Source organism: Bacteroidota bacterium (assembly GCA_030706745.1).
Lineage (GTDB): Bacteria > Bacteroidota > Ignavibacteria > Palsa-1295 > Palsa-1295 > PALSA-1295.
The window spans coordinates 57,672-115,342 of the sequence record JAUZNX010000004.1; the positions used below are offsets into that span (position 1 = coordinate 57,672).

Genomic DNA, 57,671 nt, shown 5'->3' on the forward strand with positions numbered 1-57,671 from the left:
CGGAGGGTATTCGTTGCCACCCGGCTCACGCGCCAACTAAAGCGTCAGTTTACGCGGCCCTTAATGTTGATGGAAATTCAATCCGACATGATTTAAACCTTCGGGAAGTCCATTCATCTATACGCGGTACAAACTCTTTGAGGAGACTTCCATGAGACTGAAGACCTTAGCATTCACATTTGCATTCCTGACAGCACTCGCGACATCAGGCTTCGCACAGGTCCCGACGACGCCCGATAACGGTACCACAAACGGAGCGATGCTTACGCCCGAGCAACGTCTCGAAAAACGGCTGGCCCATGCACAAAAGAAATTAGATCTCTCGGACGATCAAGTCGCAAAGCTCAAAACCATTCTTGGAGAGAATATGACCAAGCTTCGGACCGATCGGCAAGCGCTCCGCTCAGCGGCGGAAGGCAGCGCCGAGCGCAAAGCCGCGCGGCAGCAGATGATGTCCGATATGAAGTCCATGCGCGAACAGCTCAAAAGTGTTCTGAGTCCGGAGCAGCTCAAGAAGTTCAAGCAGATGCGCCTCGACCAGATCGAACGCCAGGAGAAACGGCTGGAGCGGCAAAAGAAAATGTTAAACAAATAGTCGCCTCATTCCTGTCCGGAACGCCCTTTTCCCTCGTGGAGAAGGGCGTTCTTTTTTGGGCGGCACCAATGTTATCCCGGCCAGTCCGAGGGATAGGTCCAGGTTTGGCCATGCTCGGAAAGTGCAATGGCGTGCGGCTCATCGACCACTGCATGGAGCCACTGCAATGGCTCAAAACGCGGCTCGGAGGACTGCGTGAAGGTATTCCAATGGACCGGCACGATGGCGCGTGCATTCATTTCGCGCGTCATGCGCCAGGCTTGCTCGGGGTTGCAGTGGGTCTCAACCCACGGATTGTAGGTGCCGATCGGCATGATCGCACACTCGATCTCGCGGCCCGCTGCGCGCATGCGGTCGCCGAGCCGTAGGAAACTGGTTGTATATCCCGTGTCGCCACCAAAGACGATGGCATGCCACTGGCCGCTCGCGTCATGTTTCTCGATGAAATAAGCGTTGTAACTGAAGCCGTTCTTCTCTTTCCGTGACCGGCACGGGTCCCATGGCATGCGCCATCCGGCATGGCGGGGTTCGATCGCTTCGATGGTTATCGGCGACTCAGGAGATTCATGGATCTCATGCGACTCATTGGCCGCATAGGTCTTACGCTCGCCCCAATCCAAGACCTGCAAATCCGGCAAATTGAGGCCCTGATAGACTTTCTGCGTATTCGCAGCAATAATTGCGTGTTTCGCAGGACGCAACGCCCGCAGCGATGGAATGTCCGAATGGTCCATGTGGGCATGTGATATCAGAAGCAAGTCGATCGGAGGTAGTTCGTCTGGTTTGAGTGGCGCCTGAACCAGCCGGCGCGGCCCGACCGTGATCGGACCCACGTGAATCCCGGCGCGCTCGCTAAACACGGGATCGGTCAGGATCCACGTACCATAAAAATTGATCAGGACGGTCGATTGTCCTAACCAGGCGAGCGTCAAGCGGTCATTTTTCCAGAGGCGCCATTCGGGTTTGAACTTGGCGTCCTCGGGTTTCTGATGTCCAAGAAAATACCGGCTGAACGGAAAGTCAATGAGTTTTTTTTCAACTCGGACGATCGTGCGTGGTACCTTTTTCTCGATTTCGACCACCTTCTGCTCGATTTCACGGATGCGGTCGAGCGCGTGAGGATGTTCGTGAATTGTCGTATTGGCCATAAAAAGGCAATTTATGGTAAAGGCGCACATTTAGCGCACCCAGCTATGATACCTCTTCTATTATCGTGCCGCCTATCGTGCCGCCGCAGTTTTGTCGTATTTTTACAGGAAATAGTTGGCAGTGAATACCGAGAATAAAGAATCATACTACTATTCTGTCGAGCGTGGCATCGCACGCGTAAAATTCGCGCGGCCCGATACGCTGAACTCGCTGACCTTCAAGGTCTATCGCGATCTGACCGATCTTTTCTATCGGCTCCGGTTCGATGACACGGTGAAGGTCATCCTGCTCGAAGGCAATGGCCGAGGTTTTTGCTCGGGCGGCGATGTGCATGAGATCATCGGCGAGTTGCTCACGCGCGACGTGAAAGGATTGCTCGAGTTCACCCGCATGACCGGCGAACTCATCACGAACATGCGCACGCTCGAAAAGCCGATCGTCGCGGCCATCAATGGAATCGCTGCCGGAGCCGGAGCGGTCATCGCGCTGGCATCCGACTTCCGAATTTTCGCGCGCGAGGCATCGATCGCATTTCTCTTTCAAAAAGTCGGTCTCACCGCCGCCGATATGGGCGCGGTGTTCCTGCTGCCGAAAGTCGTGGGCGTTGCCCGCGCGACCGAGATGCTGATGCTCGGCGATAAGATCAGCGCGGATGATGCCTACCGGGTTGGTTTGGCGAACAAAGTTGTTGAGCTTGCGGAGTTAGAGAAGGAGTCGCTCGCGCTTGCCGAGCGTCTTGCCACGAGCGCAACGATGGCGCTTGGGCTCACGAAGCGGCTCATCAACAACGAGTGGAACATGGACATCATATCGGCCATCGAGCAGGAGGCAACCGCGCAGGCGCTCATGCTCCAATCGCGCGACCACCGTGAATTTCACGCGTCGTTTGCCGAGAAGCGCAAGCCGAAGTTTGAGGGACACTAACCATACAATACTATGGAATACACAATGACACCCCCGCCGGAACCGCAGGCCGCGACGACACCCGCAGCCGCGCCATTTGTGGCCTATGCCGGATTTTGGCGACGCGTTGCCGCATCGATCCTGGACGGGATCGTCGGCGCCGGCGTGGCCGGAATTCTATTCCTTCTCATTCTGATCTCGAGCGGCGGACTATCCGCTTCGCGGCAAGGTAATGCGCCCGCGGCGTTCGCGAGCATTATGCTTCTTTACGTTGTCTTCGTATTCGGTGGATGGCTCTACTGCACACTCATGGAGAGTTCAAAGTATCAGGGGACAATCGGCAAGCTGGCACTCAGCCAGCGCGTGACCGATCTGGAAGGCAAGCGGATCACCTTCGGCCGCGCGAACGCCCGGTTCTTCGCGAGATTTCTATCCTCGATGACCTGTGGCATCGGTTACATCATGGCGGCCTTTACACAGAAGAAGCAGACCTTGCATGATATGGTCGCTGGCACGCTGGTGCTCTCGCAGCAATCATCGGTACCACCCAGCGTGGCACAAAACGCATTTCAATCGTGAAACGCATCATCAATCCACCATCCCTGGTCATACCTTCAGGTTATTCGCATGGAATCGAGAGCCAGGGCGGCCGCACGGTCTACTTGGCCGGACAGGTCGCATTCGATTCGAACGGAAAGCTTGTCCATGAAGGCAATCTTGTTGGGCAGTTCGAGCGGGCGCTTGCGAATCTTCGCGAGACGCTGCATGCCGCGCAGGCGGAAATGACGGACATTGTCAAGTTACTCATCTTTGTGAAGGATAAGCAAGATTACCAGAAACATCTCAAAGAGATTGGAGGCGTCTATCGCACGTATTTTGGCCGGTACTTTCCGGCGATGTCGCTCGTCGAAGTATCGAATTTGTTCGAGGATGGTGCACTCATCGAGATCGAGGGAATTGCGGTGGTAAGTGAGTAGTGGATTGATCGACATTATCTCGGAACCTGGGATGCGGTGCAAATAAAATAATGGATTTCAACCTTAACGATCATCAGATCCACTGGCAGTCTGTCGCGCGCGAGTTCGCGCAGCAGCGCGTCGCGCCCATCGCGCGCGAAATGGATGAGTCTGGCGAAATGCCGCTCACGCTCGTTGGCGAGATGGCATCGCTCGGACTATTGGGATCAACACTTCCCAAATCGCTCGGCGGCAGTGAGATGGATAACGTCTCGCTCGCGCTCGTCTATGAGGAGCTTGGTCGTGCTTGCTCCAGCGTACGCGGGTTTATGACGGTGCATTCGTCGCTCGTCATGCAATGCATCCATCAATGGGGCACCGACGAGCAAAAGCAACGATACTTGCCCGCGATGGCAAAGGGCGAGGCGATTGGATGCTATGCGCTGACAGAACCCGAGGCTGGCAGCGATGCTGCGAGCATCCAAACAATCGCGAAAAAGAACGCCCTGGGCTACGCCCTGAACGGCGAGAAGATTTGGATCACGAACGGCAACATCGCGCGAATTGCAGTTGTGTTTGCTCGGCTCGATACGCTTCATAGCAAGAAGCCACACGAACAGGTAACGGCGTTTCTTGTCCGCCTCAACACTCCGGAAGTCGAACGATTGCGAATGCCTGGCGAGGAGTTGGGCCACCGAGCGAGCGACCACGCCACACTTGTGTTCCACGATACATCAGTGACCACTGAACTTCTGCTCGGCGGTGAAGGGATGGGCTTCAAAGTGGCGATGTCGGCGCTGGACCACGGTCGGCTCGGTGTGGCGGCCGGTGCTCTGGGCGTGCATCAGGCGTGCCTCGATGCGTCGCTGGCGTTTGTCCGGTCGCGCAAGCAGTTCGGTCAGCGCATTGGCGATTTCGAGATGGTGCAGTCCACGATCGCAGAGATGAAGGCGTCGCTCGATGCGTCACGGTTGCTCGTCTATCGCGCCGCGTGGTTGAAAGATCAGGGTCAGCCCACAAAGCTCGAAACATCCATCGCGAAGTACTTCGCAACGGAAGCTGCGGCTAAAGCTGCATCGGACGCAGTGCTACTCCACGGTGCACGCGGCTATTCGAACGAGTATCCGGTCGAGCGATATTACCGTGACATCAAAGGACTTCAGATTTACGAGGGGACGTCGTACATTCAGAAGATTGTAATAGCTCGAGAGGTGATCGGCAAGCCAAACGGGTAAGGGCGATCTCCAGGTCGTCCTAGTTGGTCTTCGTGTGTCTTCGTGTCCCGAGCAAGAAGACACATAGGGCTACGAAGGCCCCAAGACTGATCCAGCGTCCTAAAGTCTCCGATGAAGACTCCGTAAGCTGTGTTGTGACTGTGTGATGACCAGCAGGAGCTTTGAGTGTCAAGCGTCCGAGTGAGTCGGGGCTTGTTAGCATACTGCTGCCTTCAATATTCGCTTGCCACAGTGGCCAATACGCCCGATGCAGTGTCAATGTCACGTCATTGGGCGAATCATAGACAATGGTATCATGATAGGCAACATGTGTCGCGTTCAAAATTGTCGCGCCTTTTACAGTCCAGCCAGTATCCTGAGCCATTCGAGCTTTGGCAAGCGAGTCATATGGCGGCGACCAGCGTGTGGCATACTCAGGCGGATCGTCGGGCAAGCGAATTTCGCGCGCTCGAAGATGGATGCCCGAAAGCTGAACGATGATCAGTGGGACCATGCACAGCGACCACAACAAAACGACGTATGACGTTGTGCGCCAATGTTCTCGGCGGCTGAGATGATCGGCCCAAACCACCGCCATGAGAACCAACAGCACGCTATTTAACCGTGCCGGAAGCTGGATGATGGTAAACGGAAAGACGTGAAGAAAGGGGTAAATCGAAAACGGCGGTATCTGCAGCACAACGACGCCAGCCAGCAACCAAAACCATGACGAGAAGCGGTCGTCGCTCCTGAATGCGTTGCTTCGTGACCGCACGGTAACGAGCAGTCCCAATCCGCCGAGTAGCATCAGAAGTCCGTAGGCATTGATCATTACTGCCTGCGAAGTGAAGATGCCAAGAATCGGCGTGCTCTGCATAAACGGAAATGGCATCCAGAGCCGGGCAAGCTGCGCACTGTGATAATACGTTGCGACCGGCCACAGATAGAAAGCCGCGAGAAGTAAACCGACCGTTGCCGCACTCGTTAACAAACCCGTCTTGAACAATTGACCTTCCCGATCTACTACTAAGTACGTTCCAAGCATGAGCAGCACGCAAGCGGCAGTCGGAAGATTAGTGATGAACAAGAGAGCAATTGATACGCTCAGCAGCAGGAAGCCAATCGGACTAAATCGCCGCGTTGCTTTTCGCTCCCGGAGGATCATATCCAATCCCCAAAACGCAAGTGGCACAAACATGAACGCGACATGCTCGGAGAATGCGGCTCGCACCGTCATATTGAAGAAACGATATGGTGCGAATGCAAATATGACTGATGCGAGGAAGAGCATCGACTGCGGTGCGTTCGCATTCCGCCATCGCAGATAGAGATACATCGCGAGACCTGAAAGCGCGAGTGTAAGCAGTGTCACAATCTTGATGAGTGTCATCGCGCCCACGGCAGGCAGGAGCAACCCCACCGCGCTCGAGATCATGTACGCAAGCGGCGGATAGAGATAGAAGGATGGCGCGCCGAAACCATGGTATGAGTTTGGAAGCCACCTTGGATAGAGCATACCCGCCTGCCACAGGTGCCGCCACTCGCTCACCCAAAACAGATGCGATGGGCTGTCGTAGCCATCGAACGGCATGGCAATGAACGCGCCGATTTGTGCCACGGCCACGAGGATGAGTGCGGCGATGGCGATCCGATCAAGTTTACTTAGGGAGGCGGGCGGAAGCGCGCGATTCAACCGAGTGTTCCCTTTCTTCGAAATCCTACCCAAAAGATGGCACAAAGCGCCGCGCCGCTGGTCAGCCAGCCGGCCTGTTCAGCAGAGGACGTTGTGAGTTGGAGCGTTACGCGGTGGCGGCCTGGACCGATGGTAATCGTGAGCCGTCCTATGGTATCATACGATGTTCTGATGGATTCACCGTCTGAACTCACTTGCCATTGGGGCCAATAATTGCGATGAAAGCTCACCTCATGCTGCTGCTGGAAGTTCAATACAAGGGAATCCGCATAGGCTGCCGTTCCCAACAACTGAACGGATTCATGCGAGTTGAGACCGACGACAGAGACTTCGGGTAGCGTCCGAAAAGGTGCTAGCTCTTTATCCGTTGTTGTGTCTTGCGGTAATGCCCACTTTGGGACCATATATTCCCAAGTGCTGTCAGATGCAGCTGGATTATGGTGGTTGATTGAGAGTCCTGCAGCACGAGTCCCCATAACCAGAAAGAGCATGCACACCCAGGCGAGCGTAATCAGAGAAGCCGATCGAGAGGCATGGTATTGAAGATCCCTGGCCAGCAAAATGCTCACGACAGGCAGCAACAACATATCGAATCGCCATGGGAATTGCACGAGTACCGCCGGAGGAAAATACTCGAACATGAGACCACTGAGATAGGGACTTTGCACGAACAGTACAGCATAGATTGTCCACCGCCACGCGCGATTCGTCGCTTGGTCTGCAGCAGACCCACTCGAACGCGCAACAAGCAGCGCAGGCAACATCAGCAATGCCCCGACGATCGTAACCACTCCGAACAGATTGATAGTAATGTTCTTTAGAGAGAAAATGTCAAGCAGTGGAGTATTCGACTGCCCGAAGCGGTACGAGACCTGTTGAAACAACTCGTGTCGAATCGCACCCCCGAACAGAAGGGCCGGAAGCAGTGAGAATGCAGCAAGGCAAATGCCTAATCCCGCCGCCCCAAAGACAATCCAGATTAGCGAGCGACGCTCTCGCCGGTATTGAGCGACGGCATAGACTGCAAGCCCAACCAGACCGACGGTGCTCGCAGGAATGTTGGTAATCAGAAGTCCGAAACACCCCAGCGCAATAGTAAGGATGCTCCAGCGGTCTTTCTTGGCATCGATAAGAAGTCGATCAACTCCGAACAAAATAAGCGGAAGAAAAATAAAGGCGGTGTGTTCCGCTATGGCCCCGCGAACCTGTGTGTCGAGATACCGATAGGGTGCAAATCCATATAGCAGAGCCGCGATCCAGCTTCTCCATCCACTGATCTTCCGTGATCGCAGATAGAACAAGAATGAGCCCATTGAGCATAGCGTCGCGAGGACCGTTACGACGCGAAAAACTGCATCCGCAGAAAATGAAGGAAGCACCGCGTATACAAGACTTGCGATGACATAAACGAGTGGTGGATAAAAGTAGAATGCCGGCGACCCAAAACCATGGAGAGCCGAAGACAGCCAACGAGGATAGAGGATTCCTTGTTGCCACATCCGGTGCCACTCCTGAATACGGAATATGTGGTTCGAAGCATCACCAGCCGGAGCGGCAAACAACATCACAACAGTCTGCATGATCGCCATCACCAGAAGTGACGAGGTGGCGAGCTTTTCGATGAGACTGAGTCCATCCCAGAAGGAGCGAATCGGACTGAATGGCGGAGGATCGTTGGGAGTCATGGGACGCTGATGGTATGCTCAGAACGCCAGCAGTCGTTCGAGTGCAGCGCGAATATGCGAGGCTTGTGGAACAGAAGCTTCCATCAGCGTCGTGTTGTATGGCACCGGATGGTCCGGCGTGGCAAGCCGTTCGATCGGCGCGTCGAGATGCCGGAAGGCCTCTTGCGAAATAAAGCTTGCAATCTCGGCGCCAAAGCCACAGGTCCAGTTATCTTCATGGAGCACCAGTACGCGATTCGTTTTACGGACCGATGCGAGTACAGCATCTTTATCCCACGGGACGATTGTGCGAAGATCGAGTATTTCGACATCGAGTCCTTCGGCCGCGTGCGCGGCACGATCGACCATCGCGCCCCATGTCACGATCGTAGCGGCGTGGCCCTCGTTGTGAATGCGCGCCTTGCCAAAAGGAAGGACGAAATCATCGCCGGGGTAGTTCGTCCGTGCGTGGGAGGTATCCAGCAGCGCACGGTGCTCGAAGAAGAACGTTGGGTCATCGCCTCGCAATGCCGAGCGAAGTAGTCCAACCGCGTCTTCTGTGTTCGAGGGATATGCAATGCGCCAGCCGATGGTGTGCGCGAAGAATGCCTCACCGGAGACCGAATGCCACGGATCGCCGGTCTTCTTGCCAAACCCAACGGGGATGCGCACGACCATCGGTGCGGAAAATTTCGAGAGCGTCCGCCAGCGCATGGTGCCGCAATCGTTGATCTGTTCGGTGGCAGGATCGGCATACTTGCGAAATTGAATTTCCGGCACTGGCTTGAGACCCGCAATGGCCATTCCGACCGAGCGGCCAATAATGCCTTCTTCGTTAAGCGATGTATCGAAGACGCGGTCCGTGCCATAGCGGATCTGCAAATCGACCGTTGCACCATGCACGCCGCCCTTCGCGCCGACATCTTCGCCAAAAATCAGCAGCTTCGGATTCTTCTCAAGCTCCACCTCCAGGACCTTGCGAACGGCGTCCTGCAAATTCATTCTTGGACCAGCAACTTTGGTCTCATCAGTGTTTTGCGGCTCGTGCGAAAACACATGACGTCCCACAATCGCCGCATCCGGCGCGGGTGCGGCCAACGCGCGATCGGCGGCAGCGCGGACTTCATGCTCGACTTCCTGCACGAGTTTATCCCATGCGCTCTTGGAGTGCAACTTCGAATAGAACGATTCGAGCTTCGGTAATGGGTCGTGCGATTCTTCGATGGCGCGAAGCTCCTGCGATTTATAGCTCTGCGTATCAACGAATGAATGCCCCGAAAGCCGCGGTACTTCAACGCGAATCAGCGCAGGTCCCTGCCAGGCGCGAACATAGTCGACGGCCTCGCGAATGTGCTTCTCAGCTTCTTCGGGCTCATATCCACGGCACTCGAAAAGCTGCAAGTTTGAAAACGCGGCAAGATTGCGCGCGATGTTGCGCCCGGGCGTCTGGTAATCGCTCGTGACTGAAATGCCATAGCCGTTATCCTCGATGAAGAAGAGCATCGGCAATCCGAGTGTGGTCGCAATGTTCAGTGCCGCCCAAAAGCCGTTCGTTGCGGTCGAGCCATCGCCGCCGAGCGAGACGGTCATTGCGCGGTCGTAGCTCACGTCTCTTAACGTCTTCGCATAGTAGAAAATCGATTGCGCCCATCCCGCGCCGGGCGAGTATTGCGCGCCGACATCGCCGGAGGCCGGCAGCACCGTGCAGCGCTCGCGCGCGCGGAGCAGATGCACGACGCCAATGTCGCGGCCATCGGTCATCCCACCCGAACGTGCGAGCGAGCCGCGAAACGCTTCTTCAGCTGTGAGCCCTTGTCCCAGCACGAACGGCCGCGAACGATAATAGACGGTTGCGCCGTCATGCGGGTGCGTAATGTGCTCGGAGAGAATCGCCTGCGCCAGATCATGACCGCGAGCCGAAAACTGGTAGGTGACGAGCCCCTTCGGGGTCATCTCCTGCTCTTCGATGCGGTCGATCGCGCGTGACCGAAGTACCGTCCGGGCCACGCGGGTCCAGAATTCCATATTCGGAGTTTTCTCAGCGCTTACTGAGTGCGTACGATTCGGATCAACCCTGCTCTGCAAGCTTGCGAGAGGTTGGATGACATTGCGGACGACAGGATGCTTAGGCATGGAAAGTCAGGCGAAAACGATTAGTCCAGCGCTCTCGCGCTGGTGGCACAAACAGCGCATACGGATGGGATAATTTCCTGGGCAAAATTTTCTGACAATGACCATTCCAAATGTTGTACTTTTGCAGCGGTGAGCGTGCTGCGGTGAGCGCTTGTTGCAGGTGAGCACTTCCAGCGGCGAGCCCGAGGAAAGCCTTCGCGCTTTGGCACCCTCAAGAAACATATTAATCCTATGAGACCGCTTCTTTTATTCATTCTACTCCTCTTCCTTACTCCAACTGTTCAGGCGCAAGTCTGGCAGCAGGTGTTCGGCCCGCGTGGTGGGTCGGTCCGGGCGCTTGCGGCGGATGCAGGGCACATTTATGCCGGCACGGACAGCGGCGTGTTTGTTTCGGGCAACGGTGGCACGACGTGGGATCACGACACCATCGGTCTCTCGACGCTCGCGGTGTATTCGCTCGCAGTGACGCAATCGGGCGCCGTGCTGGCTGGCACGAATGGGGGCGGAGTGTTTCGGTCGAGCGATCACGGCGCGCACTGGGCTAGCTCGAGCACGGGACTTTTCAGCGCAAAGAAAATTCTCTCGCTTGCCGTCGATCGCCACGGCAATGTGTTCGCTGGCGATTCGGTGCAAGGTGTTTTTCTTTCCACAGACGATGGCCAGAGCTGGAATTCACGTAGCGCTCAGATGCCAGACTCGACCACATGGTCGCTCATGGTGACTCCAAGTGGAATGCTCTATGCCGGAACGACGGGCTACATTTTGTTCTCGACCGATCTTGGCGACACTTGGACCCCATTCTCAACGCCGTACGGTAAGATCTATGGCTTGATGTCGGATTCGAGCAACGGCGTGTATGCCGGATCGGATCAAAACATCATCTATGAGACATACGCCGGTAGTTCGTCGTGGCGGTTCGCTCAGCCCACCGGCATCGGACTTATCTATCGTGGCATGGCGACGGATGGTCAAGCCCTCTATGCCGCCTCCACCGGCTATGGGCAAGGACTCGGTGTTTTCAAATCGTCTAATGGCATACAATGGGACCAGATTGGACCAGGCACCGATCCCTCGATTTACTCGCTGGTTGCTACGCCATACGGCGATATCCTTGCGGGATCGATGCACGGCTATATCTTTATGCTTTCCGGGCCGCCGCGATCTGTTTCGAAGTCTGGTTCGAATGGTCTCAGTGTGTCAGCCTATCCAAATCCATTTGCCTCGAACATACGGGTTCATCTCACGATGTCTGCAAGTCGTGTTCTGAGTCTCGCACTATATAATCAGATGGGTGAACGCGTCGCGTCATTGTATGATGGCTGGTGTCCGTCCGGCGAGCGGACAGTAGAGTGGACCCGCTCGATACCGCCGGGCAGCTATTTTCTCGTGATGCAGAGTGATTCAACGCGGACTGTTATACCAATGGAATGTGCCAAATAAGGCAGAGATCGTGAAGTAATATTGCGGTGCTCAAGTGATAACTGTATGATAACTGCGTTTGAGAAACCGCAGAGCCCCTCTTGCACCTATCACACCCGCGAACTATAAGGTGCGTTCGCTGATCTGTTAATTCACGGCTCCGCCGAAGTTCGCTTTTTTAGGCAGCTTCCCCAAATCACGATAACCATACCCCTATGATCTCAAAGATTTTGTCGCGTGCCGCTTTGCTCGCGATTGGAATAATCATTCTAAGCAGTCAAACGGTTGCGCTTCGGGCACAGGCGCTCAACGGTGCTGGCTCGTCCTTCATCTATCCCGCAATGACCAAGTGGGTCGATGAATACAAGAAGACGACTGGAACGAGTGTGAACTACCAATCGGTCGGTTCCGGCGCTGGTATCAACAACCTGATTGACGGCACGATCGACTTTGCCGGCAGCGATGCTCCGATGAATGCGGACGAGAAGGGCCGCGCAAAAGGGCCGGTCATTCATTTGCCGGCTGTGATCGGCGCCGTCTGCGTTTCGTACAATGTCGAAGGCGTGCAGAGCGGACTGGCTCTCACCGGCGATGATATTGCCGATATCTTCATAGGTAAGATTAAATACTGGGACGATCCGCGACTCACGAAGAACAATCATGGGCTGAGACTCCCGCATGAGGCGATCTTCGCAGTCCACCGTTCGGATGGATCGGGTACGAACGCCATCTTCACGAGCTACCTTTCGAAGGTCAGCCCGGAATGGAAATCCAAGATTGGCGAAGGCAAGACCGTAACCTGGCCGGAAGCGAGCCTCGGCGGCAAGGGTAACGCCGGCGTGGCTGCGATCCTGAAGCAACATGCGAATTCGATCGGATACGTCGAACTCGCGTATGCAGTCGAGAACAAGATTCCGTATGCGCGGATCATGGGCCGCAACGGCCAGTGGATCTATCCGACGGTTGGCACAGCTAACCAGGCTGCAGCAGCCTCTAAGATTCCGGAGGATCTGTGCACGATGATCACGGATGCAAGCGCAGGCTACCCGATCACCGGTATTAGCTGGCTCATCGTCTATAAGACTTCGCACCAGCCGGCGGAACTCAAGAAGTTTCTGAAGTGGACCTTGACCAAGGGCCAGGCGTACACCAATAGTCTCTACTATGCGGCCATTCCGGAAAGCATGGTCAAGAAGGAAATCAAGTTAATTGATTCGATCCAATAAGCCTTAGTGGATGCATGAGATCGGAGCGGAGGTCGGGTCGTTTGTCTGACCTCCGCTTCAGATCCGATCCGGCAATTGTTCGATGGTTGGCTCGCCGCCGGCGATCATGAAATTGTCGCCAAGGATCTGCAAATGCCGGCCGCAACGTATTTCTTGTGTATTTCAAGCCACTCTGGAACGCAAATGATCCCCATATCACGATTGCACTGAAAAGGCCTTCCGAAATGATAATGATTTGATAACGGAGTTTTCGAAACGGGCGCTGGTACCGGGTAGTTGTGGCCATCCGATCGATGGCAATGCAAGAGAGCAGTCTAAGTGTCGTGAAACCTCCGAGCGCAATTCGCCTGGGACTTGGTGCCGCCATTGGCCGGAATTCGCAGATTGGTGACCGCGTCTATCGAGGCGTGCTCACCGTGGCCGCGATCAGCGTGCTGCTCATAATCATCGGGCTGCTGCTCGAGTTAGTCCTCGGTTCGCGCCAATCGATTGGCGCCTTCGGTCTTCACTTTTTAACGGACAGCAAGTGGGACCCAAACGGTCAGCACTTTGGTGCGTTGCCGTTTATCCTCGGTACGCTGTATTCTTCGTTCTGGGCGTTGGTGATCGCGCTTCCGATCAGCATTTTTACGGCAATCTTCCTCTCCGAGATCGCGCCAGCATCGCGCAGGATGCGCTGGGTTGAGCGGCCGGTCTCGTTTATGGTCGAGTTACTCGCCGCAATTCCCAGCGTGGTCTATGGACTCTGGGGCGTGCTGATTCTCCAACCCTGGCTCGTAAAGTACATCGAGTCCCCGATCGCGAAGAGCCCCCTTTCAGCATTGCCGATTTTTGGCGATACCGCGAATGGATACGATATGTTGGCCGCATCGTTAATACTCGCGATCATGATTCTGCCATACATCACAGCAGTTTCGCGCGATCTCTTACGGGCCATTCCGCGCAGCGTTCGCGAAGGCTCGTATGCACTTGGCGCAACCCGGTGGGAGACGATCAAAGGCGTGGTGCTGCCATACGCGCGCGCCGGGATCATCGGCGCCGTGATGCTCGGATTTGGCCGTGCGCTTGGTGAGACGATGGCGGTCACGATGGTCATTGGTAACGCGCCGGTCTTCAAGACATCGCTCTTCAGTTCGGGCTATACGCTCTCAAGTGTGATCGCGAATGAGCTGGCGGAGGCGTCGGGTCTGTATCGTTCGGCATTGATTGAGATCGGGTTGTGCCTTTTCCTCATTACGCTCGTTGTCAATGCCGGTGCGAAACTCCTGATCTATTACACGGCGAAAGACCTGAACGCGACCGGAGGGAAAGTATGACCGAGACTGCTTCACTGTTTCGTCCGACCGGGCGCTCGCGGTTTCGCCGAAGCCTGAGCGCGGCCATGGCGGGCATTTCGATAGCCGCCGCGATCATCGCCTGTGTGGCACTGCTCAGTGTGCTGGTCTATATTGTGATCAATGGTGTCGGCTCAATGAGCCTGAGTGTCTTTACCGAGGGTCCAGTCCCGATGGGCCAGCCCGGTGGCGGATTGCGCAATGCAATTGTTGGGACGCTGATCCTCATGAGCATCGGTTCTGTCATTGGACTTCCCATCGGTATCTTAGGTGGTGTGTATCAACTCGAAACGAACACGCGTTTCTCGCGAATACTCAGATTCTTTACGGACGTGTTGAACTCGATTCCGAGTATCGTCATGGGACTCTTCGCCTATCTTATCGTGGTGCTTCCAGTCGCTCAGATCTCGCCGGGACATGCGTTCTCCGCGTTTGCAGGTGGTGTCGCGCTTGGGTTTCTCATGATCCCGACGGTCATGCGAACAACGGAGGAAATTCTGCGCCTGGTCCCGACGACGTTGCGCGATGCCTCCCTGGCGCTGGGTGCGAGCCGCTGGCGGACGACCTGGAGTGTGATTCTCCCCGCGGCACGAGGTGGCATTGTTACGGGCGTGTTGCTGGCGCTGGCGCGTATTGCCGGGGAGACGGCCCCGCTGCTCTTCACCGCATTCGGCAATCTCGATTTCAACATGCGGTTGGACCGGCCCATCGACGCGCTGCCACTCAATATTTTCAATTATGCAACGTCACCATACGAGAATCTTCACCATCTCGCACTGGCCGGAGCAATTATACTGCTGGCGATCATTCTCATCTTATCGTTGGCCGCACGATGGGCGTTGCGCGGGCACACGATGGAATAATGAGGCCATGAATCCAGCTTCACCGGGATTATCTGTTTCATAAGCCTTCGTTAACAATCACATAATGCCAAACAGGTATTTTTGTGGACGTGATGAAAATACGATTCAGTAACGCAATCATTATCTCACGCAAACAGCTTCAGAATCTGCTGCTCCGACGAGAGTTCGCCTTCCCGGACGGGACAATGGATTGCCCCCCAAGAAATCACTTAACCATTCAAATGAAGAAACTTACTACTTCCTTTGCTTTCGCAATTCTCGCTGTGTGTCTGGCGCATTCCGCCTTCGCGCAGAATGCTGATTCGACGTTCAAGCCACATGGCCAGCTCGTCGGACAACTCTTCGCCGATTACTATTACATGATGTCGGCAGACACGGTCGGCTTTGGTGGTAAGGGTTATTATGAACCCGCCAAGAATTCCGGCTCCGCTTCCGTGAATGCGAACACGAAGTTTTTCCAGGCATTCGATGTTCGCCGTGTACAACTCGGTTATAATTATATGTTCACTAAGACAGTCACGGGCAAATTCTTGCTCGAGCACGAAAGCGGCGCGACCGGCGGTGACGTTCTTGGAGATAACAAGCGTGGCATGTATGTGAAGGAAGCCAGCATCGCATTTGCGAACGCCATCCCGATGGGCACCGTGATCGTCGGCCAGCAGGCAACGAATGTGTTTTCGGTCGATGAGGGCCTCATGGGCTACCGTCCGATCGAGAAGTCACTCCTCGATATGCGCGGCATGAGCGAGGCCGGTTCGAACGATCTTGGGATTCAGCTCGTCGGCAATATCGATAAGGATAAGAACTTCGGCTATTCTGCTATGATCTCGAACGGCGTCGGTGCCAAAGACGAAACCGATAAGTACAAAGACTTCACCGGTGAGGTCAATGCGAAGTTCCTGGATCAGCATATCGTCATCGATATCGCCGGCGATTACATGGACAAGGCCACCCAAAAGAAGCTATACAACAAGACGAATACGGACTCCGCGACGAATGTTGACCAGTCGAATTCGCTCATCAAGTTCGCGGCGGCGTACACATCCAGCCAGGTGACCGTCGGCATCGTCTATGCGATGCACACCCTTGCGGGCCAGAGCCTTTCCGTGGCCGGTACGGACGCAGTTCAGACCGGACTTTCCATCTTTGCACGTGGCGCCATCATCCCCAAGCAACTCAACCTCTTTGCTCGCTACGACATGTTCGATCCCGATTCGAAGGCCAGCAGCGATAACTATCTGGGACCGAAAGAAAACTTCATCGTCGCCGGTCTCGATTGGATTCCGGATGTCGATGCGCAAAATGTCCACGTGATGCCGAATATCTGGATGAACACGTTCAAGGACAAGAGTTCGGCCGCTAAGGACTTCGCAGGCATCACAGTTGCCCGCCTCACATTTTCCTATAAGTACTAAGCACCAACCTCATCAGAATGCATGAAGGCTGAGGGATAGCGGATTCGATTCCGTATCCCTCACCTTCATCATAAAAGTTTACTAATCATTCATACTGACCATCATGCTTAGACGAGTTTCAGCATTTCTTACTATTGCGATCGCGGCAGTCTCGCTCGCAAGCGGCCTGCTCACCAGTTGTGGCGGCGGCAAATCGAACAACCCCGATTCCACCGCGACCGCGACGACCGGCCTGACTGGCGCGGGTTCCACGTTTATCAATCCGATCATGACCCATTGGGCCGAGGAGTACCCGAAGGATGGCGGCGTCTCGATCAATTATCAGAGCGTCGGCTCGGGCGCCGGCATCAACAATCTAATCGATCACACCGTCGATTTTGCAGGTTCGGACGCGCCGATGAATGCGGACGAACTTGCGCGTGCCAAAGCGCCGGTCATTCATGTGCCCGCCGTAATCGGTGCGGTCTGTGTGTCGTACAATGTTGCCGGCATTACCAGCGGACTCAAGCTTACGCCACAGGCCATTGCGGATATTTTCCTTGGCAAGACCCAATACTGGGACGACAAGTCGATCGCGAGTGTCAATCCCGGCATGAAACTGCCACACGAGAAAATCTTCACGGCGCACCGGAGCGATGGCTCGGGCACTACGGCGATCTTCACCGATTATCTCGCGAAGATCAGTCCCGAGTGGAAGACGAAGATTGGATCCGGGAAGACGGTCACGTGGCCGGAAGGCACGCTCGGCGGCAAGGGCAATGCTGGTGTCGCACAAATTCTTCAGCAGCATGCGAATTCGATCGGCTACATCGAGCTTGCCTACGCGGAGCAGAACAAGATTCCGTATGCGAGCGTCCAGAATTCGGCCGGTAACTTCATCGTACCCAGTGCAGACGCCGCAGCGGCCGCAGCCGAGGCATTTCCGATGCCGGATAACATGACGGCAATGATCACAAATACCTCAGCCGCGCAAGGCTACCCGATCACCGGCTTTTCGTGGATTATCACATACAAGGATAGCCCGAAGGCCGATGCCGTCAAGAAGTTTATCGCGTGGTCCACGACCAAAGGCCAGGCAGATTGCAAGGCGTTGTACTACGCGCCCATTCCGCAGTCGGCGGCAGCAGCAGTGGCGGCAGAGCTGAAATAGAACCGAGATCCCAGTAAAGGCCGTTTAAAATTGAAAGGCGAATACTATAAATAGTACTCGCCTTTCTGTTCTCTCGCCCTGTTCTTTATGTGACTGTAGGAGGTCAAGATGAGACGGATGATTTCATCATCCGCTGAAAAGACTCGTTTAAAGAGTGAGTTACTCTGTGCTTGATCTTAATACAATTCCACTGCCAACTGGTCTGGGAAGGAAAAAATGGCGATTCCGGCGTTCTTTGTGGGTTGAGGTAATTTCGCTTTGCATTTTCCATTACAAAATGCAAATCAAGTTGAGCTTATGAATCAGTCCCGGCAAGCCCGCGATCTATCCCACGGAAAAATCTATCTCGCCGGGCTGTGTTTCGCGCTCTTCGCGGACAACGTTAGTCACTTGCGCCGCTCGCGGTCCGCGAGTAACCGCTTGCACGAACTGTACAAGCGAGGCTTCATCGCCTTGCGCTTCGATCTCGACCGATCCGTCATTCGTGTTGCGGGCAAAGCCGGTGATACCTTGCCGCTCTGCTTCCCGCGCACAAAAATAGCGGAAGCCAACGCCCTGAACGCGACCGGAGACGACAAGATGGATTCGCATCAACTGAAAAATGATGAATGTAGAATGATGAAACAAGTATGGAGCCATTCATCAGTCTACATTCATCATTCAACATTAGGCTTCAGGCGGCACGACCTCGACTTCGGGTTTCTTCCGCTTCCGCATGTAGTAGAGACTACCGGAACCGACGATGAAGCCCAATAGCCCAATCACGTTCGTAAACAGCGAGACCGAACTGCCGGTCGCATATTGCGGATCGTAATAAGTAAACTTCACATCGTGCTGACCCGCCGGCACGGCGATCGCGCGGAAGGCATAGTTGGCACGCCAGATTGGGGTTGGTTTGCCATCGATCGTTGCACTCCAATCGGGATACCAGGCATCCGACATGAAGAGTAGCCGGTTGCCGTTCGTGTGGGTCCGGAAGCTTACGTCTTCATTGTGGTACTGCATGGAGGTGACCGTTTCGCTCGAATCGATTGGTGCGGTCGAGAGTTGCGGCATGTCCTTCGGCGTATCGAAGAAATAGAGGACATCGCGCGGATTGAATGAGCCGTCGTGCATCGCGTGAAGGATATCGAGCTTCGGCTTGACTTCGTAGCGATACGCAAAGAATGCCCGCGGCAAGGCCTGCGGATTCTCCCAGACGATAATCGGCTGCGGCGGCTTGCCTTGCTCGGTCGTGACCGGCTGCTCTCGCGATTGAAATGCCCCCCGGAAGCGCGCTTGATCGTCGGAGATCAAACCAGGTGCAATGATATACTTCGTGTTCAGCAGATTCCACATGAAGGGATTGAAAATCCCGTTGCCCTGCATGTTGCCGGTTTCATCCACGACATCCTGAATCTCTCGCATCTTCGCGGCATGGTACCCGCCGGCAGTTTGCAGGCCATAGCTGACTAATGCGTTCGAGGGATTCGATTCTGTCAGATCCGTCACGCGATACAGCGAAGTATCGCGCTTGATATAATCAATGTAGTCGTGTGGCGTAAACGCCGACTGATAATCCTCGCGCGTCACGATATTCATTGGTCGTGTATCGACACGCCAGAGATCGAATATTGTCAGCAGAAAAATACCGACGCCAAAGATCAGCGGGGACGTCTTGCGCTTCAGGAAAAAGAAGACGAGTACGCATGCGCCACTCGCGAGGAGTGCACAAATGAGCGCGTCGTTGGCCGCGGTGGATGCTGCGAAATCGGCAATGGCAGAAGCCGCCTGACCGTAATACCCGGCGGTCCGACTGTGCATGAAGCCATCATGGACATTCGACGTGATGGCGCTTCGACCAACCAGGGAAATTACCAGGAAGGCGCCAGCGATATACATCGCGCGCTTGAAATGCCCGAGAAGGCGCGCATCCTCTTCAGGATTTTTGAGCTTCCAGACACGGAGGATTTCCTCGAACGTGAGTGCAGCCAGAATTGGGAATGCAAGCTGCATCAATACGAGTGCCATCATTGGCGCTCTGAACTTATTGAACATCGGGAAATAGTTGAACATCGGCCGGAACAGAATCGACCAGTTGCCACCGAACGATAGCAGAAGCGCGACGAGGCTGATGATCGCAAGCGGCGGCACGAGCCGCTCCCGTCGCCATAGCGTCAGGATGCCGATGATGGCAAAAAAGAAGACGACGATGCCCGTGTAGTTGGCGGCATCGGTGCCGTTCATTTGTCCCCAATACGTCTCGATCAGCTTGCCTTGCGCTTGCTCCAACTCACTGCCAGAGTATGGCATTTTGCCAAAGCCATAATACGCGGGGATGACGAACGTGATCATCTCGGCAGGCGAGAAGCTCCAGGCGGTCGCGTACGTCCAATCGAGTCCGCCGGAAGCGGTCGTTGCGTGATTCGCAGAGGCTTTGTTTTCCGGGTTGCTGGGGTCGCTGATGGGCGCGGCGCCGCGAATCGAGTACGGTTCGTATTCGAGCGAAGTCAGGTAGCGATCGGCCGACATTGCGAAGGCAAGTCCGACCATCAATAGCGCCAGCACGCCACTGCGCACCAGCGGACCGATACGCTTCGGCTTCGAATCGACCGGATGCGCGCTGAACAGCTCGACCACAAGTGAGACGACGTAGTAGAGCAGCACCGCCAGGAAGATATAGAACGCCATCTGCGGGTGATTCGCCTCGAAGAGAAAATGAAATGACGTGGCCAACACGGCGCACCACAAGACCACCCGCTGCCACTGCAACTTTGGAGTCCGAAGCTTTTCAATGCCCATGAAAATATAGGGCATCGTCATAATGGCGAAGATCTTTGTATTGTGGCCGATCATTACATACGTAATGATCCACGTCGAGAAAATGGCGCTGAAGGCCGCAAAGAGGGCGACAAGACGCGAAGTATTTCGCGTCGCCCGGAGCAACAAATACATGCCGACGCCAAAGATGAAGTAATGCCAGATATGCGGCATGACATCCGGGTTGGGCAACAGCGCGGATGGGATCGAGCGGACAACATCGAATATCTCGTGCGTGAGATCGTAAGCGCGTTCCGGTGTGATGACGAACGCGAAGCTTGGCATCCCGCAAAAAATATTCGGGATCCACTGCGGAGTGTTATCGCCCTGTGCTTTGGATTGCTCGAGGAACGGCCGGAGCGCGTCGAACGCCTGATTATCACCCGCGCTGAAGGTATGCGTGGAGTCCAGCACGCCGCGGAAGAAAAACAGCAGCGAGCCGAAAAGCATCACAATCGCGACGGCGTCGCGCCACCGCTCCGGAATGAACGAGCCGGCCGTGCGGGCTGCGCCGTCCGCGCTCACCTTCATGGAGCCGATGTGCCTATCGGTTGTTGTGCGAGTGGGCTTGGATTGCGGAGCGTTGCGTTGCTTCGGAGCTGTGGCCATGCGTCAGGTCGATTGAAGTGAATGTAGATTAACTTTCTGTAGGCGAAAATAGTGCAAGGGGAGAACCGATGAGGAGAGATAAACTCCGCTTAGACCTTCGCCAGGTAAACAGCCAAATCCGTCGTTCGCGGGATGCCGATCCGTTTGCGGATGCGGAACCGGTGGCTTTCAATCGAGCGAGGGGAGAGACAGAACAGTCGCGCGATCTCCTCCGACGTAAGGTTCATGCGCAAGAGGGAACAAACGCGCAACTCCATCGCCGTGAGCGTGGGATGCAGCTCGGCGAGCTTCTTCGTAAACTCCGGGTGCGCCGCCTTGAACTGCGTGTCGAATTTCGCCCAATCCACCGACTTGCATGGCAGCACCTTCAGTCGCTTGCGCAACTCCTTGGCCGCGCCGTCGGGCAAGGGGAATTTACGCATGATGCCGACCAAATCGGTGCGAATCTCTTGAACAAGCTCCGTTTGCGCGACGAGCTGCAGCATTGTGTTCGAAAGCTCGCGCTCCGTCTGCTCCCGTTTCATTTTTTCGATCTCCCTCTCCTTCTCTTTCTCCGCGATGGCCACGCGCATGTTGAACTGTTCGACCTTCTTCCGAGATTCTTCGCTAAAAACCTCCTTATTGAGTGCAAGATGCTTGGTTAGATGCTCGAAGGCAATTGCAAGCTGGCCGACCATAGAATATACGTTCGCAATCTCCTTGTGCGCTTCTGACGAGGTTTGCTTTTCGCCCAGTTCCTCGGACAATTTCACCGCTTCCGCGAGCGGTCGCAGAGCTTCCTTGGCCTTTCCTTGTTCAATAAGTACGCCTCCCAACTCAAGGAGTGTGGCGGCAACATCCTCGTTCGATTTGAGGATCTCTCTGCTAAATTGAACACACTCCAGCAGCCCACGGTGAGCTGCCTCGAGATTTCCCATTCTGCGCTCGACGATCGCGATGCTGCGCCTCCACACGCCCACCGCCCGTGGTGTGCCCAGGCCCGTGCTCTGATCCAAAGCACGCCGGAGATATTCCACGGCGCGAGGATAGTCGCCAATTGCGCTGTAAATATCGCCGATGCTGCCGAGACAATCGGCGACAGCACTCATATCGCCGATTTCCTCGGCAATCTCCATCGATTGAGCGAAGGAGTTTAAGGCATTGGAATGGTCGGAAACCCTGAAGTATAGCATTCCGAAGTCGAGGAGACTCCTCGAAATATACGCCTTATTGTTGAGATCCACAGCAAGCGCATGAAAGCGCACGTAGTATTCAAGTGCATGAGAATAGTCTGACAAGCGGAGGTATGCATCCCCAATACCTCCGACGCTGTTTGCTGCAAGACTCTTATGGCCACATGCTTCGGCGAATGCAAGGGCACGGGTCATGTGGTCGAGCGCGCGAGGGTAGTCTCCGAGCATCAATAGGGTACTGCCAATATTGAGAAGACAGCTTCCGATCCCATCCTTATCCCCAATCTGCTCTTCAATCTCGAGTGCTCGAACGTAGTAATTCAACGACTGGGAGTAGTCGGCAAGGCAGCCATAGACATTTCCAAGGTTTTGAAGAATCGAAGCAACATACTGAGTGGCCTGAGCTTCTTCTGCAAGCGGAAGAGCACGATCATAGTGTTCTAATGCCGCCTCGTAGTTCGCAAGACGTCGCTGAACAACCCCCATATGGCAGAGAATTGAAGCGACGGATTTCTTATCCCCGGCTGCCTCCGCGAGTGCCATAGCTTGGGTAAGATGTTCTAGCGCGAGCCAGTTCTCGCCGATCAAACCGTGGATGATGCCGATTGTGTTGAGTGCTTCCGCTTGCCACCGTTTATCGCACGCTTGTTCGGCGCGATCTCGGGCAAGAGAAGCCGTCTGAAGAGCGCTCTGGTGTTCTCCGCGGCCACTCTGTCGTCGCGCCACTTCGTTAAGAATTCTGGACTGTAAGGCTAAATTCGATGCGGCTTCTGCATGAACCAGGGCGTTCTGAAAATTCGTGAGCGATTCGTCCCAACGACCGAGGCGCTTGCAACACATTCCGAGAACACAGAGCGCTTGTGCCTCATCCTCATCTCGCTTGGTATTGGTTGATAGCACCTTATTCGCCAGTGCTTCCGCTCTAGCATATTCGCCCCGCCTGATCTGCTCCTCGGCCTTACTAAGCAGCGCAGCGATTTGGTCGTGAGTCATGGGAGGGTATCACAACTGAATTTCAGTGGGGGGTAAAACAAAAGGCAGTGGCACAGCCGTTTCGGGCTGTGCCACTTCTTTGCAACACTCCGCTTATCGCTTCCAGTTTATGTTGCCGTTGATCGACATGCTCGATCCGATCTGGGTCGTATCGCTCGCGAAGGCATGGACCTTCCAAACGGAAGCGCCGTTGCTGGTTGCATAGATGAGGGCGCTATTGTTTGGCGACCATGTTGCCTGGCTACGTGTGACATATACACCGCCGAATGCTGGCGTTGCTCCCGTGACCGGATCGCAGTAGTACAGTGGCTGGTAATAGCCACCACCGATATTCTCGATCGCGAGTGTGTCTAATCCTGAACGCGACCATTCAATATTTCCTGACACGGCGACGCTGTCAATCAGCGTCCAATTGGAGGTGCTGAAGATAAGGACTTTCCCGTCGCTTCGTGGCACGGCCAACTTGGAATCATCGGGATTCCATGTCGGGCGTCCAAGCCCTACAGAGGAGCTGTTGGTGGAATAGATGGACGCAGGCGTCCCACCAGATTGAGAAACTACGTACAAGGCAGCAGGTTGACCCATGCTAACGTATGCAATCTTGCCCATCGATGTGGTTGACGACCAAGCTGGTCCCGGTCTTCCACATCCTGGAACGATGCATCGCAAATTGCTGCCAACCGGAACGCCCTTATTATTGACACTGACATCAATCGCGAAGATGGAGTCTGGCTTGCCCAACGTGTATGGATAGTACCGTGCGAAGGCAATCGATCCACCCGTCGGAGACCAGACGGGATTGTACTGAATTCCATAATTGGTCGACGAATTCTGAATGATTGCGGTCTGATGGCTCAGGTCCGTATCTGCAACTACAAGAGAAGAGCCAACAATACTGCCATTTCGCATGATGTACTGGCCCCACGTCAACGCCGGATGCGCTGGTGTTGATGAGGTGCTATTCAACAGCATGGTTTGCGGCCCGGTCGGGGATGGGGAGTCCTGCCTGCAGGACCAGAGAAGAAAGAGTGAAGCCGTCGCCAGAAAACGTGCAAGACGGCGGGAAGACAGAGAAGTCATTGTCGTTAATGGTTTTGTGATCCGAAATTCCCCTCAACCTTCCTGCTCCTATAACGGGAGAGGAATCTTAGGTGTGGGGCATGTTTGAAATTCGAATACAAAAATATCGGGCGCGATCAAAAGGCCGTTACTGCAATAGTACGCAACGGGAAGATTTCTTGTGGGAAGGACTTGCGAGATCTTGTGCAGCCGAGAATGGCTCCGATACTGATATTGATGTCTGCCTCGCCCAAGTGGGTTCGCGTGCAACCAAACGCACATGCGACCCTTCGACACGCTCCCGCCTTGTCGGGTAGGCCCTGAGGGGCGACAGAATTGTAGCGCACGCTTTAGCTTGCGCGAGATTATCAAGTTCCGAGGCACGCGCAAGCTAGAGCATGCGCCACACCGCCCGCCACGTCGGCCATGCCTTTTCTAAAAAAAAACAGGTGCCCGTACGATTAATTCGTCGCTTGCCTCTTGACTTCTCGAGTTTGCGTCCGTATATTCAACCGAGCGGTGATAGGCACCCATGCTCATTGACAATCAAGGTGAGATCACTTATGATCTCACCGCCGCTGCCAATTGACAACATGGCGATTTTGATGCAGTGGATAGGGCATTCATTAAATGACAATTCAAAAGAGAGAATTAAAGTATTACTTTAACTTTGGGCACCTATCTCAGGAGGCAAGTGGCGACCGGAAATCGACCATCCTTTCTATCCGAAGGAACGAGCGAATTTCTCGTTTTAGCTGTTCGAAGCACGATGCGCAACACTCTCGCACTCGCTTTCTTCTTGCTCGCTACGTCCGCAGCGCAAGCTCAATCCGCGATCGAAAAGCTTCCGCTCTCGATCAATGCGCCGGGACAGAGCCAACTCCTGCCGGTCATTTCCGCCGATGGGCGAACCCTCTATTTTACCCGCACCCGCATGGGATTGGATAGCGAAGTAGTCTTCGACGTCTGGATGAGTCATGTCCTTGGTGATACGGGCTTTTCGGATGCGGAATTCCTGGGCGGGAATCTTGCGAGCTCGTATGGCATCGCGGTCACGAGCATCGCGCCAGATAACAACAGCCTCTACCTCATCGGCAAGCTCAAGAGTGATTCGCCCCCGGATGAGCGCGTGTATGTTTCGCATCGGACGTCGAGCGGCTGGTCGATTCCGGAAGCAATCCATATTCCCGGTCTTCATGCACGAGGCATCTATACAGACTACAGCTTCGGTCCGGACCAGAAGACACTGGTGATGTCCGTCGATCGCGATTCGACGCTTGGCGATCGGGACCTCTACGTGAGCTTCTATAACGAGACAGCACATACGTGGAGCATGCCGCTTTGGCTTGGTGCCGATATCAATAGCCACAGTGCGGAAATGACACCGTATCTTGCAAGCGATAACAAGACGCTCTATTTTTCGAGCGACCGATTCGGTGGGAACGGGGATGTCGATGTGTATCGGTCGTTCCGGCTCGATGATTCGTGGCAGCATTGGTCGCGGCCGGAGGAGCTGGGAACGGGGATCAATCGAAACGGTCGGACGACATTTTACACAGAAGACGCGGAAGGCAAATTCGCATATTTTTCGTGGCGGGCATCCACAAGCGATCCGGCATACTTGTATCGGGCTCGCGTTTCGCATGGGCGAGCAGTTGCTCTGGTCCATGGCATTGTCAGCGATGCCCATGGCAAGCCGCTCTTCGCGCGAGTGCGTTACGAGCGGCTATCGGATGGGAAAGAGTTGGGCAGCGCGCGTAGCGACCCATCGAGTGGAGCCTTTCAGCTTTCGCTGCCGGCGGGTGAAGATTACGCGCTTCGTGCCGAAAAAGACGGGTACTTCCCGACGAGCGAGCATATCGATTTGAGGACGCTTAACGTGTTCGAGTCACTCGATCGGGATTTGAAGCTTTCGAAAATTGAAGCGGGAACTGCGATCGCACTTCGGAATGTGTTCTTTGAAACGGACAAAGCAATGTTGCTGCCAGCATCCTTTCCGGAATTAGGGCGAGTAAAGGAATTGCTCCAGGCTCATCCCGAGTACAAGTTGGAGATCGCCGGACATACGGACAGTCTGGGATCCGAGCAGCACAACCAGCAACTTGGAAAAAGCCGCGCCGAGGCGGTGCGAGAGTATCTTGTTCAGCAAGGCATAGAGGGTAGCAGGCTCACTGCGAAATCCTATGGATCATCGAAGCCGGTGGCAACCAATGCGACGGACGAGGGACGCGCAATGAATCGACGGGTCGAGTTCGTAATAGAACCATGATGTCTGCCGCCTTGCGAATTAATCAGCGCGGATCATATTTATAGATGCGAATATAACCGATCGAATCAAAGAGGGAATAGTCGGCTCCATATTTCTTCGCATCCATGACCAATCGCTCGACGAGCGGCTTCCAATCAGCGAGATACTCGATCTTTTCCCGCGCAATGTACTGGCCAATTCCACCGGCCTCGATTGCAGCCAAGGCATCTCGATTGACTTTGCCATCGAGATTGATCACGTTCGGGGCGTAAAAACCTGCCGTGCCGGATTGGTCCATGCCGACCTGGCCCGTATGTTGCCGTGCCCACAATCCGACGCGGTAGAAGTCCGATTTCGGTGGAGCGATGTACTCGTTGACGTAACGATAGATGCTAAAATAAGCTGCCATCAAAATGAAGACAACAACAGCGAACTTGCCAATGCGAGATGACCACTCGCGAACGGCTCTAGCGAGCAACGGAGTGAGCGCAGCAGCAAGAATAAGAATGAGAACACGAAAGGAATGCAAGTATCGGACAAGAAAATGCGGCGCGCTAAAGAAGAAATTATAGAAGATTAGGAGGAGTACGCTAAAGACCACTAACGGCGCGAGAACACGTAGATCGAACTGCGCCTTCAAATACTTGACAGCGTCCAATCGCTGAAGCAGGAGCATCCAGGCACAGCACAACGACAGGAATGAGGCAACTTCAAACCATGGCGGCCAGGCGAAGTAGACATGATTGAAGAAGATTGTCAGCATGTCAAAAAGAGCTGTACTGGTTTGGAGGAGGTTCTCCCCGATTGGCCGGCCGATCGATTCGGCTGCTCCGCTGATCGGCATGAAACTGCCGAATCTCGTGAAGCTGTATATCCACCACGGGAGACTGATTGTCCCGGCAACAACTACTGCAATTGCGACGAAGCCGAACGCGCGCATTCGAGTTCTCCACAGCTCGACAAGGGCAAAGCCAAGGACAAAAAGTGCGCTATCGACGCGCGCAAGCACCATCAGGCCAAGTGCTGCCCCAATCAAGCATGATCGTGATATATTCCAGCCGAGTTCGAGGACAACCTGAAAGTAGAGCAGAGTTGTCAGCAAAATGAGCGCGACCAGTCCGGTTTCGAGGCCGCTGCCGTTTTGGTCTGCGAGTGGGGCGATGATCGTCCAGAGGAGCGCACCAATGATCGGCGTGGAAATTCGTCTGCCAAACATTGTGAACATGAAGGAAGAGGTTTCGCCTGTATACTTTTGCATCCGCTTTAGCAGTAATGCGAGAACAATCGTAGATGCGGCCTGCACAAGAGCACCGACGAGAAACGTCAATCGAAGTCCAACCGAAGGATCGCTCGATATCCAGAATCCTGGTGCGTAGAGTAGGCAAATGAGCGCTTGTATGCCATTGGTCGGATGGATGCCATCGACTGTGAAGCCATGACCCAACGCAAGATGCCGCGCGCAACTAAACAGATAGTAGGCGTCATCGAGATACGGTCGCGAGGCAATTTGCCACTCGCTACGAAACGCGAGCGCTATTCGGGAGAGGAAGCCGAGCGCCGCGAGCCAGAGGATGGGTCTCCAATTTCGATCAACGCCGCGCATAAATAACGATTGAACCGATTGTTCGTACCGAGTCGTAAGTTACGCCCCTTTGTCGTATCGTCTGGATAATGGGTTTGACCCAATCGGCCCAGTCCGCGACGTACTGTATGCGAGTATCGATGATGTATTGAGCGATGTTCCCTTTTTTTTGCGCTTCGAGAGCATCAGCATTGACCTTGCCGTCAAGGTTGATGACATTCGGCGCAATGAAACCGGTAAGCCCAGTCTGCATCATACCGAACGATCCCTGCTGTACTGCGGCCCAACGGCCGGTCCAGTAGAAGTCTTCTAAGATCGCAGCATGAGCGAAGAGTCCATAGTAATGTAGAGCTGAAAACAGAATTGCGGCGAATGCACCCGCCAGAGCACAAGCACGCAGTGCACGATGCCTGAATATCGCAGTGCCCGCACTTGCGCCAACTGAGAAGAGTATGACGATAATGAGACGAAGTGGAGTCAAGTAGCGATCCAGAAAGTGTGCCGCACTGAAGAAGAGAGTGTAGTACACAATTAGGAAGACACTGAAGATCAGGAGCGGAGTTAATGGACGAAAGTCATATTGCTGGCGAATCCAGCTTCGCATTCGAGGCAAGCGAAAGGTGAGTATCCAGAGCGCCAAGAGCGTCGAGGTCGCGACTACTGTTACCCATCCTTGCCAGATACGATAGAAATGGTAGTAGAAGACGGTAAGATAATCGAAGAGTGCATTGCCGAAGAATCGGAAGTTCTCGGCATAGGGCCGATGCAGCGATTCCAGCTGGCCACTTGTCGGCATCAGATTATGGAATACGGCGAGATTATAAATCCACCAGGGTGCGGTGATGACGAGGGCCACGCCAAGATAAACCAGAATGGACCTCAGAGCAGCCCATTTGTTGTGAGCGAGATCGTAGATCGCGATAATGACAATCAGGATCGCGGCATCGATCCGCGCGAGCACGGTCAAGCCAAGCAAGACGCCGAAGCCAAACGCGCGAAGAAGGCTGCGACTCCGCGAAAGGATTTCATAATTAAGGAAACATGCGATGATCAGCGAAATAGTCAGGCCGGTTTCAAGACCATTAGTATTTTGGTTGAAACAAGAAATTGCGAGGCCCCAAACTGCGGCGGCGATGACGGGCGCTGCGTCGTAAGGCCTCGAGCGATCGCTGCGACGCAACATAAAAACAAACTCCGCCAGCAAATAACAACCGCTCGCGACGATGAGACCTTGTAGGATATATGTTAGGCGGAGACCAGCCAGCCGGTCGCCGGTGAAAAAAAAGAATGGAGCATAGAGTAGCGTGATAAGTGGTTGAACGCCGTTTGTAGGATGGATGCCGTCGACGCTGAATCCATGGCCTTGCGAGATGTGCCAGGAGCAATTGAGGGCATAGTAGGCATCTTCGATGTAAGGCCGCGTCATTAAGATGATCTCGCTACGAAGGCCCATCACGGCGCGCAGCAAGAATGTCAAGGATGAAATTGCGAGCACCCAGCGGCGCTCCGCAGGGCCGAGACGCGAGGACATGAATCAAATCTTCCCTTCGAGCATCTTGGCGAGTGCTGCGCGAGCCCTGTGCAAGTGGACTTTGACGGTACCCATCGGGAGATGTAGGACGCGCGCGATTTCCTCGTATTCCATATCCTCGTTGTGCCGCAACCGAATAATCCGCTTGTAGTTTTCCGGCAGTTGTTCGATCGCCTCCTCGATGAGCGCTGTTCGCTCGCCAGCCAGCATGACATCATCCGGCACCCAGGAGGAATCTGAAATTTCGAATTCGCGCGCCTCATCTTCATGTCGCGAACCGGGCATGGATGGCGGAGCACTGATCGAGAACGCGTTCAGCTTACGCCGACGGAGATAGTCGATCGCATGGTTGGTCGCGATGCGATAGAGCCATGTGGAGAAGGCGTATTCCTCCGAGTAGGAGGTCAGGTGTAGCATGGCCTTGGTGAGCGCCTCCTGCACCAAGTCTTCTACTTCATCGCTTGGCGCGCTGCGGACCATGGGACGGATCAAGCGCTCGACCCCATGCTTATGGCGCTTGATGAGCTCGTTAAATGCAAGTTGATCTCCGCCACGAGCGCGAACGACAAGCTGTTTATCTTCCGCTTGCTTTTGCGCCGACCGAGCGGCATCAGCTGCGTCCTTCCCGGTCGATCTGTCGCTATTCGGCGGTCGTGGCATAGAGGGTTGCAGAGAAGCGTGAAAGGTAACGTCTACGGGTACAATCAGTCCCCGTTACGACCTCATGCGTGATCCATGTCCCGAAATTAAATGACGTCAATATTCTCCAAGCCGCCATAAACATGATACCACGGCTTCGCGTGCTGGTGTAGGATGGTATTTAGCGCTTCGATATTCTGCACGCCACGACCGCTCAGCCATTCCTCTAAAGCTGCTCGACCGCCTTTGCCATAGGCTGGAATCCCCTCCTGCCACGTAGCACGGCCACACAGCACTCCACAGAAATCGGCACCGGCTTCGCCGGCAAGCGCGATGGTCTCGCGAAAGATTTCATCCGTCACACCGGCGCTGAGATAGATAAACGGCTTCGTTGCGGCCTTGGAGACATCCTTGAACAATTTTTTCGCTTCATCCCGAGTCTGTGCCGCATCGCCACCCGCAAATGCACTTGTGCCGGAGACATACTTCATGTTCACTGGCACTTCCACTTTCAGAATATCGACCCCGTAGCGGTCTTTGGAAAACTCCTCCATGTAAGCCGCAACATATTTTGGTTTGAGTCTGGCAAATTCAAGACCCTTCTCGTCATACTTGTCATCGTAGGCAAGCGGCTCGAGGAAAAACGGTTTATCGATGGCGCGGCACTCGGCGCCAATGCGCTCTAAGAATGCGTGCTTAATTGTGTTAATCTTGGGCGTGTCAAACGGATTGTAATAGAGCAAGATCTTGATTGCGTCCGCTCCGGCTTCGGCAAGCCGATAGACGCTCCACTCGTCGAGCAAATCTGGAAGGCGGCCAGCCTTGCTTACATCGTAGCCGGTCTTTTCGTACGCGAGCAATACGCCAGTGCCCGGGGCGCGCGCTTTGACGGCGGGCAGGCCATATTCGGGGTCCATGAGCAGCGCAGTGGCGTGCGGCGTGAGGACTTTGGAGACAGAAACCTTGAATTCCGTCAGATCTGCGGGCGTGGCCTCGCGGCCCATCGCTTTACCGATCGACTTCATCAGCGAGCCCCGCTGGTCCATCGCCGCCGCGGCAATGACACCATCCGAGCCCGCGCACGCCTGAATCCCCTGAAACTTCCCCTTCGTGATCTTGACTTTTGACATAGAGAGCGCAGAACACACGCGACCTGCTTGCGGCTCCCGGCATGAATAAGTACTTAGAACTACCCACAGTTTCCTCTCGTTGCCCGATTGACTATGAAGAGAGTCTGTTGGTTGATTTCCTTACTGCTCATTCTCAATGACATGGGTTCCTCCTCAGTGGCGAAGAGTCAATCTTTGCGTCCCTATGTGGGGATCAGTAGTTCGTTTGGCGGTGTCGCAATCAGGACTTGGTCAGGAGTCGGAGTGGAGGCAGGCGCACGATTTGGAATGATATTCGGAGGCCTTCAATATGGGTCCTACGGGCCGGTGGTAACCGATCCGGATGCGTGGTACGCAAGGACGAATAGTGAAGTCTATTATGGGTTCGACCTCGGTATTATTGTCATGCACGATTTATGGTTAGGTGCAGATATTCTGGAAAGTCATCCATCGGAAATTGAACCGTCCGTGCCCACTATTGGCGGATCAGTAAGCTACAACCAGTCTTGGTGGAATATCGGGCCTGACGTGCGCTTAGAGTGCTGGGACCATGCGCTCTTCGGTATCGCCTACACTTCCCGGCGAGGCCTGAAGACCGGTTGCGCATTTGTGTTCTAGGTCACACCGTCGTCCGGCACAGCTCCCGCATATCCCGCATTATCGCCACCGGGTCATCCGCGCCAAAGATGCCGGAGCCGGAGACGATGACATCCACACCGGCCTGGTGGACTTCGCGAATGTTATTCAATTTGATGCCGCCATCGGCTTCGATCAGGCATTGAAGCGAGTCGCGCCGAATCCAGGAGCGGAGTGTTTCGGCGCGACGATAAAGTGTCGGGATAAACGATTGTCCGCCAAAGCCGGGGTTCACACTCATCAGCAGGACCATATCCAGGTCCGGCAAAATCTCTTCGATAAATTCGAGCGGTGTTGCGGGGTTCAAAGCGACTCCGGCCTTCACTCCGAGCGATTTGATGTGTTCAACCGTGCGGTTCAAATGCGGACACGTCTCGACATGCACCGTGATCACATCCGCGCCGGCCTTGACAAACTCTGGAATAAACTGATCGGGATTCTCGATCATGAGATGGCAATCGAGCGTGAGACGCGTGATGGGGCGCAACGCTTCGACGATCAGCGGACCCACTGTGATGTTTGGCACGAAGTGGCCATCCATTACGTCAACATGCAGCCACTCTGCTCCACCCTCCTCCGCCATGCGGACGGCGGACTCAAGCCGCGCGAAATCGGCGCTCAGTAAGGAAGGTGCGATTATCATCGGGAAAATATGAAAGATGAAGTATGAAAGATAAGATTAAGACAACAATCTAATTCATATTTCATACATCACGTCTCATATTTTTACTTGAGGTCGACGATCTTGCCGTCAAACTTGTCCTTCTGCATCCGAAGTTGCTTTTGAAGTCTGCCATCTTTGACGGGATCGGTAAGTGCAAGTGCTTTATCTTCGAGTGCAGAGGCTTCAGCCTTATGGCCCTGCTGATAGAGCACTTCGGCCTGAGTATCCATATAGCTTGCACGTTCGGTATTATCTTTGGCAAGACTGACTGCTCGTTTGGCGTAGCTTTCGGCCTTATCCAGCGAGGCACCGCGCTCAGCCGCGGCCCACGCGAAGTAATTGAATGCCTGCGCATCGTCCGGACGTCGGACGGCCCACATGTCAATCATACGTTCGGCCTTTAGAAAGAGTTGAGGATCCTTCTGTCTCAGGTAGTGATCGATGATAATCATTATGGCTTGGGTGCCCTCACTACGCATGGGATACTCGGTCACTGCTTTTTCAAGCTCGAGCACTTGTTGTTCGCCGGGCGAAAGAAATGCAACCTGATATACCGCTTCTTCCTTGAGATGCAACTTGTTTTCAGGATCGTATTGAATAACGCGATCGTATGCCGCAAGTGCTTTCTCCTGATTGTGTTGTTGCTGGTACTTGGAAGCGGCAATCATCCACTTTGCTGGATCGGTGACGGGTGTTCCAGATTCGATTTCATCGATGACGGCCTTCGATCCACCGGAGGATGCTTGCTCGAGCGACCGCGCAAAGCTCGATGCATCCTCATAACCGACCACCCGGTCGATCACTTCGCCATCGGGCGCGAAAAAGATGATCGTCGGATAACCACTGACTTTATACTGCTTCGCGAGTGCAACGCCTTCGCCATGCTCGGCATCGATCTTGATCGAAACAAACTTTGCATCGGCAATCTGGCCGACGTGTTCATCCGAGTAAGTATTCCGGTCGAGCACCTTGCACCAGCCACACCAGCCAGTGTAGAAATCAACCATGACTTTCTTATGCTCGGTGGCGGCCAGTTTTTTTGCCGCCTCGAATCCGACTTCCCGGAAATGAACTTCAGAAATAGCTGGCCGTGCTGCGACCAGCATCAATAATGCTGCGATAGAGAGGTACTTCATGGAATTCGAACTGTTGGTTGTCATTTCTCGACCTGAAAACTTGCAGTATGTTCGCCAGCGCCATCGCTCATGCGAATGAAATAAACGCCACTGGCAAGCGCCTGCGTGGAAAACGACAGCGTTGTGCTACCGGTTGCAACAGTATGCCGCTCAATTATGCGCCCGAGAACATCAAGGATTTCCAGCTCTGCGTGATCACCGATGACCGGGGCATACATGAGTGTCAGGGAGCCAAGCTCCACTTGCACGCGCAGATATCCTGCCTGATCGGCTCCTGCCTGGACATCGAGGGACGGATCACGTCCGACAATGACCTGCGAGAGAGTGGTTGCCTCTGTATCAAAGACTATCTTGTTGATGGTCTTGTTTACTTGCGCGGTAAAAAGCTGGGACTGCTTGTCATTCACAAACGTGACGAGCATTGTATCCAGACCCGAGATGGCATAGAAGCGCAGTGGCTCCGTATAAATATGCGAGGGGTTCTGCGTCTGCGATATGTGGAAAAGAAGGTTATTGCCTGATTGTTTCCAGCCGATATTATACTGCGGCCAGTCGGGCCAGAAAAGCCATTGGTTGAAGAATGTCGATAGCTCCATAGGCGCGAGCGCGCCGACGCGCGTCGTGACATAGTCCATGAATTGGAAGGTGTTCGCCGTGGTGTAGGCGAATGCGTTCGAGTAATCGCGCAAAGTATTGAAGAACAAGGTATCATTGTTCAGAATGCGGCGCAACATGTGAAGCATGAGCCCCGGCTTGTTGTACACCGTCAAATAATTCTCAGCGAACATTCCTGCAACTGGCGGATTGTAGATCGCGATGTTGTTGACTATGGAGTTGTTGTACGGATGAAAGAACTCGTGTGCTTTGCCAGAGATAATGGAGTCGTAACCAATTCGGCCGCGACGGCTCTCCTCCCAGAGTGCCTCTCCGAGTGTAGCAAATCCTTCATTGAGCCAAATATCCGCCCAAGTCTCGCAGGTCGTCTTATCACCAAACCATTGATGGAACAGCTCATGCGCGATCACATCTTCATCGCGGCCATGAAGAATCGATCGATCGATCGTCGTCATCGTTTGATGCTCCATGCCGCCGTAGCCGAACGGCTGCACTGGCACTTGTCCATATTGTAAGAACGGATATTCCCCGAAGAGCCGGCTGAATGCTTCGAGCATCCCTGGGGTATTGCGGAATGCATACCGTGCATTATGCGCGATGCCGGTTGTGTCAGTCGCTGCGTAATCCGCTGGCCAGGCAAAATAAACGACGGGTACACTGTCCAAAGGATTGGAAACGCGATGATAATAGTCACGCCACTCGGCCCAAGTGCTCGCGCTCGCACACATCAGGTATGTAGCAATGGGTCGATCGCTTACCCAGTTGAATGTGAGTGATCCATCACCATTGGTGTCGGTCGACTGCAACGTACCGTTGGATTGTGCACTTCGTCCGGCCGGGACGGTAATACTAATAGAGGAATTGGCCTTCTGATAGGGATCGTCATTGCACGGCATCCATTTATGCGCGTCCGAGGGCTCGCTCATTGTGTAGGCCAGATCCTCTTCGACGAAGACGGAATCGCCAATGGGACCTTTGCCGACATAAAGTCCCTTTGGATAAAAGAACATCGCATCGTTCGTATCGCTCGTTCGGGTGTAAAATATCTTGATCGGAAACGGCGACGGGTTGGGCGTACCTAATTGCACCGTGAGCGTATCGTCAACGGGCTGCGGAACTGGCGTAACAGACCTCCCGCTGACCGTTATCGAATCGATCCGCATCTCCATTGCGTCGAACACAATCTCGGATTGTGTTGTCGAGACCGTAATCTCGTTCATCCCGCTAAAAAGCTCATTCTTATTTCGAAACATCGGACGCCAATCCATCGAGAGCTTATAGGAAATGACGGTATAGGGGCGTTTGGATGGCAACACTTGCTGTTGGGCGAGGGCCATATTTGAGGCGGACGAGAACAGCAAGGGAATGCCCAAGATGGCGGCGAGAACACGATTCATCATGAATGACCGACACATCCCAATGGCTAAAGGTTTCTGCAAGGCTCGGGAAACCCCGCTATTTACGATTTAAAAACTGAAAGGCACCGGGTTTGCCCTCCCGGTGCCTTCATTGTGAGAAGCTCGTTTGAAGCTTCAGGTGAGTCTCTAGTTTAGTTTGCCAGTTCGATTCAGATTAAAGACTGTGCCAATTCAAGAACTGACGTTTCCAGCTCGCAAACGCCAATCTGTCGACGGGCTACCTGTCCCGTTCTCGGAATTCTCGATGGATCTGTGTCAGAATCAGACAAGCAATGGCCAATTCGCAACCTTGTACTTGGTCCCCACTTTTCCACCCATGATACCACTTAACTAGATATCCAAAAATGGTAAATTTGAAATATGGCCGCAAATAGATTCACCATGCTTGGGCACGGACGAGCGAATATGAGGATCCAATTATGAGCGGGGGACTCTCGCGAATGCGCGCTTGGTCCGCAAGAAGATCCAGAACGAATACGAAATCGGCAAGATGATTACGATGCCAAGATAGGCGATGAATACGGCCTGCGCTACGCTGGATGGTGCAATTAGATAGATCGGCAGGAATGCGATCGAGGAGATCACCCACAATGGTCCGGTCATTTTGTGAGTGAGCCGCCAATTTTCCGGATCCTCAAGCGTCCATGGTGTGCGCACGCCGATGAAGTAGTTCGGCTGAAGGCCTGGCAAGTAATGCCCAACGAGCATCAGTAACAATGCGATAGCAAAGATCGGCGCACGGTGCATGTCCACGATACTTGCGAACGGAGTCTCTATGCTGAGCGCAATCTCCATATTAATCACAAAGAAGATCAGAAAAAAGCTGGTGATAACGAGTCGCAATCTATGGATTGTATTTGAGGTCCCACCTTGCTTTTTGATTTTTGGGTCGATGCGTGAGGCCAATCCCAGAAGTAGGGCGATCGCGACGTTGATGACCGGGAGCATGAATGCTCCGAAGTCCTTGGACATCCAGCCGTTAGCCTTGCCCCGCCAGCCCCAATGTGTCGGGACCTGTGCAGGCAACAAGCTCCAAATGAATGGGATGATTGCGAATGGTGCAATCAGAATAATCAACTGTAGCCACTCGCGCCGAATAAAGCGTCTGAAGGTCATGCGGTAATAAGGATAGCTGAACAAAAGAAATTCCTCCTGCGCTTGTCATGCCGCCAGACTTTTCGTCGGTAGGATAATTGAGTGTCCTTCGAAACTATTACGCCCGCATCGCGTTTTAACTTGCCGACACTCATCGAGAACAGTCGAGGGATCAGGCCCGAAGACACTGTAGCAACCGTTGAGAATTTCTTTAGGGAAACTCAAGCCCAGGTGCTAACTCCTGCCAACACCGTCGTGAGATGGTCTGGGAAAGATGAGCCGAAGCTTTGATGATGATTCTTGCCTCGCGGCACGCGATCTGTCACAGACCTATTCGGTACCTCTTTCCGGATAGGATTTTTGCTTTTAAAGCAGCCTACCGGATTGTGGCCGTGACCATTAGGTCACGGTTTGGACGCTCCGTCTCCGTGGCCTAATGGTCACGGTTTCAATCCTCGGCCGTTCTCATGAGTGACACCTTAATACACGAACACTCATGCAGCTCGAAACACGAACGATTCTTCGCACAACCAAGACCGACGACCAATACGGCTCGATCGGAACACCACTGTATCAGACTTCAAATTTTCGGTTTCGCGAAGTTGGTGAGTCCACCGGTTACGATTATACCCGGAGTGGTAATCCGACTCGTAAAGCCTTGGAGGATGTTCTCGCCGAACTGGAGGGCGGCGCCAGAGCCGTAGCAGTCTCCACTGGCATGGCAGCGATCGCAACCGTGCTTTCACATTTTCCCGTTGGTGCACATGTCATCGCGACGCATGATTGTTATGGTGGCACAGCCCGGCTGCTGAAGCTGTTCTCCGATCAAGGCAAGCTCGACGTGTCGTTCATCGATCTGAGCGATCTGCATTCGGTCCGAGCCGCGGTTAAGCCGACCACTGCGTGCCTTTGGATTGAAACGCCAAGCAATCCACTACTGCAGGTAGTCGATGTTGCCGCGCTTGTGAAGCTCGCAAAAGTCTATGGGGTGCTCGTTGCGGTCGATAATACATTTTTGTCGCCATTCTTTTTTCAGCCCCTTGCGCTTGGCGCGGATGTCGTGGTCCACTCCACAACGAAATGGCTCAATGGTCACTCGGATGTCGTCGGCGGTGCGGTTATTTCGCGGACGCCGGAGTTAGGTGCGCGATTTCAATTCCTCGCCAATGCGCTCGGCACGACGACCGGCTCATTCGATAGCTGGCTGGTGCTTCGTGGTGTGAAGACGCTTCACGTTCGCATGAGACAGCACGAGTCGAACGCGCAGGCCGTCGCGGAGTTTCTCGCACAGCATCCACGAGTTGCCGAAGTGTTTTATCCAGGCCTGCCATCGCATCCGACACACGAGATTGCGAAAGCGCAGCAGTCGGGTTTCGGCGGAGTTGTTAGCTTTCGCGTGCGGAGTGAAGACATCGAAGATGTCAAGCAAGTGCTGCGCTCCACACATCTCTTTACGTTGGCAGAATCGCTTGGCGGTGTCGAATCGCTCATCGAACAACCCGCACTGATGAGCCACGCCTCGATGACGCCAGAACTTCGCGTAGCCGCGGGCATCACGGACAATCTCATTCGCCTTTCAATCGGCATTGAGCATGTGGACGATTTGATTGCGGATCTCGATCAGGCGCTGGCCTCTGTTGGTAGTCATATCCTTCAAGACACGGTGGTGGAGGCAATCGCATGTTAAATCACAACAAGCGACGAATCACGCTGCGCAATGCCACCTTTGTGTTACAGAGCGGTGTCTTGCTTCCTGATGTCGAAATCGCATTCGATACATACGGCGAGTTGGTTACGAATCGTTCGAACGTCGTACTCGTACTGCATGCACTTACAGGTTGGCCGTCGGCGCACGAATGGTGGGGCGGACTGATTGGAGAAGGGAAGCTTCTCGATCCCGCACAGCACTTCATTCTTTGTCCAAATCTTCTTGGGAGTTGCTATGGCTCTACTGGTCCAGAGTCGATCAATCCTAAAACAGGCACAGGGTACCTTGCATCGTTTCCCGAAATCACACCGCGGGATATGGCGAAGGCTATATTGAGTTTATTGGACGAACTAGACATCGTGGACGTGCAGCTCGCGATTGGAGGTTCACTGGGCGGCATGGTCATCCTGGAGCTTGCTTCGCTTGCTTCGGATCGCTTCTGCGCTATTGTGCCGATCGCCGTCAGTGGTTCACAATCCGCCTGGCGCATAGCATTTGGCTCGACCGTTCGAAAGACCATCACCTCCTTCGATCCAACGCTGAAGGATCGTGACAAATTGAAGAAAGGCTTATGGCTTGCCAGACAGTTCGCCATGACGACTTACCGTTCGAGCATTGAATTCAACGAGCGGTTTGGACGCGAACTTATCGGTGACAAGTTTCAGGTTGAGACATATCTTGAGCATCAAGGCGATAAGATCGTCGAGCGCTTTTCACCATATTCCTATCTCACACTTGCGCGCGCTATGGAGTTATATGAACTTCCTCATTCGCTTCCGGATATGCAAGCATTGTTCGTAGGAGTATCGTCTGATGTCGTTTACGATACTAATGAAATAGCAGCCTTCGCCGCACGATTTCCTCGAGGAGAGTATCAAACGCTGGTGGCCCTGCATGGTCACGATTCTTTCCTGATCGATACCGAAGCGCTGACCGAAATTGTGAAACCGTTTGTAGAACGAGTTACTCTTCGAGAGGAGCGTGTGGCATGAGCTATGATATTGCTGAACCCACTACTCTCCGAGGCAAAGCGAGGAGTACTAAGCGACTGCGCCTCGGCTTATTCGGATTTGGCGTTGTCGGCACGGGTGTCTGGAAGATATTAGAGGCGAAGCGCGAGGAATTCCATTCCCAATTTGGCGTCGAACTGACAATTGCTGGCATCTGTGTGCGCGAAATGGAAAAGCCGCGCGAAATTCCTGTTCCTTCGGCGATTGTTACTGACCGCAGGGAAACATTACTCGACGATGACTCAATTGATGTTGTGCTCGAACTCATCGGCGGACGGTATGAAGCGCAAGCAGTCATCGAGTCGGCGCTTCGCTCGCGAAAGCATGTGATCACTGCCAACAAGCTTGTGCTCGCACATGAGCTGCCGCGATTGCGATCCATCGCAGAGCGCAATGGCGTGAACCTGTATTACTCCGCATCCGTCTGCGGAAGTGTACCGGTGTTGCGAGCATTAGATGAAATCAAGCAAAGCGATACCATTGTGGGCATTCGCGGAATCGTCAACGGCTCCACCAATTTCATTCTCACAATGATGGGTCAGGTGAGCACCGATGGTGCGTGTGCAGAATATGAAGCGGCTATGTATGAAGCTCGTCGGCGCGGATTTCTCGAAGCCGATCCGACGCTCGACGTTTCCGGCGCGGACGCGGCACAGAAGCTATCGGTACTGATCTATCACGCATTTGGACGCCATGTCCTGCCACAGGAGATCGAGACCAACGGGATAGAGCACATCACAAGCGAGGACTTCGTGCGAGCACGATCCGGGGGGCAAACGTTTAAGCTCATCGCGAGTGCTGAACTAGATGCGTCGGGTTCGCTTCGAGCTTCGGTTAAGCCCGAGCTGATTTCAACGACCCATCTTTTCGCGCATACACGGGATGAGTTCAACGCTCTTGAAATCCAGTGCCACAACGCCGGACCACAAGTCTTGTATGGCAAGGGCGCGGGCAGTCTGCCAACCGCTAGTGCCGTGGTGAGTGATTTGATCGAACTGCTGAAAGAGGAATAAATCACTTCAATTAGGAATGAGGAATTTGATATGAGGCGTGTTACGGTATGAATGCCGGAAGAATTTTCCTTCGCCACACCACAGGATAAGAAGCATTACGTCGAGCGGATGTTCTCTCGCATCGCCAGACGCTATGATTTCTTCAATCACTTTCTGTCGGCCGGATTCGATCGTGCCTGGCGCCGAAAAGCCATTCGATTACTGCAGGATCGGATGCTGAGTCCTGAACAGCCGCATATTCTCGACGTCGCTTGCGGTACCGGCGATCTGGCATTCGAAGCACTTCGGCAGATGCCCAATGCAGAGATCACCGCGATCGACCTGGCCGAACCCATGCTTGACCTTCTTCGATCAAAGGCGTCGGCGCGAAATCTCATGCTGATCGTCGAGCGTGGTGACGTTGAGGCGCTCGAGTTCGCTGATCAGACCTTCGATGGCGTTACCATAGGATTCGGTACTCGAAATTTTACAAGTCTTCCCATTGCCTTTCGAGAGATTCATCGCGTGCTGAAGCCGGGCGGTGTCTTTGTCAATCTGGAACTCGCTCGGCCGCGGGTCTTCCCCATGAAGCAACTCTACCGATTCTATTTCGACTGGCTGCTACCAAGACTTGCGAAGCTCTTTGCTGGCGATGAATCAGCCTATCGTTACTTGCCGGATTCACTTCGAAAATTCCCGGATCTCGAACCGCTTGCCAAATTGATTGAGGACGCTGGATTTCGTGATGTTCAATTCCAGACCTTGACCGCCGGTATTGTTGCGATACACTCCGGTATTCGGGCCGCTTAGATCCTGATTCCTTTTAGATGCAAAAAGCCGTGACTATCTTGCAGTCACGGCTTTCGACATGTGCCTCGAAGAGGCGAATCTTAATTCTTTGTAGATTTCGTGGAGGTCGTCGACTTCACGACAGTCTTCGCCGTGGCCGATTTCGTGCTCATGGCTGCATTGTTCGTTGCATCCGCACCCGTCGCAGGAGAGAGTGACTTCAACATGTTGTTGCGTTCCGCTTCCTTCTTGAAGGCACCCATGTATTCGACAAGCGAAGCAATCTCTTCATCGCCCAGCGGACCTTTATTCTTGGTGTGGAACCCGGGCATACCGGTGTTCGCAATACCATCTTCGATCATCGTCTTCCATTGCTTCGGCGAGTGCTTCATCATTGCCTCGCTGGCGAGTTCCGGACCTGGCTTGCCATCGGCCTTGGCGCCATGGCAGATGGCGCAATCCGCTTCGTAAAGTCTTGCGCCAAGTTCGCCTTTGCCCTTATCGACATGGCACTTCGCACAATCACCCTGGAACATACCGTCCAAATGCATCGCGATCTTATGCGCGAGCTTGGACTTGACAACGCGGCCCTGAATGCGGACCATTGCGTCGGATTTTTCTTTCGAATTCGAAGTGATCGTCACGCTCTTGGAGATCGGGCCTTCCGGCTTACCATTGGCATCGAACGTCACATGCAACCGGCTCGTCTTGCCGGGTGGTATGCGGCTCATGTCCATCATCGCCGCCGTGCAACCACAGGAGGGATGTGTGCCGAGGATCACCAGTGTGTCGGTCCCAGTGTTGCTGATGTCAAAAAAGTGCTCGGCCTTCGTGCCTTGCTCGATGTCATGGAAATCGTAGCTGTCATCCTTGATCGAGATTTGTGCGCCTTTCTTCGTCGTATCAACTGGTACAGGCGTCGCAGCCTGCAGCGATGACGACAATGCAGACGATAGCCACTGGCCGGGGTTGAACTGGCCGCTCGGCACAAAGCTATGCAGGGCGACGACGGCCGCCAGAACGAAAGCCGGAAGTGCGTAAACGATGCGAGATTTCATAGTCAGAATTACGTAAAGACTGAAAAAATTGACCGATCCAAGATGATCGCTCATCCTCCCCAGGATGATTGCTCATCCCACCAGCGAGTCACAGTTCACTCGCGGCTAAAGAGTACAAAAAACTACGAGCGTTGGGTTCCACAATCACTTCGCCCCATGCCCATTTCGCACATTGTGATTATGAATTAATTTCTCTCTTAAATTCAAAGTTAATGAAAAGCCGCTTTTTTCTTCACAAAATTGCCCGTTCTTGAGAATTCACGGTCTCTCTCTTTTGAATTGTAATTTAATGAACGGCCCCTCTTTCACATTCCATAATTCATATCTCATGCTTCCACAATAGTGGTGCCCATCTTAGCAATGGGAAAGAACCCACGCCCCGTACCCATGAGTTCCGGCTCTTTGGTCACCGAACGAACGCGCTCCCCCAGGTTGCACACGCTCACTCCTTCACAAACCGCGCGCGGTGCGTGCCATCGCTCGCGTAATATACACCGGGGGAAAGCTTGGAGACGTCAAGTGCATCCCCAATTCTACGGACTTCACACGAGCGGTCGAGCGGATCAACGATCGTGAGCAGCAGACCGAACGACTCGATGTGGAGGAGCGAAGATGCGGGGTTCGGATAAACACTCGTTGCCTGCGACGTTTGCAAAGAACTCGATACGCTTGAGTTTCCGTTGCTGCTCAACCGAGCAAGAAACGCGGTCTTCCAATAATTGTTAAACATAAACGCTCCGATCATAGAGCCATCAGCCGTGATGGTCGATCGAAACATTCCTATTTTGCCAGAGGATTTCGGATCGATCGAAGGAATAAATTGCTGGCTGTCAAGGGACCAGATTGACCCATAGTCGCTGGTGCGGTACATCCCAAAGCCGGCGTACAGCCGTGACGTATCCGACAACCGCGACATCATTGGACTTGAAATTGGTGACATATCGAAGAACCCAAAGGTCGCTTTCCCCGTGTCCACAATCCGATCCCAATGTTGGCCACCATCGAATGTGCGCGCGATCACGCCATTCTTCTGTCGATCTGAGGTAGTGTGACTATTCCAACCAAGGACCATCAGGGTATCGGTGTTGCTGAATTGAGATTCGATCCAGCCGTTGAAGTATGTATGAAAGACCGTATCCCGCTCCGGCCAGAAGGGCACAAAAACTGAATCGACTGTGTGCCAGCCATCCGTGGTGGTATAAAGCGGAACCACGGTTTCGAGTAGTGAATCCGAGTAATACCCATTGCCGACCACCCGATACTTGTTCCCGCCGTATGAATGGCAATAGAGTTGCCCTTCATAATCGGGAGATAAGTTGGGCACTGGTCCGTGGTAACAGTCTGGCGTAAACGGTACCTCTTCCCAGGAGCTCCCCTTGTGAATCAGGATCGTGATGGGTTTGATGCCAACAATAATACCGCTCTCTCGCGAGGAACAACTAATTTGGGAGAGAGTCGATTTAACGGGACTCGGCTCGACACCCCAATTCTCTCCACCATCATACGTTGACAAGATCAGTCCGCTATCGCCCACAGCAATTGCGCAAAGAGAATCCGCCTGAGTCAGTGAGGTGATGAATCTGTTCGATAGGTGCGGGTCTTGCTTTCTCCACGTGCGGCCCGCATCGTCGCTTCTCCAAAAGAGGGTATGATACTGTCCGGAGACTGAATCCATCACCACGCAGCAGACGGTGCAGACATTCCCATGGGATGAAATCTGAAAGTTCCAGATATTGTCCGCTCCGGTTATAGTGTCCGTGATTTCCCACACGCACTGTGCTGCGCCAATTTTCGATATGATGAGCAGCAGACTGACAAGCATGATGATTCTCAACGTTAAGATTTGCCACAGCACAATGTGGAATCGCTTCATAATCTCAAGATGGAGCTTTGTGCTTGCGGGTGTCTGAGTGTACATAGTACTTGTTTACTAATGGAGATTGATTTAACCGACCGAGCAAAGCTACAGCAAAATAGGAGCCATACATGCAAATCCTTTACGCCGCCCGAGCCGTCGATGGCCAAGAAGTAATAGCGATAGTGCAACCTTCTCCGAATGAGTAAGGCAATACTGGCGCCGCGCGTCTGACGCAGCAGTCAGGCACACGATTGAAAGTGCGAAAAGCAGCGAATAGCTCTTGAAACAACTCTTAGACATGAACATGGAAAACCACCTGTTAACCCGACACGGCAGGCAGCACCAAAGTTACACAGATCATTCTGCGAATTCACTGTGGGCTCTTCACTCCTTCATAAACCGCGCGCGGCGCGTGCCGTTGCTTCCTCACGCATTTCAAATTAATGCGCGATCGTGAATTTGCACAGACCTGAAGCGCCGCCGAGCGTGGCAATCGCGGTGTAGGCGCCCGTCGTAAGGTTCGAAAAATCCGCCGTCGCAACCCAGGTGTTCGTCATGCTGGCAGCGAGGTCCTGCACTTGCTCGATCGTCCGGCCCGCGGCATCGCTGATGACAAGCGTGGGACTCGCACCATCCTCCGATGTCTGCTTCGACGTGATCGTAAAGTGAACCGTGCCGTTCGAAGGATTTGGCGAGGCCGTGATCGCGAGAGTGTTCTTCTGTGGTGTTCGGCGGCGGCTTAACCGAAAGCCGGTCATCGGCTCGCGAATCGTTTGCCGGTAACTGCGCCCAGCACCCATGCCGCGGTCAGCGCCGAGCACATAAATATGTCGTGCATCCGGGAATGTCAGACTCCGGTAGGATGTACCCGGATGTGTGAAGAGCGGCTCGGGTGCCACCGGACGCCACCATCGGCCGCGGATCTGCGTCATCAATACTGTGCCGCTATCACCTACCGCATAGCCGACACTATCATTGACGAATCGTATCGCATGGAGGTCCTGCCTGGTTGGTGCATAGGAGCGGTGCCACGAGAGGCTGCTATCAACCGTAAACATGAGCGTACCGCTTCCACCACATGCATAACCATTCTTTGCGGATGTGAAACAGATCCGGCTAAGGCTCGCAAGACCACTTGTGGTAGTCGTCCAGGTTGCGCCGCCATCGGTGGATTGATAAATGGACGCCGTGTCGCTGTAGATCGTCGTATCGTGTGTGACATTATCCGTTAGCGTGGTCGTATCCAATCGTGTAACTGAATCCGCCAGTACGTAACAGGTATACGGATCGGGAAAGCTCGCGCTTCGAGCGTACTCGCCCCGGCGCATGGGGATGGCGCGTGTTGTCACCGATTCGAAGGTGGCCGTCGTAAGATACAATGCGGAATCGGTTGCAACATAAATGTCGCTGTTGAACTTATTGCGCCAGCCGAATTCCACCATCGGGCGTTTCGTCCCAAGTAGTGAGTCGCATGCACGCCACGTCGATTCGCTCACGATGACAAGCGATCCACTCGTATCGCCAACGAGCGCGGACGTATCGGAAATCATCAGCATCGCACTCACTGCTCGCAGGCCCGTGTGGGCTTCCTGCCACGTCGTGCCGGAGTCATGCGTGAAAAAGACGAGACTATCGCGCACGATCGCTCCCGAGGCCGCAGAGAAAAAGTCAATTCCGGCTCCCCCTCCTGCGAAGCGAAGCGGAGACGGAAGGGGCGGTTGATGATCAATCATCCACTGGGAAGTGATTTCAGCGGAGCAGAACGGCGCCACATGCAATCGCCTCCACTGCGTCTTGCTCGTATCCGATACGTAGATCAGTCCTGGCTCACCGACGGCATAGCACACCGAATCCACTTGGGCGACGCTTCGAATTAAACCGCACGCTTCGGCTTGCGTATGTTGCGGTGCAGCATACGCATGGGCTTGTTGCACGCGAGTTGAAACGCGCGGTACTGCTAACGACGCCCACGTGCGCCCGCTATCGAGCGATATCAGCACGGCGATGCTGTCATAGTATACAAACGCAGTATCATGCTCGATCTCGAGCGCAGTGAGGCTCGATATGCCGTGGTACACCATGTGCCATGTGGCGCCCAAATCCGTGCTGCGAAGAATATCGCCCGGCTCCCGAATCATCACGAGCGCACCATCGCTCATGCCGGCAATCGCCACAAATGCATCCGCTCCAATTGGATCCCAGGACTGCGCCATCGCACGCGATGGCATCGCCCACGATGCAGCAATGCTGCCGAGTAACGAGAGTCCGAACAATACCAGAAGCCGCCGCATCATGATGATGTGAACAGGGCACCGCACGCACTCACTCCTTCACAAACCGCGCACGCCGCCATTGCCCGATGGAAATAGGTGCTCAAAGTTAAAGTAATACTTTAATTCTCTCTTTTGAGTTGTCATTTAATGAACACCCTCTCCATTTGCGCAAGATCGCCTAAGTTGTCAATGAGCTAGTGAGCGACACCCGCCTTCATATTTTCCCCGAAAACGGTGCCTATCACCCGCAGAACAACATACAACATTCTACCACCATCGCGCAAGGTGCCCATCAAAGAATTCATAAAATTGTAGTGGCGGGATGATCGGCAGAGCGCGGTATGCCCTCACTCCTTCACAAACCGCGCGCGGTGCGTGCCATCGCTTACGTAATAGACGCCGGGGGGAAGTGAGGAGATATCCAGCGTGCCATCGTGATTTGGAACACGATATGAGTGCCCGAGTGGGTCGAAAATGACGACGTGCGAAAGACTGCGAGAGATGGTAACAAAACTTGTGGCAGGATTTGGAAATAGATTCTCCTTGTTATGTTGCTCCAATATTCGTCCAATAACGACCTCATTTTGAGAATTGGAAGAGAATGTTCGGCGATAGAGAGAGGTTGGATATTCAACGATCGCGGTCGTATCGTCTATGAAGTACACGCCCGTAAGATTCTTTTGTCCGCTTACGCAAAAGGGCTTCGGAAAATCTCTTATCCATGTTTTACCCGAATCGAATGTTTCGTAAAGCTCGGAATTGTGACCAGCTACGATTCCAAGCGATCCTCTTTTGTTGAACGCAATAGCAGAAAATAAACCTGTTGTAAAACCGACTTGTAGTGAATCCCATGTTGCACCGGCGTTTGTTGTTCTGAGAACGACTCCTCCCACATCGGCTCCGATGCCGAGATTGGGATCGATAAACCATGTGCGGCAATTGTTCATTGGATCTCCCGGGATGGCTCGGTGTTCCCAAGTCTTCCCGTGGTCGTAGGTTCGAAAAAGTGTGTGTCCCGGAAGAGAATCCGAAGCATTCTTAATATGAAGATATGCGGAATCCTGCCCCCAAAATGAGCCGCCCACAGCGAAGGACGTGGTTTTATTCTTAACAACGGCACACGAATCCCATAGACTCCAATGATAACCCTTATCGGTTGATGATGCAACGAGTCCATCACCCGAGAGGAAGAGCGTACCGTCGCTTCCCGTATCTGTCCGAACCCACCTATGTTTAATCCACTGATCGTTAGGTAAGTAAGACCAGGTAGCCCCATTATTTGTCGTGTAAGAAGCCGAATATGAGCTACTCGATGATGTTAGAAGTACGCCAGTAGAATCGGAGTCAAAGTCGATTCCAATATATATCGCGTTACTATGCGTAATGTCATCTCGGTTGTGCCACGTGTATCCACCATTGAGACTGATGTCCAAAGTAGAAGCAAGGCTGCGTAGCGAGCGACTGTTTCCACCAGCACGCGCGATGATACCGCTTTGAGGGCTCGATGAATTACCATACTGCTGAAGCAACCCACCAGTACTATCAGGCCGGAGCGGAACTTGTAACTCGTATATCGTCCCCTGCGGACCGCATAGAACGAGATTGCCATTTTGCCTGGGCCAACAGTCATGAAAGTACTGAGGCACGAACACATAGCCGATAGATGTGAGCCGAGCACTGTTCCAGTTATGACCTCTATTGGTGCTAAACTCTAAGAAGAAATTTCGATGAAGACTGATAATGACACTATCGTTCAAGTACTTAATGAAGGAGGGGTCAGTTACTTGGTTATCGACAACATATTTGTTCCATGTGGCGCCACGATCGGTGCTGATCGCAACAAAAGAATCGAGTCCGAGTGCAATATCACCCGATGGAGAGACATCCATTGAACCAATAAAGTCGTACCACCCTGGATTATAGGGAAGTGTCATTGAAGACCAATTCGAACCACCATCCGTGGTTTCGTAAAACGCCATCGAATCTCCTATGACATAGCCATGCCTTCTGCCCTGAAAATAGAATTTCCGGAGTCGATGATGTTCGCCAATACTAATCGTGTTCCACGTTGCGCCACCATCGATGCTCCGTTCGATCAGTCCCCCTGCTCCGCAGGCTAATAGTGTGTCCTTCGATAGCGCAATCACATTCCATAGCGATTGTGTTGTCGGCACCGCATTGCACTCCCACGTCTTTCCGCCATCGAGCGTTTTGTAAACGCGTCCGGAATCTGCTCCGGCATAACCGATGAGTGGAGTCAGGAATGAAATGGAATTTAGCCCGCTTGCTGTGTCCAGCACTTGTGGCGTCCATGCCCGTCCATCGTCGCTGCTCCATAATAGATAGCCTCCGCTGGTGGCAATGCAGATCCGGCCCTCACCGAATTGTTGACACGCCCGAAAATCGACATTGCCGATTGGCGTCCAATGCGGTTGTGAGTAGCAGATACTCGCAGCGAACAAGAAGCAAGTAAGGTAAAACGGCAAGCCTTTCATACCACTGATGAACACGGATGAGTACTGAAAGTCTCGGTCATAGTCATTCCTGCACTATGACCGAGACGAATAGATAGTTACTGTGAGCATCCAACGTCAATGCAGTCGGGATCGCAGTGAATTACATCGCCGAATATGACGGTGGCATTTGCCATGACCATAAGCCATGCCCAATTATTGCTTCACTGAATGCTTGACGAAGGTATGAGTTCTGGCGGTGTCCGAACCGGGGGCGGCGAAGAGGCGACCATAAAACCAAAAGCTTTTCTGTTCGGAATCCCGAGAATTCGAAAGGATCGAAACCTCCTTCTTAAATTCGCCAGGTGGATGATTCTTTTCCGAGAATCGAATAAGAAGGGTTGTCTCTTTGCCGGGGGCGACCAGACTATCCTTGAGAGCAACAACAGTGCAACCACATGACGGATGGCCGCCGGTGATGTGAAGCGTTTCGTCGCCCTCGTTCCGAAGCACAATGGCATGCTCCACTTCCCCGATATTCGGCACTAACCCGAAGTTCGTGTTGCTCGTATCAATGACGAGGAGTGGACCATGATGCACTGGATCGCCAGGCGAAAAAGTAAATGCACTACACAGGGCTAAAACCGAGACAACCAAAATGATCTTTTTCATAAGCCTTTTTTGAAATTGGTATGAAGCTAGTGCTTGACAAATCGCGAACGTGAATGACCATCGCTCACGTAATACACTCCTGCCGGAAGCCTGGAGACACTGAACGTACGAGAGTTTTGGGGAACACCACATGCGCGCCCCAAGGCGTCGGTGATCGTGAGTGCCGCCTGTGCGCCATCCACGGTAAGTTCGCCCGACGCAGGGTTTGGGTAAATCGTAAGCATGGCAGATTCTGGCGCACGCGCGCTAACGTCTGCAGTGGTGTGGTGTACAATGAAAATCCTTTGCGCCGTATTGCTTTCGTTCGTGGCGTTATACGCCGTTAAGTACATCTGATATTGCACTCCCCGCTGTGTTGGATTTGTATCCAGCAAATTGCTCAGGTGATACGATGTGGTTGTGATGTTCGTATCCCTCACAATCAGCGTGTCGTTTTGGGCAACGACTGAGCCCACGATTGTAAGGGAATACCGCGTTGCGCCCGGCACTGGATCCCACGTAATATCGAACGTCCGCGGCACGTCCGGCGGACTGAAGTGTGGATAGGTGATATTCGGAAGCCTTAGGATCCCATTGGGATGGTAAATTAGGACACCCCCATCCGATGAAGGAATCATGGCATGGTTTACATCTGGATAAGCCACATCTGTAAGTTCATCGATGTCTTGAGCATCTGCAGTGTAGTCTGAACTCATTTCAGTCCAGGTAGTACCTCCATCGGTCGTTCGCAGGATTAACCCTTCGTAGCCACACGCCAAACCGTGAAGTGAGTCGGCGAAGGCGATACTATTCAGCCCATCATGGACTGTGACATGCCGCGTGAGTACACGAGCCCAGGTGATGCCGCCATCGGTGGTCTTGTCGATTGTGGAGGTCTCTTCAAGCGTGTTGAAATCGATGATCATTCCCGAAGCGAAGCCCACTTTCGAATTAATGAAGGCGAATTTCGTTGCGAGCGTATTCGCTCTCAACACGGTGTCCCAGGTGATTCCGAGGTCTGTCGTTCGATAAAGAACACTATATGGATCGCTATTGAGGGCAGCCACCAACAGTGTGATTGAATCGAGATAGGTGATGGCGGGGTTGACCGGCCTATAAGTCGGTCGCTGATATTCAAACGGAGGTGTCGGGGTAGATCGCCATGAAGCTCCGCCATCCGATGTGAGCATTGCACGATTGGAAAGATAGGTGACGGTGTCGCCGACAAGGATCACGATATGGTTGCTATCGAGTGCCGCAATCGCCGTGATGAAATTGCCCGGCTCATTCTTCACATAAGAACCCATGGTTGTATCTTTCCATGTCGCCCCGTCATCCGTGGAGCGAACAAGATGCCCGACTGCATGGTCGTTGCACGCGACAAGAATCATGTTGTGAGTGGGATGGACAAAGCCTATATAGGAATAGGAGTATCGTAGCAGATATTTTGGTGAGTCCACCATGACGAACTTCCACGTGTTGCCGTAATCGGTCGTCAGCGGTTCGAAATCGGATACACCGTCCGCAATCAGGTATTCGTTGGAATCAAGAGCGACAATTTGCCCTTGAACTCCAATGGTGCGTGATCCGAGCAGCGGCCGGTGCAGCCAAAACGATTGTGCGGATGCGATGGCTGGCAACGAGTACAAAAGCATCATCAAAAGCAGAATTCGTTTGGTAATCATGGTACTTGAATTTAAGATCGCACTAATAGTAAAACACGCGGAAGTCCCTTAAGTAGCGGTCGGGGAAATCCCCCCGACCGCGACAAGTCGATTAATGCATCCAGGATGGGCAGCCGGAAGGATCGCCGCTCGGCCCTTGTGGCGAGCAACTCGGATTCCATCCCGGCGCTCCAGCACACGGAGGTGTTTGACCGCCGGGGGTGCACTGCCACGTTGTATGCACGCTCCGATCATAGCAAAGTTTGCGAACATGCGTTGTTGGAGTTTCACAGACCCAGTAGGCATCAATGCACCATCCATGGGCGTCGCAAATCTGCCAATTCCATTTACTGCAGTAAGCCCAGCAGTTGATGAAGTTTTCGTTCCATTGGATGGTGTTTCCATGACAGGTGCTACAATCCCCTGGGCACGGGCATGGACCTCCGCTTGGAAAGCCCGCCGGATTATTATCCATGAGCCACTGGCTTGCGGTTTGCAGTATTGTTGAGTCAAATGGGGCACACCCAGGATCGCAACATACGCCAGTAACTGCGTAGTCGAAGTTATGGGAGCTCGTAGAGCGGTAGATATAGCATATTTTTACAAAGCACGAGTCGCCATAGGCATCTACAGGGATAAATACACAGGTATCGGCTCCGTTCCAGGGAATTGGCGTGGTGTCATATTGCGCATCATCTAGTGGCACCTTTGGGCAATCACATGTCGGACATTGCGCGCGCGCGCCTATGCTAAGAAACATCATGCTACAACAAAGCAGCATCATAGCGGCGAAGGCCGCGAGTCGAGTATTGATTCTTTTAGCTTTCATAGCTGTTTCGATATTTGTGGATTGATGTCCCGCCGAGCGAAGCTGGACGGGATTAACTGACAATCTTCGGAGGCCGGGGTGCAAACTCCGGTCTTTTTTGTTTCTCATTGCCGCACCGGTCCGTTCGTCCCAGCTTCGTTTGCGATCTCAATGAGGCTCGGCGATTGCCACGCGACCTTGACCCATACGCCACTCGGAAGCTGCACGTTGCCGGAGTTCGGGTAGTTGACATTCACTCCGTTGACAGTTGCCGAAATCGCTGCGAAGCAGATGTTCTGCTCGTAGAAGCCGGTCGTTGTGACGTTGAAATCTTGCGAGCTACTCGTCCCAGACACGGTCACGGTTCCGAGGGAGTCCGTGGATGCATTATCGACGGTGAAGGTATAGCAAGTGGGTACGGGAGCGGTTGAGGGCGTGAGTGCGGGGGAGACCACCCCCCAGCCCCCTCCTACTGACGTAGGAGGGGGAGTACGAGGGGAAGCTGCCGTGACCACAAGAGCTATCGAAAGAGAGAGCACTGTTTTTTTCATGGGAAGAGCGTTTAGTTGTTTGCGAGATTTTCTGAATCGTAATGGGGCGTTGGCGGCCCCGAACGAGGCTGCTTCGCGTTGACACAGCGCAAAACTCGGAAGAGAATTGTCAATTTGCCGTTACCAAAATCGCACTTTTTTCCCGAGTGTTTTGGTTCTTATAGACAACATAAATTCGCTCTTATGCCTCAGGAGTCCTCAAAAACGCTGATCGAAACCTTTGAACTGGTTCATTTTTTCCAAAAACTTGCGCCAAAAAAAGTTTTGGGCAGGTTCAAGGATTCGAAAGACCGTGCGTTCTCGCTCTATTCCATTATTGCGAGAACTCGCCATGGACTCACGGACGATGAGGTGAAGCAGCTTGCCGGGATGACCCACTCCCAGTATCAACGAGCTATTTGGAAGCTAAAAGCCGCTCTCGTCGATTCCGTACTTGAACTCGATCTCTCTTTGGGCAACTATTCCGATCTGGCACAACGGCTCTTTGCGCTTGATCTTGGACATGCACGGGTGCGCATCCTCCATCGATTCGCGGCGGCATACAGCGCGAACGCGGAGGCGAAGACCTGGCTCGAAGAAGCAAAAGAATTGGAGCAGTGGCATCTTGCTATTTCATTGCTATCACCGCTGCTCAACTGGGCTTCACTCTCGGGCGACAAGAAAGAATACGACCGTCTCCGGGCCGAGCGGCGGCGGTTCGCCACCCTTCAGTCCGCCCTTCTAGATGGTGATGAAGCAAGCCAGCGGGCAACGATGGTCTTTGCCAAAAGCGGCGCGGAGCATCCTGAGATCCGCCCGATGCTCGATGCTGCGATCGCACAATTGGCCCCAATCGTGCGGGAACACGGTACGTTTATGCTGCAAGAGAAACTACTTCTGCTTCGCAAGATGGCGCAGCAAGTCACGACGGACTACAATGAGGCGCTGGCAATCTGCGATGAAACGGAAAAACTGCTCAGCGACTATCCACTCTTTGCAAACCGTTCTCGCAAAAGCCGCAACGCGCTCACTCGGTTGATGTGCTATGTCCAAACGCGCCGAATCAGGGATGCACAATATGTCATCGAAACTTCGCTCACGCTTTTTGACGAAGGGGATCAGAACTGGCATACGTTTCAGGAGTGGCACTTCATCTTGCTCATGCACATGGAGCGGTTTGAAGAGGCGCACGCCTTGATGGCCAAAGTGATGGGCCATTTCACCTTTGGCTCGCAGACTGAGGGTACTCGGGACAGGTGGAATCTCTTCCGAATTTATGCGGACCTCTTCACTGGCCGCGTGGTACCGGGCGAAAAGAAGCGAATGGACGAGAAGACGGGCGGACTACTGCAGCGTCTGCTGAGGCAGTTTCCGAGTTTCAAAGGCGACTATGAAGGCTACATGATGGCTGCGATCGTGCTGGAACTACTGATCGCACTCGACCGCAGAGAAGATCAAACATATTTGTTCGAGAGAGTCGAATCGCTCAAGGTCTACAAGTCGCGACACCTCGATCGAGAAACCCAGAGCAACATCTTCATCTCGCTCATGCAGCTAATGGTGGAGCACGATCTCGATGTTGCAGAGATCAATCGGATCGCCGCGCCCATGCTCGTGCGCATGATGGCGATCAAGACCATCGACAGGTTGCAGGCGCAGCAAGTCCTGCACTATGAAATGCTCTGGGCTAAAACGATGGAGTTGCTGCCAGCGTATGTTGCCGCACTTGCAGAGCGCCGCTTGCGGCAATGAAGCTACTTGCCAGGCTCTCCGATTAGCCAGGTATTACTCTTCCCGGCACGCTCTTCCATCTTCGGTGCGTTCGGACCGGGCCAGGTGTATTGCATGTAGTACCGCGTGCCGTCTTTTAGGTAGTAGTGATCGTGCTTCTGCCCGCCGAAGCCAAAAACTTCGCCGAGAGGGACAAAGCCACTTGAAATATTACCGCTCAAGGTATCGCCTTCTGACATTACAGTGTCCAGCGTCAATGGTCCTGCAATTACTGGCACCCTGGGCCAACTTGAACGGAGTGCACCCACTGCAGGATGGCCGTCACTGATAAAGACCGCGTTACCACCGATCAAACTGTCCGGGTCGAAATGAATGCAGGCTAGAGAGTTAGTCGTTTGTCCTGACCAAACAATCCCCGGATCGAGATCGTGGTCCCAGCCTTTGAGAAGAATCCCGTTGTCTCGAACAACAATATGGCCATGAATGACATCGCCCTTCGCACCAAAGACAGGGCCGTCGCTCTCAGATATCGTGAGATCGGGTTGGGAAAAGATCAATGCGGTATCGAGATCGATTGGTGGAATTTCAACATGAGGAATATCGCCCGGTGTGCCCACCTGAGCTGGTGGCAATAATTTGAACCTGTCAAGTTCTGGCAAAGCCATCGATTGGACGTTACGATCGCGCATGAACTCGCCAAGCTCAGGCAGCTCAAGGATCTGACCGCTTAGGGCCGTCGTAGGTTGAAGATTTAACTTCTGCAAGCCGCCATCAGCGGCGGGGACGCGCCACCCCTGCGCGAGTGCTGTCGAAGTAGTGAAGCCGACGACTAGAACCGCAATGAGAAATGCTCGAACCGTCTCAAAACGATACATGGCCAAATCCTCCGGCCTATCGAAAACAGGCCGGAAGCGATTAATTCCCGATCAAAATTCTCGATTTCCTTGCGTACACCCAAAAAATGTGCGATATTTGTATTGGAAATTTTAATCCCTGTTTGCACTTTAACATGGAAAGCAATATGCTACAACATACCCTACGTTCTCGCGTGGCTTTGGGTCTCGCGCTTGCGGCACTCGGCATGATGCCGATGCTGGCAAGTTGCTCGAACAAAGCGACCGAAGAACAGATGAAGACACTGCATCAACTCGATCAGCAGCGCGATGGATTGCGCAACGACCTCCAGAGCGCCCAGAACAACTTGCGCGATGCCCAGGGCAAGCTTGCCAGCGCCGACCGCGATCTGGCCGATTGCACCTCCGATACCCGAGCAGCCCAAGAGGGACTTACCCGATGGCCAAATGTTTGGGCTGACTCTGCCGATTGGCGCCTTGCTCCTCCGCCTGCTCCCGCGCCTGAAAAAGCGATGAAGGGCAAGAGAATGATGAAGAAATCTGCGAAATAAGAAAGGACACGACCATGAAAAAAACACTACTTATCGCCACGGCGTCCTTATTCTTTGCAACGGCGGCGTTCGCGCAGTATCCGGAGGATTTCACAAAGGACCAGGCCGATTCGACCATTAAACTTCGGAATACCGAAATCGGCGATTTGAATTCGCAGGTCTCGAAAACCAAAGCCGATGCCGCAAAGGCATCCACCGATCTCGAGCAGCGCATGGCCGACAACACCAAGTGCCGCGAGAGCCTCTATGCCATGCTTGGCAGCGACCGCAATGGCTACAATGCCTACCGCGAGCAGCTTGCACGTGAAGAGCAGGAGCTTTCCGCTCTGCGTAGCATGACACCAGCGCAGCAAGCCGAGATGAGCGACCGAATGAAGGCGCTCGAAACATCCATCCGTAGCTTGCGCGATAACAAGCTCGTGCTGATTCCAGACCACATGCGCCGCGTTAGTGCGCTGTCGAACGGGTATATTCAGTTCAAGCGTGGCATGATCCCGCCGAACACGACCTACACGGTCGGAACGTGGCGGAAGGATCGCGATTGCCTCTGGAACATCGCGAAGAAGCCGGACATCTACAACGATCCATTCGCATGGCCGAAGATCTGGCGCGCGAACCAGGAGCTCATCCATAATCCGGATGTCATCCAGCCGGGCTGGCAGCTTACCATCAACAAGACCGCTGTCACCGAGCAGGACAAAGACCTTACCGGTTACAGGCACCGAAAGCATTAATCAATTACGAATGACGAATTACGAATTACGAATGGGAATGCAAGCCCTCCGAAATTCCTTCATTTGTAATTCGTAATTCTTAATTCGTAATTATTGTGGAGGTAATCGAGCGTAAGTTCAAGATTTCGCCGGGCGATCCGGTCGCCATTCTCGGTCCGGCCGATCAGTATCTCCAGTTAGTCGAACAGAAGTTCGATGCGAGCATTGTCGCCCGCGGGGATACCATCACGGTCCGTGGCAATCCCGAGGAAGTCGCACAGGTCGAGCGCGTCTTCAAAGAGTTGAATTTCATTCTCTCCAAGACCGGTCGGCTATCGCTGCGTGATGTCACCACCATTCTCGATCTGATTGAGACCAGTCCCAACGAGGCAATCGTTCGCGACGATCTCGAGTCCGTCATTCTCTTCGCGCACCACGATGCCATCCGCGCGAAGACCCCGACGCAAAAAGAATATTATCAGGCCGTCAAGCGCAACGACATCGTCTTTGCCATTGGTCCTGCCGGGACGGGCAAAACCTATCTCGCCGTCGCGATGGCGGTTTCCGCGCTGAAGAATCGCGAGGTCAACCGCATCGTGCTCGCAAGACCGGCGGTCGAAGCGGGGGAGAGCCTCGGGTTTTTGCCGGGCGATCTCGCACAGAAAGTCGATCCCTATCTTCGTCCGCTCTACGATGCATTGCAGGAGATGCTCACGGCCGAGAAGACCAAGACGTTTATCGAACGTGGCACGATCGAAGTTGTACCGCTCGCTTACATGCGTGGCCGCACGATCAACAGCGCGTTCGTTATCCTTGACGAAGCACAGAATGCCACGCCGATGCAGATGAAGATGTTCCTCACGCGTCTGGGTGCCGGTTCCAAAGCGATCATCACTGGCGATCAAACCCAGATCGATTTGCCGAGCCGCCAGCAATCGGGACTGATTCAAATCCAAAAGGTCCTGCACGAAGTCCCCGGAATCGACTTCGTCTATTTCAATAAGGGCGA

46 protein-coding genes and 1 riboswitch (2 of these 47 cut by a window edge) are annotated in these 57,671 nt (G+C 53.7%); of the genes, 22 read left to right on the forward strand and 24 right to left on the reverse strand.

Going from position 1 to position 57,671, the window contains the following annotated elements; all coding sequences use genetic code 11:
- Together Q8902_06575 and Q8902_06580 are read left to right on the forward strand one after the other, a co-directional pair.
- A protein-coding gene (locus Q8902_06575) for a PAS domain S-box protein (GenBank protein MDP4199216.1) crosses the window boundary here: on the forward strand, positions 1 to 40 show its 3' end. The gene continues 1,610 nt to the left of window position 1, outside the view; only the last 40 of its 1,650 coding nucleotides appear in the window; its start codon lies off the left edge, out of view; the stop codon is at positions 38 to 40.
- Between the two features lie 111 nt (positions 41 to 151).
- Positions 152 to 595: a hypothetical protein gene (locus Q8902_06580; protein ID MDP4199217.1), complete on the forward strand. Its 444-nt coding sequence runs from the start codon at positions 152 to 154 to the stop codon at positions 593 to 595.
- 71 nt (positions 596 to 666) lie between these two features.
- Here the strand turns inward: Q8902_06580 and Q8902_06585 are convergent, their stop codons facing one another.
- Positions 667 to 1,743, reverse strand: a complete 1,077-nt coding sequence (locus Q8902_06585) for an MBL fold metallo-hydrolase (GenBank protein ID MDP4199218.1) — start codon at positions 1,741 to 1,743, stop codon at positions 667 to 669.
- 121 nt (positions 1,744 to 1,864) lie between these two features.
- Between Q8902_06585 and Q8902_06590 the strand changes: the two genes are divergently transcribed.
- The 4 genes from Q8902_06590 to Q8902_06605 are packed head-to-tail and all read left to right on the forward strand — an operon-like array spanning position 1,865 to position 4,838.
- Positions 1,865 to 2,668 carry an enoyl-CoA hydratase family protein gene (locus Q8902_06590; GenBank protein MDP4199219.1) on the forward strand — a complete coding sequence of 268 codons (804 nt, stop codon included), beginning with the start codon at positions 1,865 to 1,867 and terminating at the stop codon, positions 2,666 to 2,668.
- A 12-nt stretch (positions 2,669 to 2,680) separates the two neighbouring features.
- Positions 2,681 to 3,226 (forward strand): RDD family protein, encoded by a 546-nt coding sequence (locus tag Q8902_06595; GenBank protein ID MDP4199220.1) that lies wholly within the window; start codon positions 2,681 to 2,683, stop codon positions 3,224 to 3,226.
- Positions 3,223 to 3,624: a RidA family protein gene (locus Q8902_06600; protein ID MDP4199221.1), complete on the forward strand. Its 402-nt coding sequence runs from the start codon at positions 3,223 to 3,225 to the stop codon at positions 3,622 to 3,624. Before Q8902_06595 ends, Q8902_06600 begins: the two co-directional genes overlap by 4 nt.
- Before the next feature lie 50 nt (positions 3,625 to 3,674).
- On the forward strand, positions 3,675 to 4,838 hold the full coding sequence (locus tag Q8902_06605; protein MDP4199222.1) for an acyl-CoA dehydrogenase family protein: 1,164 nt from the start codon (positions 3,675 to 3,677) through the stop codon (positions 4,836 to 4,838).
- A 19-nt stretch (positions 4,839 to 4,857) separates the two neighbouring features.
- Here the strand turns inward: Q8902_06605 and Q8902_06610 are convergent, their stop codons facing one another.
- Genes Q8902_06610 through Q8902_06620 form a run of 3 tightly spaced genes read right to left on the reverse strand, consistent with a single transcriptional unit; the run spans position 4,858 to position 10,307 of the window.
- Complete coding sequence (locus Q8902_06610) at positions 4,858 to 6,510, reverse strand: hypothetical protein (GenBank protein ID MDP4199223.1); 1,653 nt, start codon at positions 6,508 to 6,510, stop codon at positions 4,858 to 4,860.
- Complete coding sequence (locus tag Q8902_06615; protein MDP4199224.1) at positions 6,507 to 8,195, reverse strand: hypothetical protein; 1,689 nt, start codon at positions 8,193 to 8,195, stop codon at positions 6,507 to 6,509. Before Q8902_06615 ends, Q8902_06610 begins: the two co-directional genes overlap by 4 nt.
- An 18-nt stretch (positions 8,196 to 8,213) precedes the next feature.
- Positions 8,214 to 10,307 (reverse strand): transketolase C-terminal domain-containing protein, encoded by a 2,094-nt coding sequence (locus tag Q8902_06620; protein ID MDP4199225.1) that lies wholly within the window; start codon positions 10,305 to 10,307, stop codon positions 8,214 to 8,216.
- Between the two features lie 231 nt (positions 10,308 to 10,538).
- On the opposite strand from Q8902_06620, the gene Q8902_06625 reads away from it, so the two are divergent.
- The 6 genes from Q8902_06625 (at position 10,539) to pstS (Q8902_06650) (ending at position 17,714) form a co-directional block, all read left to right on the forward strand.
- Positions 10,539 to 11,747 (forward strand): hypothetical protein, encoded by a 1,209-nt coding sequence (locus Q8902_06625; protein MDP4199226.1) that lies wholly within the window; start codon positions 10,539 to 10,541, stop codon positions 11,745 to 11,747.
- Between the two features lie 194 nt (positions 11,748 to 11,941).
- The gene (pstS, locus tag Q8902_06630) at positions 11,942 to 12,952 is read left to right on the forward strand and encodes a phosphate ABC transporter substrate-binding protein PstS (GenBank protein ID MDP4199227.1); all 1,011 of its coding nucleotides are present in this window, start codon (positions 11,942 to 11,944) and stop codon (positions 12,950 to 12,952) included.
- Positions 12,953 to 13,251: 299 nt separating this feature from the next.
- Complete coding sequence (pstC, locus tag Q8902_06635) at positions 13,252 to 14,268, forward strand: phosphate ABC transporter permease subunit PstC (protein MDP4199228.1); 1,017 nt, start codon at positions 13,252 to 13,254, stop codon at positions 14,266 to 14,268.
- Complete coding sequence (gene pstA, locus Q8902_06640) at positions 14,265 to 15,149, forward strand: phosphate ABC transporter permease PstA (GenBank protein MDP4199229.1); 885 nt, start codon at positions 14,265 to 14,267, stop codon at positions 15,147 to 15,149. The genes pstC and pstA overlap by 4 nt, the downstream gene beginning before the upstream one ends.
- A 221-nt stretch (positions 15,150 to 15,370) precedes the next feature.
- On the forward strand, positions 15,371 to 16,564 hold the full coding sequence (locus Q8902_06645; protein ID MDP4199230.1) for a hypothetical protein: 1,194 nt from the start codon (positions 15,371 to 15,373) through the stop codon (positions 16,562 to 16,564).
- A gap of 103 nt (positions 16,565 to 16,667) precedes the next feature.
- A complete protein-coding gene (gene pstS, locus Q8902_06650; GenBank protein ID MDP4199231.1) occupies positions 16,668 to 17,714 on the forward strand; it encodes a phosphate ABC transporter substrate-binding protein PstS in 1,047 nt (348 codons plus the stop codon).
- A gap of 324 nt (positions 17,715 to 18,038) precedes the next feature.
- Here pstS (Q8902_06650) and Q8902_06655 read toward each other — a convergent pair whose 3' ends face one another.
- The 4 genes from Q8902_06655 to Q8902_06670 form a co-directional block, all read right to left on the reverse strand.
- The gene (locus tag Q8902_06655; protein MDP4199232.1) at positions 18,039 to 18,305 is read right to left on the reverse strand and encodes an acylphosphatase; all 267 of its coding nucleotides are present in this window, start codon (positions 18,303 to 18,305) and stop codon (positions 18,039 to 18,041) included.
- Between the two features lie 75 nt (positions 18,306 to 18,380).
- Entirely contained in the window at positions 18,381 to 21,122 is a 2,742-nt protein-coding gene (locus Q8902_06660; protein ID MDP4199233.1) for a YfhO family protein, read from the reverse strand.
- A gap of 89 nt (positions 21,123 to 21,211) precedes the next feature.
- Positions 21,212 to 23,287 carry a LuxR family transcriptional regulator gene (locus tag Q8902_06665; protein MDP4199234.1) on the reverse strand — a complete coding sequence of 692 codons (2,076 nt, stop codon included), beginning with the start codon at positions 23,285 to 23,287 and terminating at the stop codon, positions 21,212 to 21,214.
- 93 nt (positions 23,288 to 23,380) lie between these two features.
- A complete protein-coding gene (locus Q8902_06670) occupies positions 23,381 to 24,367 on the reverse strand; it encodes a hypothetical protein (protein MDP4199235.1) in 987 nt (328 codons plus the stop codon).
- 748 nt (positions 24,368 to 25,115) lie between these two features.
- Between Q8902_06670 and Q8902_06675 the strand changes: the two genes are divergently transcribed.
- Positions 25,116 to 26,615, forward strand: a complete 1,500-nt coding sequence (locus tag Q8902_06675; protein MDP4199236.1) for an OmpA family protein — start codon at positions 25,116 to 25,118, stop codon at positions 26,613 to 26,615.
- Positions 26,616 to 26,637: 22 nt separating this feature from the next.
- Here the strand turns inward: Q8902_06675 and Q8902_06680 are convergent, their stop codons facing one another.
- From Q8902_06680 to Q8902_06695, 4 genes are all read right to left on the reverse strand, one after another.
- Positions 26,638 to 28,197 carry a hypothetical protein gene (locus Q8902_06680; GenBank protein MDP4199237.1) on the reverse strand — a complete coding sequence of 520 codons (1,560 nt, stop codon included), beginning with the start codon at positions 28,195 to 28,197 and terminating at the stop codon, positions 26,638 to 26,640.
- On the reverse strand, positions 28,184 to 29,707 hold the full coding sequence (locus tag Q8902_06685; protein ID MDP4199238.1) for a hypothetical protein: 1,524 nt from the start codon (positions 29,705 to 29,707) through the stop codon (positions 28,184 to 28,186). Before Q8902_06685 ends, Q8902_06680 begins: the two co-directional genes overlap by 14 nt.
- A gap of 3 nt (positions 29,708 to 29,710) precedes the next feature.
- Entirely contained in the window at positions 29,711 to 30,367 is a 657-nt protein-coding gene (locus Q8902_06690) for a sigma-70 family RNA polymerase sigma factor (protein ID MDP4199239.1), read from the reverse strand.
- A gap of 86 nt (positions 30,368 to 30,453) precedes the next feature.
- The gene (locus Q8902_06695; protein ID MDP4199240.1) at positions 30,454 to 31,476 is read right to left on the reverse strand and encodes a tagatose 1,6-diphosphate aldolase; all 1,023 of its coding nucleotides are present in this window, start codon (positions 31,474 to 31,476) and stop codon (positions 30,454 to 30,456) included.
- A gap of 93 nt (positions 31,477 to 31,569) precedes the next feature.
- Here Q8902_06695 and Q8902_06700 point away from each other — a divergent pair, with 93 nt between their 5' ends.
- On the forward strand, positions 31,570 to 32,073 hold the full coding sequence (locus tag Q8902_06700) for a hypothetical protein (GenBank protein ID MDP4199241.1): 504 nt from the start codon (positions 31,570 to 31,572) through the stop codon (positions 32,071 to 32,073).
- A 1-nt stretch (position 32,074) separates the two neighbouring features.
- On the opposite strand, the gene rpe is transcribed toward Q8902_06700, so the two are convergent.
- The 4 genes from rpe to Q8902_06720 form a co-directional block, all read right to left on the reverse strand.
- Positions 32,075 to 32,734 carry a ribulose-phosphate 3-epimerase gene (gene rpe, locus Q8902_06705; protein ID MDP4199242.1) on the reverse strand — a complete coding sequence of 220 codons (660 nt, stop codon included), beginning with the start codon at positions 32,732 to 32,734 and terminating at the stop codon, positions 32,075 to 32,077.
- 83 nt (positions 32,735 to 32,817) lie between these two features.
- Entirely contained in the window at positions 32,818 to 33,891 is a 1,074-nt protein-coding gene (locus Q8902_06710) for a thioredoxin family protein (protein MDP4199243.1), read from the reverse strand.
- Between the two features lie 20 nt (positions 33,892 to 33,911).
- Positions 33,912 to 35,843 (reverse strand): M1 family aminopeptidase, encoded by a 1,932-nt coding sequence (locus tag Q8902_06715; GenBank protein ID MDP4199244.1) that lies wholly within the window; start codon positions 35,841 to 35,843, stop codon positions 33,912 to 33,914.
- A gap of 498 nt (positions 35,844 to 36,341) precedes the next feature.
- Entirely contained in the window at positions 36,342 to 37,040 is a 699-nt protein-coding gene (locus tag Q8902_06720) for an SdpI family protein (protein ID MDP4199245.1), read from the reverse strand.
- 127 nt (positions 37,041 to 37,167) lie between these two features.
- Positions 37,168 to 37,300: riboswitch (SAM riboswitch) on the forward strand.
- 215 nt (positions 37,301 to 37,515) lie between these two features.
- Between Q8902_06720 and Q8902_06725 the strand changes: the two genes are divergently transcribed.
- Genes Q8902_06725 through ubiE form a run of 4 tightly spaced genes read left to right on the forward strand, consistent with a single transcriptional unit; the run spans position 37,516 to position 41,539 of the window.
- Entirely contained in the window at positions 37,516 to 38,706 is a 1,191-nt protein-coding gene (locus Q8902_06725; GenBank protein ID MDP4199246.1) for a PLP-dependent aspartate aminotransferase family protein, read from the forward strand.
- On the forward strand, positions 38,700 to 39,719 hold the full coding sequence (gene metX, locus Q8902_06730; GenBank protein MDP4199247.1) for a homoserine O-acetyltransferase: 1,020 nt from the start codon (positions 38,700 to 38,702) through the stop codon (positions 39,717 to 39,719). Before Q8902_06725 ends, metX begins: the two co-directional genes overlap by 7 nt.
- Entirely contained in the window at positions 39,716 to 40,750 is a 1,035-nt protein-coding gene (locus tag Q8902_06735; protein ID MDP4199248.1) for a homoserine dehydrogenase, read from the forward strand. Before metX ends, Q8902_06735 begins: the two co-directional genes overlap by 4 nt.
- A gap of 51 nt (positions 40,751 to 40,801) precedes the next feature.
- Positions 40,802 to 41,539 (forward strand): bifunctional demethylmenaquinone methyltransferase/2-methoxy-6-polyprenyl-1,4-benzoquinol methylase UbiE, encoded by a 738-nt coding sequence (gene ubiE, locus Q8902_06740; protein MDP4199249.1) that lies wholly within the window; start codon positions 40,802 to 40,804, stop codon positions 41,537 to 41,539.
- A gap of 80 nt (positions 41,540 to 41,619) precedes the next feature.
- Here ubiE and Q8902_06745 read toward each other — a convergent pair whose 3' ends face one another.
- The 7 genes from Q8902_06745 to Q8902_06775 form a co-directional block, all read right to left on the reverse strand.
- Positions 41,620 to 42,576, reverse strand: coding sequence for a DUF1573 domain-containing protein (locus tag Q8902_06745; protein MDP4199250.1), 957 nt, complete (start codon positions 42,574 to 42,576; stop codon positions 41,620 to 41,622).
- A 442-nt stretch (positions 42,577 to 43,018) separates the two neighbouring features.
- Positions 43,019 to 44,494 carry a hypothetical protein gene (locus tag Q8902_06750; GenBank protein ID MDP4199251.1) on the reverse strand — a complete coding sequence of 492 codons (1,476 nt, stop codon included), beginning with the start codon at positions 44,492 to 44,494 and terminating at the stop codon, positions 43,019 to 43,021.
- A 380-nt stretch (positions 44,495 to 44,874) separates the two neighbouring features.
- Positions 44,875 to 46,728 carry a hypothetical protein gene (locus Q8902_06755; GenBank protein ID MDP4199252.1) on the reverse strand — a complete coding sequence of 618 codons (1,854 nt, stop codon included), beginning with the start codon at positions 46,726 to 46,728 and terminating at the stop codon, positions 44,875 to 44,877.
- 326 nt (positions 46,729 to 47,054) lie between these two features.
- A complete protein-coding gene (locus tag Q8902_06760; GenBank protein ID MDP4199253.1) occupies positions 47,055 to 49,202 on the reverse strand; it encodes a YCF48-related protein in 2,148 nt (715 codons plus the stop codon).
- A 174-nt stretch (positions 49,203 to 49,376) separates the two neighbouring features.
- Positions 49,377 to 49,832 carry a DUF1573 domain-containing protein gene (locus tag Q8902_06765; protein MDP4199254.1) on the reverse strand — a complete coding sequence of 152 codons (456 nt, stop codon included), beginning with the start codon at positions 49,830 to 49,832 and terminating at the stop codon, positions 49,377 to 49,379.
- Positions 49,833 to 49,858: 26 nt separating this feature from the next.
- Positions 49,859 to 51,496 (reverse strand): T9SS type A sorting domain-containing protein, encoded by a 1,638-nt coding sequence (locus tag Q8902_06770; protein MDP4199255.1) that lies wholly within the window; start codon positions 51,494 to 51,496, stop codon positions 49,859 to 49,861.
- A 912-nt stretch (positions 51,497 to 52,408) separates the two neighbouring features.
- Complete coding sequence (locus Q8902_06775) at positions 52,409 to 52,834, reverse strand: hypothetical protein (GenBank protein ID MDP4199256.1); 426 nt, start codon at positions 52,832 to 52,834, stop codon at positions 52,409 to 52,411.
- A gap of 183 nt (positions 52,835 to 53,017) precedes the next feature.
- Between Q8902_06775 and Q8902_06780 the strand changes: the two genes are divergently transcribed.
- Positions 53,018 to 54,565: a hypothetical protein gene (locus Q8902_06780; protein ID MDP4199257.1), complete on the forward strand. Its 1,548-nt coding sequence runs from the start codon at positions 53,018 to 53,020 to the stop codon at positions 54,563 to 54,565.
- Between the two features lie 2 nt (positions 54,566 to 54,567).
- Here Q8902_06780 and Q8902_06785 read toward each other — a convergent pair whose 3' ends face one another.
- Positions 54,568 to 55,419, reverse strand: a complete 852-nt coding sequence (locus Q8902_06785) for a hypothetical protein (protein MDP4199258.1) — start codon at positions 55,417 to 55,419, stop codon at positions 54,568 to 54,570.
- Positions 55,420 to 55,565: 146 nt separating this feature from the next.
- Between Q8902_06785 and Q8902_06790 the strand changes: the two genes are divergently transcribed.
- The 3 genes from Q8902_06790 to Q8902_06800 all read left to right on the forward strand — a co-directional run.
- Positions 55,566 to 55,949, forward strand: coding sequence for a hypothetical protein (locus Q8902_06790; GenBank protein ID MDP4199259.1), 384 nt, complete (start codon positions 55,566 to 55,568; stop codon positions 55,947 to 55,949).
- 14 nt (positions 55,950 to 55,963) lie between these two features.
- Positions 55,964 to 56,683, forward strand: coding sequence for a LysM peptidoglycan-binding domain-containing protein (locus tag Q8902_06795; protein MDP4199260.1), 720 nt, complete (start codon positions 55,964 to 55,966; stop codon positions 56,681 to 56,683).
- 95 nt (positions 56,684 to 56,778) lie between these two features.
- Positions 56,779 to 57,671 carry the 5' portion of a PhoH family protein gene (locus tag Q8902_06800; GenBank protein MDP4199261.1) on the forward strand. Its footprint extends 100 nt past the window's final position, so the window shows 893 of its 993 coding nt (coding positions 1-893); its start codon is at positions 56,779 to 56,781; the stop codon falls past the right edge of the window.

Excerpts from the sequence above, each read along its gene's own strand:
- Q8902_06615 (MDP4199224.1), bottom strand. The coding sequence starts at position 8,195 with ATGACTCCCAACGATCCTCCGCCATTCAGTCCGATTCGCTCCTTCTGG.
- Q8902_06785 (MDP4199258.1), bottom strand. The coding sequence starts at position 55,419 with ATGTATCGTTTTGAGACGGTTCGAGCATTTCTCATTGCGGTTCTAGTC.
- Q8902_06675 (MDP4199236.1), top strand. The coding sequence starts at position 25,116 with ATGCGCAACACTCTCGCACTCGCTTTCTTCTTGCTCGCTACGTCCGCA.
- Q8902_06695 (MDP4199240.1), bottom strand. The coding sequence starts at position 31,476 with ATGTCAAAAGTCAAGATCACGAAGGGGAAGTTTCAGGGGATTCAGGCG.
- Q8902_06605 (MDP4199222.1), top strand. The coding sequence starts at position 3,675 with ATGGATTTCAACCTTAACGATCATCAGATCCACTGGCAGTCTGTCGCG.
- Q8902_06765 (MDP4199254.1), bottom strand. The coding sequence starts at position 49,832 with ATGAAAAAGATCATTTTGGTTGTCTCGGTTTTAGCCCTGTGTAGTGCA.
- Q8902_06775 (MDP4199256.1), bottom strand. The coding sequence starts at position 52,834 with ATGAAAAAAACAGTGCTCTCTCTTTCGATAGCTCTTGTGGTCACGGCA.
- Q8902_06685 (MDP4199238.1), bottom strand. The coding sequence starts at position 29,707 with ATGTCCTCGCGTCTCGGCCCTGCGGAGCGCCGCTGGGTGCTCGCAATT.
- Q8902_06715 (MDP4199244.1), bottom strand. The coding sequence starts at position 35,843 with ATGGCCCTCGCCCAACAGCAAGTGTTGCCATCCAAACGCCCCTATACC.
- Q8902_06655 (MDP4199232.1), bottom strand. The coding sequence starts at position 18,305 with ATGCGAATCCATCTTGTCGTCTCCGGTCGCGTTCAGGGCGTTGGCTTC.
- Q8902_06795 (MDP4199260.1), top strand. The coding sequence starts at position 55,964 with ATGAAAAAAACACTACTTATCGCCACGGCGTCCTTATTCTTTGCAACG.
- ubiE (MDP4199249.1), top strand. The coding sequence starts at position 40,802 with ATGCCGGAAGAATTTTCCTTCGCCACACCACAGGATAAGAAGCATTAC.
- Q8902_06625 (MDP4199226.1), top strand. The coding sequence starts at position 10,539 with ATGAGACCGCTTCTTTTATTCATTCTACTCCTCTTCCTTACTCCAACT.
- Q8902_06660 (MDP4199233.1), bottom strand. The coding sequence starts at position 21,122 with ATGGCCACAGCTCCGAAGCAACGCAACGCTCCGCAATCCAAGCCCACT.
- pstC (MDP4199228.1), top strand. The coding sequence starts at position 13,252 with ATGCAAGAGAGCAGTCTAAGTGTCGTGAAACCTCCGAGCGCAATTCGC.
- Q8902_06620 (MDP4199225.1), bottom strand. The coding sequence starts at position 10,307 with ATGCCTAAGCATCCTGTCGTCCGCAATGTCATCCAACCTCTCGCAAGC.
- metX (MDP4199247.1), top strand. The coding sequence starts at position 38,700 with ATGTTAAATCACAACAAGCGACGAATCACGCTGCGCAATGCCACCTTT.
- Q8902_06595 (MDP4199220.1), top strand. The coding sequence starts at position 2,681 with ATGGAATACACAATGACACCCCCGCCGGAACCGCAGGCCGCGACGACA.
- Q8902_06690 (MDP4199239.1), bottom strand. The coding sequence starts at position 30,367 with ATGCCACGACCGCCGAATAGCGACAGATCGACCGGGAAGGACGCAGCT.
- Q8902_06645 (MDP4199230.1), top strand. The coding sequence starts at position 15,371 with ATGAAGAAACTTACTACTTCCTTTGCTTTCGCAATTCTCGCTGTGTGT.
- Q8902_06745 (MDP4199250.1), bottom strand. The coding sequence starts at position 42,576 with ATGAAATCTCGCATCGTTTACGCACTTCCGGCTTTCGTTCTGGCGGCC.
- Q8902_06735 (MDP4199248.1), top strand. The coding sequence starts at position 39,716 with ATGAGCTATGATATTGCTGAACCCACTACTCTCCGAGGCAAAGCGAGG.
- Q8902_06725 (MDP4199246.1), top strand. The coding sequence starts at position 37,516 with ATGCAGCTCGAAACACGAACGATTCTTCGCACAACCAAGACCGACGAC.
- Q8902_06670 (MDP4199235.1), bottom strand. The coding sequence starts at position 24,367 with ATGACTTCTCTGTCTTCCCGCCGTCTTGCACGTTTTCTGGCGACGGCT.
- Q8902_06790 (MDP4199259.1), top strand. The coding sequence starts at position 55,566 with ATGCTACAACATACCCTACGTTCTCGCGTGGCTTTGGGTCTCGCGCTT.
- Q8902_06750 (MDP4199251.1), bottom strand. The coding sequence starts at position 44,494 with ATGTACACTCAGACACCCGCAAGCACAAAGCTCCATCTTGAGATTATG.
- Q8902_06580 (MDP4199217.1), top strand. The coding sequence starts at position 152 with ATGAGACTGAAGACCTTAGCATTCACATTTGCATTCCTGACAGCACTC.
- Q8902_06780 (MDP4199257.1), top strand. The coding sequence starts at position 53,018 with ATGCCTCAGGAGTCCTCAAAAACGCTGATCGAAACCTTTGAACTGGTT.
- rpe (MDP4199242.1), bottom strand. The coding sequence starts at position 32,734 with ATGATAATCGCACCTTCCTTACTGAGCGCCGATTTCGCGCGGCTTGAG.
- Q8902_06720 (MDP4199245.1), bottom strand. The coding sequence starts at position 37,040 with ATGACCTTCAGACGCTTTATTCGGCGCGAGTGGCTACAGTTGATTATT.
- Q8902_06760 (MDP4199253.1), bottom strand. The coding sequence starts at position 49,202 with ATGAAAGGCTTGCCGTTTTACCTTACTTGCTTCTTGTTCGCTGCGAGT.
- Q8902_06700 (MDP4199241.1), top strand. The coding sequence starts at position 31,570 with ATGAAGAGAGTCTGTTGGTTGATTTCCTTACTGCTCATTCTCAATGAC.
- Q8902_06770 (MDP4199255.1), bottom strand. The coding sequence starts at position 51,496 with ATGATTACCAAACGAATTCTGCTTTTGATGATGCTTTTGTACTCGTTG.
- Q8902_06585 (MDP4199218.1), bottom strand. The coding sequence starts at position 1,743 with ATGGCCAATACGACAATTCACGAACATCCTCACGCGCTCGACCGCATC.
- Q8902_06680 (MDP4199237.1), bottom strand. The coding sequence starts at position 28,197 with ATGCGCGGCGTTGATCGAAATTGGAGACCCATCCTCTGGCTCGCGGCG.
- pstS (MDP4199231.1), top strand. The coding sequence starts at position 16,668 with ATGCTTAGACGAGTTTCAGCATTTCTTACTATTGCGATCGCGGCAGTC.
- pstA (MDP4199229.1), top strand. The coding sequence starts at position 14,265 with ATGACCGAGACTGCTTCACTGTTTCGTCCGACCGGGCGCTCGCGGTTT.
- Q8902_06755 (MDP4199252.1), bottom strand. The coding sequence starts at position 46,728 with ATGATGCGGCGGCTTCTGGTATTGTTCGGACTCTCGTTACTCGGCAGC.
- pstS (MDP4199227.1), top strand. The coding sequence starts at position 11,942 with ATGATCTCAAAGATTTTGTCGCGTGCCGCTTTGCTCGCGATTGGAATA.
- Q8902_06710 (MDP4199243.1), bottom strand. The coding sequence starts at position 33,891 with ATGAAGTACCTCTCTATCGCAGCATTATTGATGCTGGTCGCAGCACGG.
- Q8902_06665 (MDP4199234.1), bottom strand. The coding sequence starts at position 23,287 with ATGACTCACGACCAAATCGCTGCGCTGCTTAGTAAGGCCGAGGAGCAG.